The organism is Acinetobacter sp. WCHAc060033 (assembly GCF_004209125.1).
GTDB lineage: Bacteria > Pseudomonadota > Gammaproteobacteria > Pseudomonadales > Moraxellaceae > Acinetobacter > Acinetobacter wuhouensis.
Genome location: NZ_SGSW01000036.1, coordinates 1 through 41,470 on the forward strand (window position 1 = coordinate 1; position 41,470 = coordinate 41,470).

Below are 41,470 nucleotides of genomic sequence, written 5' to 3' on the forward strand. Positions count from 1 at the left end.
TATTATCGTGATAGTCAGATCAATAGTAGTATTCAGGATGGACAACTTTATCAATTACGTGTAGATGAAGATGCGAGCCATACCATAAGTAATACTTTTACTGCTCAGTATGGTGTGCGTGATAATTTAACATTTACTGCCTCTGTGCCATTTATTGCAAAATCAGACAACTTAAAAGATACGACTGCAGCTGGCTTAGGTGATATTAGTTTAGGTGCACGTTGGGAACCGTTCCCATTAAAAGCAGGACGTTTACCGCTGATTTTATTTGGTAGCTTATCAACTAAAACAGGTGATAGTCCGTATGAAATCAATGCGGATAAAGATTTATCAACAGGTAAGGGATATTATTCAGTTGGGGTGGGGGCGAGTACCCGTAAATATATCGACCCTGTTGTATTGTTTGCTTCAGTTTCAGGAAATTACGGTTTAAAAGAAACAGATTTAAATCAAGTACGTGGTAATAGTGGTAATGCGAATGGTGAAGGCGGGGCACAAACTGGGGGGCAAATCTTAAAAGAGTTTGATCCTGGAATGACGGCTGGTTTTTCATTCGGTTTCGCATATTCATTTAACTATGATGTTTCGATGACGATGTCATATCAACAGTCTTTTAATATGAATACGACATTTAAATATCAGAAACCTGGACAGACAGCTCTAGATGAATACAAAGCGGCTTCGCAATCAAGTGGTATGTTTGCAATTGCGCTTGGTGTCCGTGTAAGCCCAGATACGATTGTCAATGGAACAGTAGGAATCGGTTTAACAGAGGATTCACCAGATATTTCATTGGGTTTATCTTTCCCATTGGATATTTTAGGCTTTGGCAAGAAGAAAAAGCCAAACTAATGGAGTATAAGGTATGAAAAACATACGTTTACGCCCATTAGTAGCTGCTATTTTATTAACTGGGTGTTCACCTCAAGCATTTGCGCATTTAGGGCTTAACTTATCTGTCGATATACGTTCTTTAACGATGGGGAATGCGGTAACGGCAGATCCTCCAGGTATTAGTGCGATTCACTTTAACCCTGCTGGTTTGACCAAACTCAAAGGGCTACAAACTGATGTGCAGGGGATTATTGCTAACTTTGATATTCAAAAGGAATTTTCAGCACCTGTTGGTTATAACGTATTTGGTTATTCAGATGACCCTTTGATTTGTAATGATTCACCTTCAAATCCATCAAGCCTATGTACGGATTATAAAGATTCAGTCAGTGGTGATGTTGAATACGCAAGTTTGTATGTTCCAATTTTGAAAAAAGTTGTGGACTTGGGGCCTGGCTGGCCAGTAATGGCTCCCACAGCAGGTATTTCATATAACGCACCAGGTTCGAAACTCACTTATGCAACCGCTGCTTATGCTCCGATGGTTGCGGGCTTTGGTTCAGAAGACGGTAATCCTGGTAACTTCTTAGGGCAACAAGTTGCAATAGAGCGTATCACTTATTTATCTCCATCAGTGGCTTATCAAGTCAGTGATCAGCTTTCTATTGGCGCTTCCATTGGTATGTCATATAACGCAATGGCATTGAAAACGGACTTGAGATTTCCAAACGAAATGATCGGTGTACTACGCATGATTGATGAATCTGTTTGTAGTCCTTTCCGAAATAACTCCAATGCGATTACTGATTTATTGTTATTTGGTATTTGTAATGCTGATGAGGGAATGAACCCTTTTGGTCAATTCGGTAAAATGCAAGTATCAATGGAACAGAGTTTAAGTCCAAGTTATAACTTGGGTTTAATGTGGGAACCAACGGATGACTTTGGTTTTGGTATGGTTTATCAAAGCCCTGCAAAAATGCGTTTAAAAGGTAAATACTTTATAGACAATGCAAATGCACCGCGTGAATTGATCAAAGGATTAAACTCTTCTGCAACAGGTCAAATCTTAGCGGCGATTTTGGGTTTCCCCGGTTATGTTCCTCCGACAGAATCTGGTTTAATTTCAATGGATTTAGAATATCCTGCACATTTTCAAAGTGGGATAAAATATAAAATACTTCCTGATTTACAGATTAATTTTGATGTGGGCTGGACCGATTTTAAAGCTTGGGAAAAATTTAAGTTTGATTTTGACCGACAAATTTCGGCTTTAAAAATCGCTAAGCTTTTGTCGAATAATGTAACAGATACCTCGTTGTCTCTTCCTCTCGGATTCCAGTCACCATGGAGTTGGGGGGTTGGGGTTGAGTATTCAGCAAACGATCGTTTGAAATTACGTGCGGGCTATGAACCTCGTGCGAGTGCAATTCCTGATGATAAGCGCAATACTTTAGTACCAATTAACAATGCACAATTATTTGGTTTAGGGTTAGGGTATCGTTTTGATGAAGATACAGAAATAGATTTATCAGTCGCATTTTTACGTAGCCGAGATAATATTCCTGCAAATACCAGTAGTATGGCCAATAAAACAGGCGTAGATAATTTATTATTGAATCCATATGCAGGATTCAATGTATCAACAAATACCAAAGTAACTCTTTTAGGGATTAACTACAGAACGAGATGGTAATGCGTTTAAACGTTGAAAAAAATATTGTTGTTACTTCGTTGTGGTTAGCTTTAAGTTTAGCCACAGCGACCTCTTATGCTGATGGTTTTTATACAATTATTGGGCCTGATGGACATCCAATGATTGTTCAAAAAACTGAGTCAAAGAAAAAGCCAGAAGCAATTACTCAAAAGAATCCAAAGCTACAGGAATATAATGAGTTACAACGTGAGGTAAAAAAAAATAACAATAACTTGGGGCAGCGATTGGATCAGAAAGTGAGGCAAACTCAAGTTTCTCATGAATCACATACAGATGTAAAAAAAGAAATAGATACAAAACAAATTGAAAAAAATACTCAGCCATTGCATGATTCAAGCAAAGTTCAGACTGAAGCTCCGATTAAGCAAGAAGTAGCTGTTGAAGCAAAGAATAATCAGGTAGCATCTCAGTATGTTCAAAAAATAGTTCCATCTAAATTAATTTCAGAGCAAAAACTACAAAAAAATGTTACTGATAAAAAACAGCAACAATATCAGCAGGCCTTGCCCGAATCTGTGAAAAGTACTGAAATTACACCGAGTATTCAGAATAAGACTGTTGAAGTAAAAAACATTGAGCAACCGCGCATTCACGAAAAGAAAGATGTAATAGCAGTAACTGAAAACAAGAATTTTACAGAAATTGATGGTATTCAATATGTTAATAATGAATATTTAGAAGATCGTGAATTCAATTTAGAAGGTAAAAAACGCTTCTATATGACGCCAGAAGCAGGGGCTGTACATGGTCGTTATGAAACTGTCGAGCGACAAAAAGGTGTGAGTGCAAGCCTTTTGGATCGGATTAGAAATAAGTCAGAACCTCAAGAACATAAAGCTGTCGTACTTTCTACTCATTACTTTAGATTGCCAAAAGATGATGTTGTTAAAAATTTAGAACAAGCTTGCTTTACTGGAAAAAAAGTTGCGAAAGCTAAAAGCTTATCTATAAAAAATCAGGAACTTGGTCTCTGGCCAGTCGCACCGATTAAAGAGCATTTTGCTTATGAAGTCGTAAAATTAGATAGTCAGGTACAAAATGTACTCTTGACATCTTATGCGTCTTCTTCAAAAGTACAGACATATTATTGGCCTTTGGTTGTTTTTCTAGATCAACAAGGTTGTGTCATTGAAGGTGTTAGCGGATTTAAAAATGAAGAATCAGATGACAACAATACACAATATGCAGCAATGGAAGGTATTTTAAGAAAACCTGAAAATGCAACGTATATGTTTTTAACACCATTATCCTCAGCTGTAGATGCAGACAATAAGCAGCTTACAAATCATGGACAAATTAAGCTGAGTGTAATTCAGTAAGGAATACGAGATGAACAATAAATTTTTAGCCCCTTTTTTGTTATCAGGTTTGACACTCGCATTAGTTGGATGTGGTGGTGAAAAAACAACTGTACATGAAGACCCTTATAAAGGTGTAGTAACCACGAGTAACGGTTGTGATGCGAATACAACGGAGAAGTGTTCTGGGTTCTTTGTAGATTATCCTGTCGAAGGACTGAATTTCGATTGTAGCTCAGATAAAATTAATCATTTTATGACGGACGAAGAAGGCGGTTTGGCATCAGGTGGTTGTTTGGTTGGTGATAAAGTCAAATTCTATCTTCAAGGTGAGGATTCCAGCCGTAAGATAAGTTTAGGCGATGTCGATTTAGCAAAAATACGTCCATTAAAAGTAAAAGGGCAACCTGCTACAATTGGTTTAATTGATATTGCAAGTGCGATGACAGGCAAAGATCCATTAACCATGACGATGGATGACAGTACGTATAAAGTTATGGTGGGCTTAGTACGTGTTTTCCAAGCGCTGGGTGTTAATCAAGAAGCGAATCAAGTTGGTGATATACAACCTTATGAACTGTTATCTAGTAAAAAGAATGATCTTAAACTATTAGCAGAAGATGTTAGTGTCACTGATTTTCTTGATGGTAGTTATGTTACGAAATTAAAGCCGTGGGTTGATGTTAGTATCATCAGTGAAGCAGAAGCTGAAAAAGTTGCTCAGAAATTAGTGAAGCAATCTTTAGTGAATATCTACGCAACAAACTTCCTGATTTTTAGTACTAATAGTGTAGATATACAAGGCTTTACAGGTAAGAGTGATTTAAATACTAAAAATGAATCTATTGCAAATATGTATTTAGTCACTGACCGCCAAGGCTATACCACTGGATATGCTATGCAGTGGGTGGGGATTCCTCAAAAAATTGAAGGTAGTGCTATTTCAGATTCATTGCTAAAATTTTTACTGATTAATCAAGTATCTCCACAAAAACTTAATGTAAATGCACAGCAAGATTGGATTAGTCCATTAACCAAGAGAATAACGAAACCTTTAGTTTTCCAAGCCAATTCAAGTTCAACTGATAAGTTAGAGGTCTATCAAGGGAAGTTGATTAATGATACCAATGTGACGGGTACAGAATATATGTACAAGCAAGCAAGTGGATCAACGACTGGGCCGACAGATACGATAATCTATGGAAAATGGCGTCAAAATTTGAATGGAGATCAACTTTCAGGTGGTATCGACATCTATAAAACAAATCCAGCAAACTATTTAGACAAGAAAGTATTCCTTACTAAGAATACTGTGAAAACGGGTGATAAATATTATTTCCCATTGTATGCAAACCTTACTTTTACTTTCGACAATAAGGAAGTGAAGCCGAATTCACAAACTTTGGGTATTGTAATTGATGAAAATGGTGATGTTCGAACCAATTTGGGTGTTGCTGGAGCATTAAATTCAGACACTTGTAATGATGTAGATCCTACAACATATGTAGATCAAGGAACAGGTGTACAGCAATATCGTATAGGGACGACTGGTACTGCCTATATCAATGGAAGCATTGAGAAGTCTATCACCATGCGTATGATTTTAGCGAATCCAGTTTTTGGTAGTCTTGATGGAGCATTAGTTGGTCTAAATGAATCTCTTGTCGTTTCACCAACACCTGTAAGCTCAGATACAGATTTAAGTAAAGTAGCTATTAGATCTGGTGGTATTCGTCTGAATCTTCAAAGGTTGATTAATGATCAGAATGTAAATGGTCTAAATATTACCAGTTGGAATGGAAATACAACGATTCCTGCTACGTGGATTAATTTGCAAGCTGTTTACCAGACTGTTTTTAATGGTGCAGATGCGAATAAAGATAAATTAACTGATGAGCAGAAAGAAATTGCTAAGCGTGTTTCTGGGGCTATAACTGTAAGTGTGCCGAAGTGTTATGCGATTAAAACGAAGTAATTAGACTTGAAAATAAATAAACCCTCAATTGAGGGTTTATTTTTATCTATTGAGATTTTCAAACATTTAAATATAAGCGAATAGTTTCTCATTACTTTATCTAAAAGTGAGCATACAGTTTAGAGCACCATCAGTAATTAACCTGTGTGATCTAAACGTGTGCCCAATGTTTCTAAATGCATTGGAAAGTGATTATTTTTCCGATCTTCAAAATAATGTCTTAAGGTTCGTTCCACACTAGGGAAAGCCAAATCATTCCATGGGATTTCATGCTCTTCAAAAAGGCGACTTTCAATGGTTTCATCACCCGCACCAAAGACACCATCTTTAATGGTTGTCTTAAATAGAACATAAATCTGACCAATACGAGGAATGTTATACATGCAATAAAGCTGCTCAATTTCCACTTCGGCTTCGGCTTCTTCGCGTGTTTCACGAGCAGCGCTTTGTTCCATGGTTTCAAACAACTCCATATAACCTGCTGGAAGTGTCCATAATCCATAACGCGGTTCAATTGCACGACGGCAAAGTAAGACTTTATTTTCCCAAACAGCCAACGCACCACAAATCACTTTGGGATTGACGTAATGAATGGTACCGCAGTTTGTACAGACTTTACGGACTTTTTGATCACCTAAGGGAATTTTTTCTATTGTTGTATGACCACAAGCAGTACAAAAACTCATAAGCTTCATTGAAAAATGTGTGATGACTCAGCATAACTGAAAATTTCTACTTTCGCATCATTTATAGCCTTATCCATAAAATTTCATATATGATGGAGGGATAACAAAAAGGAGTGAGTGGTTGTCCATGCAGGATTATGAGTTAACGCAAATGTTGCAAAATCGTCTTCGTTTTGGCACAAAAACACATCCAGCCAAAGCAGCAGTACTTATTGCAATTACGCAAGAAGCTGATCCTAAAATATTGCTCACACGACGTTCTGCTTATTTGAACAATCATGCAGGAGAAGTCTCTTTTCCAGGTGGAAAACGTGACCCAAATGATACCAGTAATATCGTGGTCGCTTTGCGCGAGGCATGGGAAGAAACAGCTCTGAATCCCTTTGATGTCAAACTGATTGGTGATCTTCCGATGGAGCGTGCTAAAAGTGGTCTGACGGTAAAGCCGATCGTAGGTTTGATTCCACCGGATGTTCAGCTGATAGCTCAACCCTCTGAAATAGATCGTATCTTTTATGCACCGTTAAAAAAAATGATGGAATCACAGCCGATTCCTTATGAAGTTCGTCTTGCACATCAGTCTGTTTATTTTCCAAGCCTAAGAATAGAAAATGAAATCATTTGGGGTTTGACCGCACGAATTTTAATGGCGTTGTTTAAGTATGGTTTGGATTATCAAAAAAATTGGCCTTTTTTATTGAATTCACCGTCATTTAAATCAGAAATTTTAAATAAAAAATAAGATATGAGCTTGTAACACAAGCGCTCTAATACAACCGATGAAAGGAATGAATAGGTTATGATGTATAAATTTAAAGGTTATGCGCCAAAGGCTTTGCATGCACCATTTGATGGATGGATTGCGGACAATGCGACAGTGATTGGGCAAGTTGAGCTAGGTCAGCAAGTCAGTGTTTGGTTTGGTGCTGTAGTGCGTGCTGATAACTCAAAAATTCATATCGGTAATTTTAGTAATGTACAAGAGAATGCAGTCTTGCATACGGATACAGGGATTGAACTGACAGTGGGTGACTATGTCACGATTGGGCATCAGGCGATGTTACATGGTTGCACGATTGGTGATAATAGTTTGATAGGAATCAACGCAGTAGTTTTGAACAATGCTGTAATTGGTAAAAATTGTATTATTGGTGCAAATAGTTTGATTCCAGAAGGCAAAGTGATTCCAGACAACTCATTAGTGGTGGGTTCACCAGGCAAAGTCATACGTACTTTGGATGAAAATGCCGAAGCCATGTTGAAAATGAGTGCTTTGCATTATGCAGAACACTATAAGAACTTTATAGATTTAGAAGAATTTACATTTGAGTGAGTGTTGACTCAATGAATGCATTTAGATCCTTATTGAAAGCCAAGTATTGATACTTGGCTTTTATTATTTGGGAGAATATTCCAAAATTTCTCTGATTGAGTTTATCTCTAAATCCTCGTTTTATTGAGATGAGTGGAGTATCATAACTGCATTTTTAATACAGTAAGGTTGTGCATGAAATTGCTGGCGTTGGAAACTGCCAATGAGCAGTGTTCCGTTTCACTTGTTGATGAAACTCAAACACTTTATTTTCAACTCGATACGCGAGCAAAGGCACAAACTCAAACCATTTTGCCGATGATTGAGCAAGGTTTTGCTGAAAACCAAATTGAAAATTCACAACTCACTGCGATTGCATTTAGTCGTGGACCTGGTTCTTTCAGTGGTGTGCGAATCAATGCGGCAGTGACTCAAGCTTTGGCATGGGCAAATGATATTCCTGTGATACCCGTTTCAACCTTGCAAGCGTTGGCTCAAGCGGCATATCGTGAAGCACAGTTGAATGAAGTGACAGCTGTGTTAGATGCACGTATGCAAGAAGTGTATATCGCAAGTTTTAAGCTTGATCAAAATAACATTATGCAACTTGTAGATGAAGAAAAATTATTAGATTATCAGCAAGCTGCTGAGTACCAAAAATATACTTTAATTGGTTCTGGTTCAGCTTTAATTAAGGCTGATGCAATAGAGTTTCAAAGCATTACTGCAACTGCTGATGATATTGCAACGATTGCTCGTCAAGATGCGATTGAAAAACAGTGGTTCAGTGCTGAACTCGCCTTACCTGTATATTTACGTGATAATGCATGGAAAAAAATTCCAGAACAAGGCAAACCATAATAGTTTTATAGCTTTAATATTTTAGGATTTAACATGGATCTTTTACTGCTTCTTAAAGCAGCCATCATGGGTATTGTTGAAGGTATTACTGAATTCTTACCTATTTCAAGTACAGGGCATTTAATTCTTGCCTCAGAATTAATGAACTTTTGGACCAAAGAAAAAAGTGATGTTTTTGTCATTGCGATTCAAATGGGCGCGATTGCAGCGGTTATTTATGAATACTGGGCAAAGCTTTGGGGAGCAGCCACTGGACTGGTTTCTGGTGAACCTAAAGGTCGTCATTTAGGGATTAGTTTAATCCTTGCATCTATTCCAATCATGTTGGTGGGGCTAACATTTGGACAAGCGGTAAAAGCCTATTTGTTTAATGATATTTCCATTGCATTAGGGCTGATTATTGGTGGTTTGATTATTTGGTGGGTAGAGAAAAATCCGCCAAAAGTAAATGCTCAAGAAGTTGATAATATTTCCATTAAAGAAGCGATTTATATTGGTTTGATACAAGTTTTAGCACTTGTACCTGGTACATCACGCTCAGGTGCAACTATTATCGGTGCAATGATACTGGGTGTTTCACGTAAAGCTGCAACAGAGTTTTCTTTCTTCCTAGGTATTCCTGTGATTGTCGGTGCAGGATTATTGGATTTATATCAAAGCTATCATGTTTTCCAAGGGACACAAGATTGGGTTGTTTTAGCTTTTGGTACATTGGTTTCTTTTGTTTCTGCTTTGATTCTGATTCGTGTTTTAGTGGCGTACGTGGCTAAACGTGATTTCATGGTGTTTGCTTGGTATCGCATCGCATCAGGTTTAATTATTTTATTGTTTGCATTAACAGGTTGGAAATTATGGTAAGCGAAATTCGCTTATTTACTGAAACCGCATTTATTCAGAAAGCACAGTCTTATCAAACTGTGCTTTCTTTACGTGGGGTCGTTGTAAACATTGAAATCGTTGAAAAGTTAAATGCACGTTTTTTGAGATTAAATCCTGAGATGGCGCTGTGTGTTGATGATGCAGGGCTTAGTTTAAGTGCCAATGGCATGAAAATGCAGCCAGACTGGAAAGCTGAAATTCCGCGCTTAAAAAGAGCCAGTTTAAAATCTGAAATGATTGCACGTGCGTGTAATATTTCAGAAAAGCCTAGCTTAATTGATGCGACTGCGGGTCTTGGACATGACACATTATTGATGGCGCATTTGGGTGCAAATGTGACCTTGATTGAACGTCATCCGATTCTTTTTACCTTACTCGAAGATTCAAAAAAGCAAGCTAAATCAGATCCTTTTCTCAGTAAAGTGGTCAGTCGCATCCATTTGGTCTTTTCTGATTCAAATACCTACTTGCAACAACACATTGATGAGCATAAAACAGTCGATGTGGTCTATTTAGATCCGATGTTTCCGCAACGTGATCAGAATCAACAAGCCATAAAAAAACAAGCGCAAGTGAAAAAACAAATGCAATTGTTACACATGCTTTTACCCGAAGATGGGGAAATGGATCTAGGGGATCATCTTTTAGTCTTAGCTCAACAAATCGCCAAGCGAGTTGTGGTAAAACGTCCTAGACTAGCTGTTTTTCTAAATGATCAATCGACGGATCATCAATGGCTAGGTGATGCTTGTCGTTTTGATGCATATTTTAACAGCGCATTTGTTGACAAGATTGTTGAGTAATTTGGTAACTGTTTCAATAATAGTCGAATTATTGATATATAGTTAAATCAAGCATTGATAAATTTTTAGCCAAGCCTAAACTAGTTAGGCTGATTGAAGCCACCGCCTTAACAGAATCTTTATGATAGACCTCAAACCCTCAATTAACTTCTGGCATGATTTAAAAAGTAACCAACGTGCAGGATTGTGGTTATTTCTAGGGTCGCGAAAGTCTTTACAAATTGTTCGACCATCTATTCTCCAGTTAATTTTTTGGGGACTGTTGGGTGGCTGTGCCAACACTTTATTCAGTTGGTTGGTCGCAGGGGATGGTGGTGTTTTCAACCGTCAAGGTTTGGTTAGCTATGCGCTGTGGCCGTTTATTGCATTGATTGTTGGGATCTTCTTATCTCAACGAACCAATAATCCGCGTTTGATGCTAGTACCAGCTTTGTTATGGTTAGTACTTGATACCCACATCATGCTGTTTCAATGTCTGATCCAATATCTCGGTGATCAAGACCTCTTACCTAATTTTCTTTATAGCTTTATTCCTATACTGTTTGTTGTCTTGTTTGTTTGGCAAAGCCTTGCTGTGGTTTGGGTTTTTGCACGTGAATTACAATGGCCGTGGTGGGAGCGTGCACTCATTCTTGTGGCGACATTCTTTACTTTATCTGTTTGGCAAGTATCGATTAAAGAACAGCCGATTTGGAAAGTTGAAGAAGTTCCGCCAAGTATTACTGAAAACGCATTTTATGCCCAAGCGCCTTTACTCAATAAAGCGTTGGAACAAGTTCAATTTGGAGAATTTGCACAAACACATTGGTATTTCTTAGGTGTTGCAGGGGCAAGTTATCAAGATGTGTTTAAATTTGAAATTGATCGAATCAAAGAACAATTTGATACACGTTTCGGTACTTTTGGGCGTTCTCTTGAATTGGTGAATAACCCTGAAAGTATTGATAAGACACCAATTGCATCTAAGACCAGTATTGATCTTGCTTTACGTCGTATTGGTCAGCAAATGAATCGTGAGAGTGATGTGTTATTTTTATATATGACATCACATGGTTTGCCAAATCGTTTTGAGTTGGAAAATGAACCGATTGATTTGGATGATGTTGACCCGAAATGGCTAAGAGATGCTTTAGACAAATCAGGCATTCGTTGGAAAGTGATCGTGATTTCAGCATGCTACTCAGGTAGTTTTGTATCCGCATTACAATCTCCAGATACCTTGATCATTACAGCATCCGCCGCAGATCGTGCATCATTTGGCTGTTCAAATGAAGCGGATTATACTTATTTCGGTCGAGCTTTCTTTGATCAAGCAATGCGCGAACAAAGTACTTTAAAAGGTGCATTCCAAGAAGCCTCTGAAACTGTAGCAAAATGGGAAAGTGCGCAAGGTTTTGACCCTTCAGAACCACAATGGGTGATTGGTAAAAATATGGAAATGATGTTGCCTCAGTTGGAACAGCGTCTATTCCCGCAACAAGGTGTTGTAACTACCGCCCAATCTCAAAATATAAAGTTAGATGCTCCGCAGAATCAGCTTGTGAAGGCACCATAATTTAAAATATGTGCTCAAATGAGGATCACATTGATCAGAGAGCTTGCAGTCATTTTCGCTAGGTTTTGCTTTTATCGAAATTTAACCTTTATCTTTTAATATCGATCTAAAGTTGTTATGCATTGTTGTCATGAAATTTAGATCTATGATCGTACTGAGAATAGATCATACAATCATGATTGAAAAAAAATCTATTGAGGGAATAATCAAGACATGGAACTTTTGAGTAAAAATATCTGTTTTGACGGTGAACAACGTATTTACCAATTACAGTCCACTCATTTAAAAGGGCTTACTAAATTTTCAGCATATATTCCGCCTCAAGCTTTAAAAGGGCAAAAATGCCCTGCGCTATTTTATTTAGCAGGTTTAACCTGTACCGAAGAAACCTTTATTATCAAAGCACATGCGCAGCGTTTGGCTTCTCAATTGGGTCTGATTTTAATTGCACCAGATACTTCACCGCGTGGTGAAAATGTGGCTCAAGGTGATTCTTGGGACTTAGGACAAGGTGCAGGTTTTTATCTCAATGCAACACAAGCACCGTGGGCTGAACATTTCCAAATGGAAAGCTTTATCACCAATGAATTATATCCTTTAGTGATTAAAGCGCTTGCTATTCAATCTGATGCGATTGGTATATTTGGGCATAGTATGGGCGGTCATGGTGCTTTGACTTTGGCTTGGAAATATCCAAATTTATTTAAATCTGTTTCAGCATTTGCCCCGATTTGCGCGCCAAGTGATTGTCCATGGGGAGAAAAAGCGTTCTCAAATTACCTTGGAAATGATCAGTCTGAATGGGCACAACATGATGCAACACAATTGCTTTTATCCAAAGGACAGTTGTTTGATGAAGTATTGATTGATCAGGGGATTCAAGATCAATTTTATAGCCAATTGCATCCTGAAAAGTATCAACAAGCTTGTGATAAAGTGAGGCAAAAATTAACCTTGCGATTCCATGAAGGTTATGATCATGGTTATTATTTTATTCAGAGCTTTATTGATGACCATTTGCAATTTCATGCTTTGCAACTCACCAAATAATTGATTCATTTTTAGAAAATAAATAAAGGAGCAAAAAACAAATTCAGTTTGCTTTTTGCTCTATTTCTTTCAACATAAAAAAACGATAAACTGACTGAGTTAATTTTTAATATATCACTTTAATTTGAATCAAATAATTGAATAAAGAGAATAAAATGCAAGATCAGATTCCACCACCTTTTCCAGATCAGCCGAATACTACGCCGATTACACCGCCAGAAAGTCCAACAGCATCATTACACCAACCAATTGTTCGTCGTTTTAGATTTCATGGCGATGCGATGGAATATTTTGGCATTTGGATCGTCAATATCCTGCTGACGATTATTACCTTAAGTCTTTATGCCCCATGGGCAAAAGTACGTCGCTTACGTTATTTTTATGGCAATACAGAATTTTCTCGTAGACGCTTCGATTTTACAGGGATACCCACTAAGATTTTGGTTGGGCGCCTGATTGCACTTGGGATTTATGCTGCTTTCTCTGTGTCATCCCAGTATTCAATGGTCGCAACGGTTGTTGGTTTTATCATTTTATATGCGGCTGTGCCGTGGTTGATCCGTGCAACTTTACGTTTTACCGCGAGAAATAGTAAGTTTGGTAATAGTCGTTTTTATTTTGGCGGAACAACCAAAGAGTCTTATAAGATTTTTATTTTAAGTATTCTGCTCTATATTTTTACCTTGGGTATATTTACACCTGTCGCGATTTGGATGTATAAAAAATACTATCTCAATCATCTCTATGCGGGACAATTAGAATTTAAATTACATGCAGATTGGTCAGCGTATATGGCAGCTGTATATGTCCCTATTTTTATGGCGATTGGAATTCTCATTGCCTTTTCAATTGTATTTTTTGGCATCATCGGTTCGATCGTTGGGTTTTCGCCAAACTTCTTTATGTTTGGTTTCTTTGGTGCGTACATAATCATTGGATTGTTTGTCTATCCTTTAATCTCTGCACGTATTTTTATTACCACTTGGAACAATACCACTGTTGGTAATAGCCAATTTAAAACAGACTGTAATCAATGGCGCTATGCTTGGATTGTGGCTACAAATTGGATCGCTAAAATATTTACCATTGGCTTAATGTCGGCATGGGCGGCGGTTCGTATTCATCGTTATCAAGTTGAATCAATGAGCTTAACGTTGTATGACGATCCAGATCAAATGATGAATTTAGCGCAACAAGAGCAAAGTGCACTTGCCGAAGAAATTAGTGACATTTTCGATATTGATGTGTCTTTATAAAAGAATGAGTTAAATCATGATGTCGCGATCAATTGATGTAATTTTTTATGATGGTGTGGTGTCAAAACCACATCATGCGCAACTTTCAGCACAATCTGAAACAGAGGTTGTGCTGCGTTATGGCGAGCGTTTAGAGCATCAAAAGCGCTATTCATATAACGATATGACCTTGATCGGTGCTTTGGGGAAGCTCAATCCCATTATCGAACTGAATGATGATGCCCGTATTGAGTTTCAAGGTGAGTTACCTGAATGGTTTAATTTAGGTACGAAGAATGTTCACCATTCCATTTGGAAATTAGAACGCTCCCCCTCGTTAATTATATTCAGTGTTATTTTTGTCATCGCTTTTGTCATTGGATTAGTTAAATGGGGCGTTCCAACGGCATCGCATTATGTGGCATTTCAATTGCCTGAAAATAGCATGAAGAAGTTAGGTGATGAGGCGGAAGAATATGTCCTCAACAATTGGACAGCACCAAGTACTTTAGCGAAAGGTCAAAAGGATCTAATTACTCAGCAGTATCTAACGACCATAGCCGAGGGTAAGCCTGCAAAATTAGTTTTCCGTGAAGGTAGCCATTTAGGTGCAAATGCTGTTGCATTGCCAAACAATACCATTATTGTGACAGATGAATTGATTGCAATGGCGCATAGTGATCAAGAAATTCTCGGTGTTTTGGCACATGAGCAAGGGCATTTGATTCAACGACATAGCCTACAACAGGGCTTAACCAGCTTAGGATTGAGTGTGTTGTATATCGCGATGACAGGGGATAGTTCAGATTTATTCACCTCTTTACCGATGGCAATGGTCGGTGCTAACTATTCACGCAAGTTTGAGTCAGAAGCAGATATGTATGCTTTAAAATTAATGGATCGTAAGGGGATCGAAGTTTCTCATTTCGCTAATTTTTTACAGCGCTTAAGTGATGAAACTGAAGCGGCTGAAAAATCGGATGGAAAAGATAAAGCGAATAAAGCCGATCAAAAATCTGCTGCAAGTACGCCATCTGCGCAGAATGAAACAGATGAAAAACATTCTTCTTTAGAGATTTTTGAAGCTTTATCATCACATCCTGCGACTGCTGAACGGATTCAGATGGTACGTGATTTTGAAAAACAGCAAAAAAAATAATGCTATTTTGAATGGCATTGCTTTGAGTGGCTGTTTTATTCTGCAATCCAACACCGCAACATCAAGTGAGATCTTAAGCTTGATGTTGCCACTCGACCGTAAATTCTTGCTGTGCCATTCGATTTAAATGTTCAACAATCACATGCTGTAAATGAGCGTCATCTTCTTGCGAGGTCTCTAATTCGACAATAAGACCATCTATGTGTGGACGTAAAATCACAGTCGCATCAGGCATGAAAATACTGAATTTTTCATCTGTTTCAGCCACTTCAAATTTGTGTTTCCAATGATTTAATAAGCGTTTGGCAATGCGCTTTGCATCATCAGTTTGAATAGTTGTATTGCTTTTCATTCTCATTTACTCCTAAGTCCAACTAAAATTAGCAAAAAAATATGGCTCAGGCTGTTATTTAAATAGAACGCTTCGTTGCATTATTGCAATGCCAATCATTGCTTGGACGATTTATCGCAGGCTTTCAGCAAAGTTCAGCCAGAAATTTGCTATAATTGAGAAAACCCATATTTCAAGCCAGGTTGATTCATGTCCAAGCCATTTTTAATTGCACCCTCTATTTTATCTGCTGATTTTGCTCGTTTGGGTGAAGAAGTTGACAATGTATTAGCAGCAGGCGCAGATGTTGTGCATTTTGATGTGATGGATAATCACTATGTACCGAACTTAACTTTTGGTGCTGGTATATGTAAAGCTTTGAAAAAATATGGCATTCAAGCACCAATTGATGTGCATCTTATGGTTTCACCTGTAGATCGTATGATCGGTGATTTCCTAGAAGCAGGTGCGGATATTATTACTTTCCATCCTGAAGCAACACATCATATCGATCGTTCTTTGCAATTGATCAAAGATGGTGGCGCGAAAGCAGGTTTAGTATTTAACCCTGCAACACCTTTGCATTATTTAGACTATGTTTTAGACAAAGTTGATCAAGTACTGTTGATGAGTGTGAACCCTGGTTTTGGTGGGCAAAAATTCATTCCTGGTACTTTGGATAAATTACGTCAAGCACGTAAAATCATTGATGCCTCAGGTCGTGATATTCGTTTGGAAGTCGATGGTGGCGTAACACCGGCCAATATCCGTGAAATTGCAGAAGCGGGTGCAGATATGTTTGTGGCAGGTTCTGCGATTTTCGGTAAGCCTGATTATAAAGCAGTGATTGATGAAATGCGTGCTGAATTGGCATTGGCAGGTTCACAGAAGGCTTAGACTTTTACACAATAATATGGATAAAATTGTGGATAAGTTTGAAGATAACTATATGGATAACTGTGTAGATAAGCTTGCTGATAAACTGTTTATAGTTTAAGCAAAATAAGATCAATTGCTTATGACTTATACAAAATAAGTTTAAAAAGAGTCCAAACGGGCTCTTTTTTTGATTTAAATATCAAGAAAATTGCTGTTTTATTTTTAATCTGTATTTTACAAACATGCTGTTTGATTATTAGGCACTAAATACTGACAGGAAAAGGGCTTGATGATTTTTCATTGGCATAATTTACTTTATAAATGATTTCGTATGGATACGGTTTTAGACTTCAAATATGTATTTGATGGCATTACGCGATTTGCCACTCCTCAAATTATTGGGTATGCTAAAACGAGTTAATTCTCACTTGATTGATGGATCATGTTCACACAACTCTGCAAACAGGCTTGGTTTGTTTGTCTTATGGTTTTTGCCATAGGGTGGAGTGGTGTGTCTGTAGCTTCTGTAAAAACCATGCAGATCAGTATGCAGATGCAACATCAAGAGATCCAACTGAATCAAACTCAAAATCTGCAAAATACACACCATGCAATGCTGATGCAAAACATGTCAGTACAGGATATGAAACAGCATTGTGCAGATTTGGAAGCGCAGAATCAGCAGAACGATGGCTCTGCACTGAGTCTAACAGATTGTCATAATCAACTGATTCAATCCCAACACATGCAGCATGCGGATTGTCAAAACTGTGCCTTATTTTCTTGTCAGTCCTCAATTGTCTGGTTCAATACCGATATTCCAAAATTGACTGTTCCCCAGGAAAATTCTGAACAGAACTCCCCAAAAATTCATTACCAGGCTCAGCATCTTGCAGGGCACTGGCAGGAAATTCTACGTCCTCCTAAAGCTTAATCTGATTTTCCGAAGCATTATTTTTTAAATAAATTCAGAAATTAAGGTTGAGTTATGTCTATTCAATTTTCAAAAAGCATCGTCGTCGCTGTTGCTTTATTCTCGTCTACCTGGGGCTTTGCAGCAGTCAAGGAATATCATCTGACCATTGATGAAGGAATGGTCAATGTCACAGGTAAATCTCTAAAACGTATCACCGTAAATGGTCAGTTTCCTGCGCCTTTGCTCGAATTTGAGGAAGGTGATGATGCAGTGATTCATGTGCATAATAATTTAAAAAATCAGGATTCTTCAATTCACTGGCATGGCTTGTTATTACCAGGTTTGATGGATGGTGTACCTGGATTTAACGGTTTTAATGGCATTAAACCGCAAGGCGATTTTGTCTATAAATTCAAAGTGCGTCAAAGCGGAACTTACTGGTATCACGCCCATTCCAAAGGTCAGGAACAGGACGGTTTATATGGTGCTTTGGTGATTTATCCAAAGGACAAGAAACCACTTGCTGAGCATGAAAAAACTGAGCGTGACTATGTGGTGATGCTGTCGGATTTTCATGAAAAAACCAGCGACCAGATTCAAAAAGACCTGGAAATTTCCGCTGAATATTATCAGGATCAGCGTGAAACGTTAGGCGATGTGTGGAAACAAGTGAAACGTGATGGCTTAAAAGCCACGTGGTCTGATCGCAAAATGTGGAATCAGATGCGAATGTTAAAAACTGACATGTCTGATGTTACAGGTTATACATTCCTGATCAATGGTAAAACGCCTGAGCAGAACTGGACAGGCATGTTTAAACCAAATGAAAAAGTTCGTCTGCGTTTTATCAATGCCTCTGCGATGTCATTCTTTGATGTGCGTATTCCAAATTTGAAAATGACGGTGGTCGGTGCAGATGGACAGCCTGTCAAACCTGTACCTGTGGATGAGTTCCGTATTGGTACAGCAGAAACCTACGATGTCGTGGTTGAGCCAAAGACAGGACATTATCAGATCGAAGCCGAGTTGATTGACCGTTCAGGTTTTGCCATTGGCACATTGCACAATGAATTGACACCGCAATCGCATGGTATTCACATGCCACAAGCACGTCCTCGTGCCATTTTAACCATGGATGATATGGGGCATGGTGGTGAGCATGCAGGCATGGATCACTCAAAGATGGATCATAGTGCGATGCAAAGCATGGATCATTCGAAGATGAATCATAGTGCAATGCAAAGTATGGATCATTCTAAGATGAATCATGGCGAAATGCAGGGTATGGATCATTCACAACATCAAATGCCTGCAGCAAAAACAATGCAAAAATCTGATGCAGTCGTAGAGGGTTGGGCAAATGCTGCAACGCCACAAGGTGATAAAGCCCTACAATACAGTGATTTAAAATCGTTAACCCCACAGTCTGATACCCGCGAAGCGACAAGTGAATTGGTTGTTCGTTTGGGCGGTACGATGGAGCGCTATATCTGGACAATTAATGGTAAAAAATTCAGCGATGCAGAGCCGTTAAAAGTGAAATATGGTGAGCGTATCAGAATCAAATTTATCAATGACAGTATGATGGCGCACCCGATGCATTTACATGGCATGTTTATGCAACTGGAAAATGGTCAACCTGCGGTGGATATGCCGAACAAACACACCATCGTTGTGCCACCTGCAAAAACAGTGACGGCATTACTCACCGCGGATGAATTGGGTGAATGGGCAATTCACTGTCACCTGTTGTATCACATGAGCGCAGGCATGATGAATAAATTGATCGTTGCCAATGTTTCAGAGGGTGAAACCACCACGACACCAATTCAAAAAAATACTTCAAATAGCCAAACAAGTAATGTAGATAAAAACAGCAATGCAGTACAGCAGGGAGATCAACATGCACATCACTAAGTTATTTTCAAAAGCTGTATTGCTAAGTTCGTTATTTTTAGTCAGTGCCTGGGCGATGGCGCATGAAGGACATGCACATGATATGCAACAGCAACATGCTGAACATCAGCAAATGCCAAATCAGCAAATGCCGCAAGGTCATGCGATGAGTCATGCAACCAAGTCAGAAGCAGAATGTATACAACATCGTCAGGGTGAGCATGCGCATATGAACCATGCTGAACATGCAACACATTGCCAAACAGCTCAACCTAAAAATCAAGCGGATCAAAAAGCACCGACTGATTCTAAAAATAAAAATGTGAAAGGGGATAATCATGCACATCACTAAGTTATTTCCAAAAACAGTATTGGCAAGTTCGTTATTTTTAGTCAGTGCTTGGGCTGTGGCACATGAAGGGCATCATTCAGATCCATCGACTGAAACCCAAGCGACTGCGATGCCTGAAATGGATCATTCCAAAATGAACCATTCACAGATGAATCACACATCTATGAATCATGGTGCAATGGATCATTCACAACATCAGCAACAGCAGAAAACAGTTTCAGCTACAGATCACACTGCCCACCAAGGGCATGATCATCGCAAAGAACATGGCGCGCAGATCTATGCGGTGACCACCGTGGATAACAAATGGTTGCTGAATGAAGATGGCGAGGGTGCTTTAAAGTCTGAAATAGAAACTCGAATTGGGACAGATGAAAATAAGATTTTCCTGAAAGCGCATATCGATAAGCACGAATCACACGATGCAGAGTATGACTTTAAAATGCTCTACAGCCGCATGATCTCCGACTTTTGGGATGCGCAGATCGGTGCGCGCTATCGTGTGGAAAAAGTTGAACGTGATCAGCGCGGTACTGATACCGAAGAAAAACTGGATGGTGTGATTGGCTTGCATGGTATGGCACCATATTTCTTTGAAACCGATGCTTATCTCTATGCAGGTGAGGACAATTATTCAGGCTTTAGTCTGGAAACTGAACGTGATTTATTGCTGACACAGAAGTTGATTTTTCAACCGTATTTGAATGTCGATGTGGTATTTTCAGATGATTCTAAATATGCAAAAAAATCAGGTCTGAGTGGCGTGACAACAGGTATTGAAACTCGTTATGAGATCAGTAAAAAAGTCATGCCATATATCGATATTGCTTATGAATATTCCAAAGGTAATGATGCAACGCCATGGCAAGTGGAAAGCGATTCTGAAAAGGGTTGGCTTTATGGTGCGGGGGTGAGGTTTAGGTTTTAAACCTGAACTTTGATGTTTTAAATAATGAACTATTTTAGGGCTTTTATCATTAAAGCCCTAATTTTTATAGGTGTATTTTGGGTCAAGTTTTGTAAATCATGCCCAAATATGTCGCAAAATAAGTTAGTATTTAATCATTCAGTGGAGGAACGACCTCCCTTAGTGCTTTATTTCTAAAAACTGCACCAAGAAAAATCGTCAGGACGACCTGACTCTAATTAAAATTTGGAGGTCGTCATGGCTTGGATCGTTCTTATTTTTGCAGGTGTCTTTGAAATCGTTTGGGCATATACCATGAAAATGTCCGAGGGTTTTACTAAGCTCACACCGAGCATTATCACTATATTTTTCATGATCTTAAGCTTCGGTCTTTTAGCGTATGCGATGAAAACATTGCCGCTAGGGACTGCCTATACCATCTGGACAGGAATCGGCGCGATTGGTTCATTTCTGGTCGGGATCTTTGTTTTAGGCGAACCAACCTCTGCAATGCGTATGCTCGCTGCGGTTCTGATCATTTCAGGTCTGGTATTGATGAAACTCTCATCTTCATAAGTTTCTAAATTTAAATCAATTTTCGAACAGTAAGGTTGAAGCATTCACCTTACTGTTTTTTCGATGTAAGGAATAAATTATGGCTTGGGCATTATTGATTGTTGCAGGTTTGTTGGAAGTGGTTTGGGCATACTGTATGAAAGTGTCTGACGGTTTCAGCAAATTGACACCAAGTATTTTGACCATTGTTTTTATGATCGCAAGTTTTGCATTATTGTCCTATGCCATGAAAACATTGCCACTCGGCACAGCATATACCGTATGGACAGGCATTGGTGCGATCGGTTCATTTGCAGTCGGGATATTCTTTTTAGGTGAACCTGCATCTGCTATGCGTATGTTGGCTGCGGTTTTAATCACTTCTGGGTTAATATTGATGAAACTCTCATCATCTTAATGCGTATTGGTTCAAGGAGAAGTCGATGAAATTATCGTTCATGGAGATGGCTTCTCTTGTCGGTCAGCTCAAGCTCGTAGCGACTGAAACAGCTTTAGTCGCTGTACTTTGGGAAAATGAAAATCCCAATCGTGTTCGTTTGGCGGAATTGATTGAAGATATATAGCATCCGATTTTACTCGAAACGCAGAAACAGTTGAATGAATACTTTGCAGGGCAACGTCAGGTTTTTGATTTGCCTTTAGATTTTGAAGGCACTGAGTTTCAGCAGAAAGTCTGGCAGGCTTTGTTGACCATTCCTTTTGGTGAAACCCGTAGTTATAAACAGATTGCAGAACAGATAGGTAATGTTAAAGCTGTTCGTGCGGTGGGCGCTGCTAATGGTAAAAACCCGATTTCGATTATTGCGCCGTGTCATCGGGTTGTTGGTGCAAATGGGAAATTGGTGGGCTTTGCAGGAGGGTTGGAGAATAAGGATATTCTTTTAAAAATTGAGAAATTACAATAAAATATAATTACTTATTGATAATATTAAAATTTTAAATGAATACATCACAAATATTAGCTCCACTTTTTTCACAATTGTGGTGGATGATTCCGTTATTCCTGATTGTTGGGGCAATCAAAGCATTTAAACCTTTTCTAAAAGGGAAAATGGGAGAGTTTGCTGTCAGTGCGCATGTAAAATTGTATCTGGACAAAGAAAAATATACTTTACTCAATGACTGTACTTTGCCAGATGAACTGAATCAAACCACACAAATCGACCATATTTTACTGAGTCCGTATGGTATTTTTGTAGTGGAAACCAAGAATTACAAAGGTTGGATTTTTGGCGATGAGCGTCAGAAAACATGGACACAGAAAATTTATAAAAAGTCTTATAAATTTCAAAACCCATTGCATCAAAACTATAAACATCAAAAGGTTTTAGAAAATATTTTGGCTGATATTGTTGATCCTGCATTGATTCATTCAGTTGTAGTTTTCATGCCTGATTGTGAGTTTAAAACACAAATGCCGAGTAATGTTTTTCGAGGTGCAGCTTGGACAGATTATGTCAAAGGCTTTCGAGATGAAGTGATTCCATCGACAAAACTGAAACGAATTCAACTCAGAATCGAAAAAGAAGTGTTGGAAAAGTCTTGGAAAACCAATCGTCAGCATGTACAGAATTTGAAAGACAGTCATGCAGATAAAACCGTTTGATTAAAACTAGCTTAGAGATTAAGAAGCTACTTCTTAATCAAGCAAATATTTGACTTTGTCCAATGACGTGGTCTTTTGCTTTTTCAACTCTTTATCTGCAAACTCATAAATACTTTTTTCATGATTCAGCACATATTCAAAAAACATCTGAGTATCCTGATCTGCATGTTTGCATAAGCGTTCAAAGGCTTGCATAAAAGGTTGTGTGCCATCTTTGAGTAAAAACATCGCTAGTTTCCACGGCATTTTAGCCAATGCAAAACCTGTGGCACTACCTTGAGTTTTGATATGTAAACGAGATGTGGCTTTTAAGTTATTCTGCTTTAAAAATGCCTGAAAGCGCTCAAGAGTTTGAGTTTCCAAAGCTGCCAAAACTAACCATTTTTGCTTATGTTCTTCTGATTTCGCATGTTTTGCAGCAGTAAGAAAAACGGCTTCACCAAAGATTTCAGACTCTAACAGTTTATTCAGATCATCTTGATATTGTTGGTAATTCATTGGAAATTCCTTTTCAATTATTTGGTTCTTAGCCTTATATTTGCAACTGTTTATTCGCTGTGATCAGCTTTAAATCGTGGATAAAAATATTTTAGAGTAATTACTCTAATTTTGAAAGTGGTATGAGACAAATAGCGAAAGATGAGGGGGCTTTGATTTTTGTATTTGTATAAGTGATTGAAAAATTAATAACTGATGTTACGCACATTCAAATGTAAAGCATCATATTAAACTGTTTTGAAGTTTACTTGACGGAGTCTTGCATCAAAAGTTTTGATTTAGGGATTAGCCTTCGGCTCGACCTACTTTTTTTTCGGAAAAAGTAGGCAAAACCATTGTCATCCGCAAAACTCGTCGGTGACCATCTTTTGATTGATATATCGTAGAAACGTTAACTTACAGATGTAGTCCTGCCTCAAACACGTTGCGGATGACGTTATCGCGTATCTACTTTTATCGAGGTGTAATTTTCAATTTTGATATTACTACGTAACATCAGTTAATAATGAAAGCTCCTTCTCCCTTTGGGATGAGGAGGTAACTCCGCAAGAGGATGAGGGGCTATAAAACTCCTTCTTTTACGGATTTTCACTTCTCACCCGCAAGAGAAGGAGCTAAAAGCAATTCAACTCAAAACCGCTTCGGAATTTTCTGACCACCTTCCACAGGTGTTTCCGCATTTTTCAATACACCAAATAACCATGCTTCAGCATGATTTACAGCAACTGGTAATGAATCACCTAGAGCTAAACGACCTGCAATAAAACTTGCAAGCGAACAGCCTGAACCGTGATATTCACCGTCTAAACGCGGGCATTTGGTTTCAGAAACCATTTCACCATTCACATAAAGTGCATTGCGGATATAGTCAGGTGTATCTTCATGTCCACCTTTGACCAAAATAGCTTTTGCACCCATTTCAAACAATTTTGCTGTGGCTTTTTCCAAATCCTGTTCACCAGTTAAAGCACGAAGCTCCACTGTATTGGGTGTGAGTACTGTTGCCAAAGGAATCAATTCTACAAAGGCTTTGACCAGTGTTTCCTGATTGCCCAGTGAACCGCCACTGTTGGCAACTAAAACAGGATCAAGCACATACAGATAATCCGAATGTTCACGTAAAAATTCAGCCAAGGCCGCGATATTATCCGTAGTCCCTAACATGCCTGACTTAACAGCTTTAATCGGTAAATCTTTCACTACAGCATTGGCTTGCGCAAGGAGTAATTCTTTTGAAGTCGCTTCAAAACCAAAGACCTGCTGAGAGTTCTGAACTGTCAGTGCGGTACAGGCGATGGCTGCATGTGCACCACTTTGCCCAATAGCTTCAATATCTGCTTGCAAACCTGCGCCACCTGATGGATCAAGACCTGAAAAACACAATACAGTAGGGCGCACGATGATGTCCTTAAATTCACAAATTTGGGTTAGTATAGGCAACTTTAGCAAAACTCTCGACTGTAATTTTGCATCGCTCGTATTTAGTAAAAGGTAAATCTGTGCTTAAAAATATTTTGATTGATTTAGACGGAACTTTGACTGATCCAAAGGAGGGGATTACCACCTCTGCACGTTATGGACTGAATAAAGTGGGTCATCCGATTCCTGACAGTGAAAATATTGACTGGATTATTGGTCCTCCATTAAAAGCGTCTTTGGCAAAATTGTTGAATGTCGATGTGAATGATGATTTGGCAGAGCAAGCTTTGCTTGGTTATCGTGAGCGTTTTGCAGTAACAGGTTTGTATGAAAACCATGTGTTTGATGATGTCGCTTCGACATTGGAATCATTGAAAAATAAAGATTATCGTCTATTTTTAGCCACGGCTAAACCCGAAATCTATGCACGTCAGATTCTGGATCATTTTGATTTACTCAAATACTTCGACTATCCATACGGCAGTGAGCTTACAGGTGAGCGTACCAATAAAGGCGAATTGATCGCTTATATTTTAGAGAAAGAGCAACTCAAGCCTGAAGAATGCTTAATGGTCGGTGATCGTGAGCATGATATTTTTGGTGCACGTAAAAATGGCATTGAAACTATTGCTGTGGAATATGGTTATGGATCAAAAGCTGAGTTGGATGAAGCGAAGCCAAAGGCGAGAATTGGAAAGTTTTCTGATTTATTGAGTTTGGTTTAAATTAGAAAGTTATGAATGCACAATCAGCTAGTTGATATTCCTAGCTGATTTTTTTAATCGTGTTTCTGATACACTGCTGATAATCGTTAGAACATTAATAACAATGAAAAATAAACTGATAAAAATCTTGATTATATGTGCGCTCTGTCTTTGGGTCATTATTTTTGCCACTATAAAGTGGTTAAGTGCAGATGAGCCGTTGTCAAAAGAATCTCAAGTATTGCTTGATCAAGTGCAAATGTATGATCCTGATTTACAAGAGCATCCTTATTTTTTTGAATTGGGTTTTGATGCAAGGAATGATGCAGACCAAATTTTATTAGGGCAATTACAATATCATTCGGATTGGTCGAATTTTATTCAGCATCAGTTGGGTGAAGAGGGTAAAAATAACAATCAGGATTTAGAAACGTTTAGAGGGCAATTTTTTAGTCAAAAAAGCATAGACATGTTCAAGGCTATGCAAGCTGTAGCGAAAGAGCAAGGCTTGAGTTATCAGTTATATTCACAAAATCGCGCAGAATTACAACGTTTGTATGCTTCGCAAGGAATGTTGAATGCAAGATTTCAACGTTTATTAAATGCGCCGCAATCGGATAAAGTTTTATTATTGACGGCACAAGCAAAAATCCCTGATTTTATACTGATCATTCGAATGCATCATTTGTATCTTTCTCATTTAGCATTTAAGAACGATATATCGGGTATTGTTAAATATATTGAAAAATTGGAGCAAATGAATACGCATGTTCCCTTGATTGATAAAATGATTCAACTCAGTATGCTCTCTGATAGTTTGAATATTTTAAATGACTTAAATCGTAAAACTCCAAAAGTCCAATTTCAAATTCCACGACTGACACCACCACAGTTATCAGTGAGGTATAATTTTGCTGATGAAATAGCACGAACTGAATCGATACTGGTTAAATTCAATGATGACCAAGTTTTTGCAAAAAATATTGATCATATCTTTGAAAATAAAAATTCATCATCGATCAAGTTATGGCTATATTATTCATTCGTCCATTTATTTTTCTTAAAGAACACATCATTAAATAGCTATGCCGAACCAATTTCTTCCTTTGTTTCATTATCAGAAATGGAAAATAACCAATTTAAGCAGGCTATTCAAAAGGATTTAAATATCCAACAGAATAGAGCGCCATTTAAAAATTATTTAGGTTATAAAATTGTCGATGTTGCCATGCCAGCTTGGAAATCTTATGTTGTTAGCCCGAGATTTGTGAATCAAAAAATTCAAATTCTAAATGTGCTGGTTCAAAATCGTCAGTTTGATTTAAAACAATTGAATCAGAATAAAGAGGGATATGAATATTATCGGACGGCAACGGAGTTGTGTATTAAAAGTCCAGATCCGCAAACGAAGGAAGAGGATTGGAAGCGGTATAAAAGTTGCTTGAAAATTTAATTCACATCCAAATACAACGACTCTTTAATTTCCTCCATCACAATATAACTATGAGATGACGCAGAAGATGGTAGTTTCTTGAGTAAGTCACCCAATAAGCGACGATAAGCCGTCATTTCTTTCAGTCGTGCTTTGACCAAATAATCGAAATCACCTGAGATCAAATGACATTCTTGAACCTCGGGAATTTCCATTAAATCTTTGGCAACTTGCTCAAAAACATCACCAGACTTTGCTGACAAACTAATTTCTAAAAAAACCAATAGATTACGATCCAAATGTTTCGGGTTGAGCCGTGCATGGTAGCCCATAATGACACCATCACGTTCCAGCCGTTTTACACGTTCTGAGCAAGGTGTCGTTGATAAACTGACCCGTGCAGCCAATTCGCTGATGGCAATGCGTCCTTCATTTTGAAGAATTTCTAAAATCATCCGATCTGTACGGTCTAATTTGCGCATCAACTATTTCCTTTTTTTAGTCAATTTTCACGACAAAAAATTAAAACACCTAAATTATAGCGATAAAAACAGTGAAATAAACTATTAAACTGAAAATATACTAGCAAAATAAACTAGTAAATGCGTAAAGGATAAGAAATGCGTGTAATCGTATTGGGTAGTGGTGTGATTGGTGTCGCAAGTGCATATTACCTCGCACAGCAGGGAGCTGAAGTTACAGTTTTAGATCGCCAAACAGGTCCAGCAGAAGAAACAAGCTTTGGTAATGCAGGGCAAATTTCGCCTGGATACTCGACACCGTGGGCTGCGCCAGGTATTCCATTCAAAGCCGTAAAATGGATGTTTCAGCATCATGCACCGTTAGCAATCAATATTGATGGCAGCATGTGGCAACTTCAGTGGATGGCGCAAATGCTGAAAAACTGCAATGCAGAAAGCTATGCCATCAACAAAGAACGTATGACCCGTGTGGCAGAATACAGCCGTGATTGTTTACGTGAGCTTAGAAAAGATACAGGCATCAGTTACGAAAACCGCTCAAAAGGAACGCTACAAGTTTTCCGTAATGAAGCACAACTTGAAATGGTGCAACGTGATATTGCAGTGCTTCAAGAGTGTGGTGTTCCACATGAATTATTACTCAAAGATGATTTAGCCAAAGTTGAACCTGCTTTAGCGCACGCAAAAGACAAATTGGTTGGTGGTTTACATTTACCCAATGATGAAACAGGTGACTGTTATTTATTTACCAATGCTTTGGCAAACCTCGCTAAAGATTTAGGTGTGGAGTTTAAATTCAACCAGAATGTAGAAAAACTGGTGGTTGAAGGCGATGAAATTAAAGGTGTTGTGGTCAATGGTGAAGTTCTGACAGCAGACCGTTATGTACTGGCTTTTGGTAGCTATTCACGTGATTTCTTAAAACCACTTGAGTTGAATTTACCTGTTTATCCAGTTAAAGGTTACTCACTGACGATTCCTATTGTTGATGCAAACTATGCACCGCAATCTACTGTTTTAGATGAAACTTATAAAATTGCGATCACGCGTTTTGATGAGCGTATTCGTGTTGGTGGGATGGCTGAACTGAGCGGTTTTAACCACGGTTTAAATACAGACCGTCGTGGAACTTTGGAAATGGTTACACAAGATTTATTCCCCGGTGGTGACTTGGCTCAGGCTTCATTCTGGACAGGTTTACGCCCAATGACTCCTGACAGTACGCCAATTATTGGTGCGACACGCTTTAAAAATCTGTTCCTCAATACAGGTCATGGCACGCTCGGCTGGACGATGGCATGTGGTTCAGGAAAACTGATCAGTGATTTAGTCCTGAACCATAAAACAGACATCAGTACAGAAGGTTTATCAATCAAACGCTATCCACACGCTGCTTAATTGATATTTACGACTACCATCTACTTATTCAGGGACGAATAAAATGCCAAGACCGATTTGTGCAGTGATTCATCAGGATGCACTGCAACACAATCTAAATATTGCCAAGCAATATGCACCGCAAAGTAAAGTATTCGCAGTGGTGAAAGCCAATGCCTATGGACATGGTGTTGAACGTGTTTATGACACATTTAAATCAGCTGATGGTTTTGCATTACTGGATTTAGATGAAGCTAAACGACTTAGACAGTTAGGTTGGACTGGTGAAATTCTGCTTTTGGAAGGTATTTTTTCAGCGCAGGATTTACAGGTCTGTCTGGATTTGAATCTCAGTTTTACCATTCACAGTACACATCAGATTGAGTGGTTGGCTGAATTTTCACAGCCTGCACAGTTTGATGTGTATTTGAAAATGAACAGTGGGATGAACCGTTTAGGTTTTCCACCTGAACAATACCGTGCTGCTTGGGAAAAGCTCAATCAACTCAGCAATATCAAATCTATTACTCACATGATGCATTTTTCGGATGCAGATGGTGAGCGTCTTGGACAGTCCGGTATTGATTATCAATATGGCGTGTTTGAAGAAACCATTCGTGATCTTCCGGGTGATCGTACCGTATCCAACAGCGCAGCCATTTTAAGACATTCTCAACAGCTTCTATCCGATACTGTGCGTAGTGGCATCATGCTCTATGGTAGTTCGCCAGATTTCCCAACTCATTCCATTCATGACTGGAATCTCAAACCGACCATGAGCTTACGCAGTGAAATTCTTGCGATTCAGGAGATTCAGGCGGAGCAAACGGTGGGTTATGGCTCTAAATTCACTGCAACAGAAACGATGAAGATTGGCATTGTGGCATGTGGTTATGCAGATGGTTATCAGCGTATTTCCGTAGATGCTCCGATTCTAGTCAATGATGCTCTGACTAAAACCATCGGTCGCGTCAGCATGGATATGCTGGCTGTGGATTTAACTCATATCCTTGCAGCCGAAGTCGGCAGTGAAGTGGTGTTGTGGGGCAAATCTTCAAATGGTGTGGTGTTGCCTATCGATGATGTAGCAGCAAGTTCAGGCACAGTCGGTTATGAACTGATGTGTGGTGTGACTGCTCGTGTCCCATTCATGATTGAAAATTAAAATTAAAAAATACGCATTGAGAATGCATTTTTTTAGTAAATCATTAATTGAAAAAAGGAAGTCACAATGACTCAGCATAGCGATATACAAAAGATCAACAGCACAGAAGTGATGAGTTCTGTGACAATATTCAATAAAGTTGTGTATTTATCTGGACAGGTTCCTAAAAATACTGATGCCGATATTACAGGGCAGACTTTGGATATTTTAGCAACGATTGATGAGTTGCTTGCAGCTGCAGGTACAGATAAGTCTCGCTTATTGTCTGCACATGTATATATTAAGAACCTTTCTGATTTCCAGACCTTTAATACCGTCTGGATCGATTGGTTAAAAGGTTGCGTAACCCCTGCGCGTGCAACGATTCAAGCAGACTTAGTCAATCCAAACTGGTTGATTGAAATTGCAGTCACAGCTGCGCAGGCTTAATTTTTTGTAAATGTAATTCGACTGAGCACTATGTCACCCATAGTGCTCAGTCGGTCTGGATCAAACACTAGAACGAGGATGTTCTGACGCCAAAAGCGGGTTTGATCTGAAAGAAATGTCAAAAAGGATATTTTTATGACAACTTCAAGCCATTCAGATGACGCACAATCGTCGCCACATGAGCTACAACGGAAACTCTCCAACCGTCATTTGCAGTTGATTGCGATTGGTGGTGCGATTGGTACAGGTTTATTTATGGGATCTGGGAAAACTATTTCCCTCGCTGGTCCATCTATTCTGATCATTTACATGATCATTGGTGCAATGTTCTTTTTCCTGATGCGCGCATTGGGTGAAATTCTACTTTCAAATCTCCATTACAAATCTTTTATCGACATGGCACATGACCTGATCGGTCCAGGTGCTGGTTATTATATTGGCTGGTCATACTGGCTCGGCTGGATTCTGGTCGGGATTGCTGACCTTGCCGCTATTATTAATTATCTGAATTTCTGGCTACCTGAGGGGACAGCATTTACCCCCATGGGACAAGCCATGATCAGTGCTGGCTGTGTTTTACTGGTTCTGGGTATTAACTTACTGACCGTTAAACTGTTTGGTGAAATTGAGTTCTGGTTTGCCTTGATCAAGATTCTCGCCATTATTGGTTTGATTTTGATTGGTAGCTTTATGGTGTTCAGCCATTTCCAAGCGCCAAGCGGTTCAGTGGCAAGTTTCAGCAATGTCTGGTCGCATGGTGGTATGTTCCCGCAAGGTGGTAGTGGTTTCCTCGCAGGTTTCCAGATCGCTTTATTCGCCTTTGTTGGGGTTGAGCTGATCGGGACTATGGCAGCTGAAACCAAAGATCCTGAGAAAAACCTACCGAAAGCGGTCAATGCGATCCCTACACGAATCATTCTGTTCTATGTCTTAGCATTATTTATCGTGATGTCTGTGACGCCGTGGAATCAGATTCCTGCTGATCAAAGCCCATTCGTGACGTTGTTTATGCATGCAGGTATTGCTTCTGCTGCGATTATCATGAATCTGGTGGTGTTGTCTTCAGTCATGTCATCAATGAACAGCGGTGTGTTCTCGACCAGTCGTATGCTTTTTGGTCTGGCAAAAGAAGGTCAGGCACCTGAAAAATTAGCAGAACTATCTAAACGTGCTGTTCCTGCAAAAGGGTTATTGTTCTCCTGTAGTTTCATCATGGCGGGTGCTGCATTGCAGTATTTTGTTCCAAATACACTTGAAGCATTCACTTTGGCAACTTCATTGTGTGTGATTTTATTTATCAGTATCTGGAGCATTATCATGGTGTGTTATATCCGCTATCGTAAATTGCGCCCTGAACTGCATGAAAAATCAAACTTTAAAATGCCTGGTGGCGTATGGATGTCGTATGTGGTACTGATTTTCCTTGCATTCACTTTGGTGATTCTGAGTTTAGAGCCTGATACTTTAAGAGCACTAATGATCAGTCCATTTTGGGTGATTATCCTCGCAGTGACTTATCAGCTACTGTATAAACCACGTATGAAAAAGCGTAATAAACTGCAATAAATCATTCTTTTTATACAATATCAGGAGATACCGAAATGTTATCTCCTGAACATTTCCTCACAATTTGAATTGCAAAGCCTTCACAAATTATTATCAATCACTAAAAAAATCTATTTTAATACTCGCAGTTAAAACGAATACGAGCATTATGCGAAATTATAAAATAGATGTATTGCGTGGCATTTCCATACTTCTGGTGTTGATTCACCATTTCAATATTCCATATAAATTGCATGATACCTTTTTAGGGATACAGGTTTTTGGTGAAAGCCTGAGTACGCTGATCGCTCGAAATGGTAATTATGGCGTCACCATGTTCTTTGTGATCTCGGGTTTTTTGATTACGCAACATACTTTGCAACGCAGTTCTTCTTTAGCACAGATCAATCTCAAAGATTTCTATATACGCCGTATTGCACGGATTATTCCCTGTCTGGTTTTACTGGTGGCAATGGTCACTGTGTTAGGCAGTTTTGGTCTAAAGCCATTTATGAACCAGGCGCCGAATGATATTGAAGTGTCTTATGCTTTAACGGTTTTTTCAGCATTTACCTTCTGGATGAATATCCTGATCATTGAAAATGGTTGGGTCAATTATGCACTGGGTGTGCTGTGGTCACTGTCTGTGGAAGAAGTCTTCTATGTGGCTTTTCCGATTTTGTGTATACTTTTAGGTCGTGGAAAAGGTTTTATTCTCTTTCTACTCGCAGTGATTTGTTATGCACCGTATTTCCGTTCTTTGCATTTTGGTGAAGAAAGTGGGGCATATCTCTATCATTATTTTTCAAGTTTTGATGGCATTGCGATAGGCTGTATTACGGCACTCATCGTTCAAAAGTATTCAGGTACATTGCCCCATAAAAATCTGATCATTGGCATTGTTTCAGCCTTAATGATTGCATTGTATTTCTATGAGCCAATCAAAGAAGTCAGTACATGGGGCATCAGTGCATTTGCACAGTTATCGGCTGTTTTAATGTTCTGTTTTGCGCAGAATTCAAAGGCTCATGCACAATCCTTCTTTGCAAAAATAATGGTGTGGATTGGTCAGCGCAGTTATGAAATGTATCTGTTTCATCTGATTATTCTTGGCCTATTTAAAGTACTGTATTTACCTAAAGAAACCTTGCCTGCTGAAAAGTTGATGTTATTGCCTGTTTATTTTATCTTGGTTTTTATTTTGAGTTGGGCGATCGAAAAGTATTATTCAGTGCCGTTGAATCAGATGATTAAGATAAGATTTATAAAGTGAGTGAAAATAATGAATTATCTATGGGAATTGATGGGTAAAAATTCTGGCCAACTTCAGACCCTATTAGCGATTATTGGATTGACATGTGCTTTGATTGCAGCAGTTTATGCAAAAAGACAAATAAAATTGTCACAGGATCAAAGATTATTTGAATTAAAGCTATCAATTTTAAATACAGCGTATGAGTGTAAGGAACTCATTTATGAAATGAAATTTAGAAATGAAAACTTAAAGTCTAAATATGGAGAAATGCTGAATCTTAGAGGGCAATCACTCAATACTAATTTGGATGGGTATGATTATAATTATCATGAATATTTTAAGTTAATATTAGGACCCTTGGAGCAACCTGAAGAGGTTGTAGAGCAACTCATTTTTGAAATAAAAGATGAGAATATTAAAAATAACCTACAAGAATTTGAAAAACATTTAAATTTGTTATGCACAATTAAAGGGGGAATATATACTGCAAATTGTGGTTATTTAAGACGCATAGTTGAGATGGAAAGAATGTTAACTAAGTAATAAAAACCTCCATTTGGAGGTTTTAAATTTTGGTATGGGTATTTTAAAAAGTCGGTTTAACCACCACTAAAATAATCACAGCAACTAAAATCAAGGTTGGCATCTCATTGAAAAAACGCCAGAATTTATGCGATTTATAATGCGCATTGCCAATCAATTTTTTACGATAATAACCACAAACAAAATGGTAAATCACCAATAAACCAACTAATCCGACTTTGAGATAAAACCAAACGGCTTCATGATAATGACGACTTGCATCACCCCAATCGACGAGGAAATGTGCTGTGATGAGTGTTGCGACCATCGCAGGCCACATGATGCCACGATACAACTTACGTTCCATGACTTCAAAGCGTTGATGGCTGACAGCATCATCACTCATGGCATGGTAGACATATAGGCGGGGGAGATAGAACAATGCAGCAAACCAACAGACTACTGCGATAATATGAAGTGCTTTGACCCAAAGGAAAGCTTCTGAAGGAGCATCCATCAATTTACCCTTTTAAGGGCAGTGTGGAAGAAGTTGATCATTCACTGTTCACACGGCGAATGATCAAAATTTCTTAAATTAGCCTTCCCATTTTTTGAAAATGAGACAAGCATTAACACCGCCAAAACCGAAACTGTTACTCATCACAGTATTCAATTTTGTGTCACGTTTTTCAAGTACAACATCATAAGCTTTTGCACCTTCATCAAGTTCAGTCACGTTGATGTTTGGCGCGATAAAGTCATTTTGCATCATCAGTACAGAATAAATCGCTTCTTGTACACCCGCAGCACCCAAGCTATGACCTGTCATTGATTTAGTAGAACTCAAAGCAGGAACATTGCCTTCACCGAATGCGCGACCCATTGCATGAAGTTCTGTAATATCACCAGCAGGTGTAGATGTACCATGTGTATTTACATAGTCAATTTTTTCTACGCCATGTTGTTTTGCTTCTTCAAGTGCCATCAAGATACAACGTGTTGCACCTTCACCTGAAGGAGCAACCATATCCGCACCATCAGAGTTAGCTGCATAAGCTACAACTTCAGCAAGAATGTTCGCACCACGAGCTTGAGCATGTTCAAGTGATTCAAGTACCACGAAACCACCACCACCTGCGATCACGAAACCGTCACGATCCGCAGAGTATGGACGTGAAGCAGATTCAGGTGTTTCATTGTATTTAGAACACAATGCACCCATCGCATCAAACAATAAGCTTTGTGACCAGTGATCTTCTTCACCACCGCCCGCAAGCATTAAATCTTGTTTACCCAATTGAATCAGGTTATAGGCATAACCAATCGCATCGGCAGAAGTTGCACATGCACTGGTAATTGAGTGTGCTACACCTTGTAATTTAAATGCCACACCGACGTTTGCGGTAATGGTATTTGACATATTACGTGGTACGAAGAAAGGACCAATTTTACGAGCGCCTTTTTCTTCAAGTAACTTAATCATTTCAGCAACAGAAGCAGTTGAGTTACCACCTGAACCGCCTGCGATCCCATAACGTGGATTGCCACCAAGTTGCTCAGGTGTTAAGCCTGCATGCTCAACTGCTGCCAATGCAGAGTTATAGGCATACATTGCACACACGCCCATGAAACGTTTGAGTTTACGGTCGATGCCATCAAAATCTTGTTCAGCAGCAGCACTGACATGGCTTTTGAAATTTAATTCTTCATAAGTTGGATTATGGCGAGTACCAGAAATACCATTTTGTAAAGAATGTGTTACATCTGCTAGGGTATTCCCAATACAAGAATTAATACCCATACCCGTAATTACAACGCGACGGTTCATGCAAAGTCCTTTATTTATAAATAGGGATAGAATGGAGCCCATTTAAACGGTTTTGCTTTTTAATCGCAATGGCGAAAGATATTGATTCATCAATAACGTTTAAATAGGCTTCAGTTGATCTTAAAAATGTTGTAATGCATGGTAGTACTTAGTGTTATGACAGGTTTTGATGAACTTTTGATGTGATGAGATTCCATGAAAAGTTAGGCAAAAACATCCATTGGATAATGTGCTTAAAGTGAGTAAATGACGAATATCTTATAGATTAATACATCACAGCATTTGATTTGAAAAATGATTTGGGTTTAGTCCAAAGGTTCTTCATAGTCGATTTGTTCGAGTTTCCCAGTTACTGGATTGCGTGCAAAAGCACTCTGTGGTGGTGCATCGAGTAGGGTGATAATTTCAGGACAATAATTGGCAATCGTATTTACATCGTAAACACCATGATGATTTGCATCGTCCATATAGTCTTGGGATTCTTCTCCACTCGTAAAAAGCCAACCACTGTCTTCTGGATGATCAGGATGTGGAAACTCTCTGACCATATAGCCCACAGATTTACCCTCTACAGTAATCATATCTGTTGCAATACAAGCGCCATAACCTGTAGCGAGTGGGCGAATCTGAGTTTTATCTAGGTGAAATTTCTTAGTCATTATTGTATTACCTTTGGGTTGTATTATGATCAGGGTGAAATCATAGAGAACTGAATTTTTTATATGATCGTATGTTCTAATATAGAGTAATTATATGTGATGGTAATGATCATATTTAAAAATAAAATCAAGATTTTGGCTTTTTAACAGAATCGAAACCGATTAAAGTAAAAGATCTATGTCATTATGATGATTAAGTTTAAAAATATAAGTGGGTGAGCAGAAATATGTCTGATTCAAAGAATAAACAACAGCACAGTTTAATTTCGAATGCTTTAAATGTTGCAAAAAAAATGACAACAACCGGCTTTGATGTATTGAATCATGTCGCACCTGGTACAGTGAGTAAATTGACTCAAAGCCCACAACAGGACTCAGTGATTCAGGGTTCTGCAAAAGAAAAAAATAACCTTGAACGCAAAAAATATGAAAATCCTCAACAAATGATGCGTGAACATTTACCAACAGTGACAGGAAAGTTATTGGGTAAGCATTATAAAAAAATTAATCATGTCGCTTCATTTATCTCACCTGACCTTAATGACAAATTGTCAGATTTTATCTTTGATAAGCTCAATGACTTTGTATCTGAACTAACTTCTGTAGAGGCATTGCTGAAAGAGGTGGGTGCGAAAGATTTATCAGAATTGGCAAAAGATCCTGAGCGTTCTTTGCGGATCAGTACGGCATTGGCAAACCAAAATAAACTGATTGCTGTGATTCAAGGGGCATTATCTGGTGCTGTAGGAGGAGTGGGAGCGATTATCGATGTTCCAACATCTTTAGCACTGGCACTACGTAGTATTTACCATACGGGGCGTGCTTATGGTTTTGAGTTAAATCTCAAAGACCAAGCCATTGTCGAATATATTTTTAAAGAAATTGATTTGGCAACTGTTGCTGAAAAGCAAGCGTTGTTGGCGGCAATTCGCACTTTTGTTGGAGTATTAGAAACTCATAATGTCAGTCAGTTACAGCAGTTACTGGGTTCTGGAAATGACATTGATGTTTTAAAGCGTTGGGTTGCCAATGACGATGGTTCATTCAAGCTTTCGTGGATGAATAATCTGCCTCATTTTACTTTACTCTCGCGCTTAACACCTTTAGCGACGATGGGCGTAAGTGCTGTATATAGTTGGAAATTGGTGGATGATGCAACAGATAAAGCTGAAATTATTTTTTCAGGTGCTCGACAATACTTATTGGCACATCCTGATGAAAATATAGATGCTTTAGAAGCATACGAAAAGTCAACACAAAGTCTTTCGGAAACAACGCCATTATTGTTAAAAGAAATTGAAACAGAACCACAGTCTGAAACTAAATCGTCTGTAGACGTTGAAGAAAAGCCCCAAGTGACAAAGCTCGTTGAAGAAACAGTTCAACCAGTTGAAAGTAAAGCTCAGCCTAAAACTCCTGTAAAGGTTAAAAAGGAAGTTGTACAACCTACTGAAAATTCTTCTGAAAATAATGCTCAGTCTAAGACCGCGCCAAAAGCCAAAACTACGACTACAAGAGCAAGACGTACGACTCAAAAAGTTGAACCGAAAGCTGAAGGTGCAGATAAAACGGTTTCAGTGGCTAAAACTTCAACAAGCGCAAAAACTGTAACAAAAAGGCGCACTCCTGCAAAAGCCAAAGAAAACCTAGGAAATACAGCAAAAACTTCTGATAAATCATTGGAAAACACGGAAAATAAAGCTGAATAAATAGAATCAGATTTATTCTGTAAGGTTGGAATGGTCGATATTTGACAGTACGTTGAATATTGACCATTTTTACGTCTTGGCTTACAATTGCATGCCCTCAAAAAGTGGTATTTTTTTGAGGCTTTTTATTAACGGGAGAATTGCCATATGGCAACAACAAATCAGTTGATCCGTAAGGGTCGTACAACTTTAGTTGAAAAATCTAAAGTTCCTGCGTTGAAGGCTTGTCCACAACGTCGTGGTGTTTGTACACGTGTTTATACAACTACACCTAAAAAACCTAACTCAGCAATGCGTAAAGTTTGCCGTGTTCGCTTAACTTCAGGTTTCGAAGTTTCTAGCTATATCGGTGGTGAAGGTCATAACCTACAAGAGCACAGTGTTGTTCTTATCCGTGGTGGTCGTGTTAAAGACTTACCAGGTGTACGTTACCATACCGTTCGTGGTTCTTTGGACTGTGCTGGTGTTAAAGATCGTAACCAGTCTCGTTCAAAATACGGTACTAAACGTCCTAAGAAATAATTCGTTAAGAATTAAAGCTTAAGATTATAGAACCGCAATCCTTTATCGTCTCGCTTGTCTGATTTCTGCATTTATTTTGTGAAATTCAAGCGACGTGTAGTAAGGCCAGCGAATAGTACATGACACTTTGTACTCATGCTGGATAAACCTGAAGTGTCATATTTATAGGTAGTTTAAAATGCCAAGACGTCGCGTAGTCGCTGCTCGTGAAATCCTTCCGGATCCTAAGTTCAGTAGCCAAACAATCGCTAAATTCATGAACCACGTAATGCAAGATGGTAAAAAATCTATTGCTGAAAGTATCGTTTACGGTGCTTTAGATCGCGTTCAAGAAAAAAACAAAGTAGACCCAGTTGAATTTTTCGAGACTACTCTTGAAAAAGTTCGTCCTATGGTCGAAGTAAAAGCACGCCGTGTTGGTGGTGCTACATACCAAGTACCTATGGAAGTACGCCCATCCCGTCGTACTGCCTTGGCTATGCGTTGGTTAGTAGATGCTGCTGCTAAGCGTTCTGAAAAAACTATGGCGTTACGTCTTGCTGGCGAGTTGCTTGATGCAGCTGAAGGTAAAGGCGCAGCGATCAAAAAACGTGAAGATGTGCATCGTATGGCTGAAGCTAACAAAGCCTTCTCTCACTACCGCTTCTAAGCGGTTAAAACAGTCCCTAATCAGGAGAATACTCATGCGGACAGCAGCTCGATTTAACATCACCCTCTACCAAAGTGGGGGATTTGCGGGTATTTGAGTTGCCCCAAAACGTATTGAGTATCCGTACGCATCAATAATTTTATTGATGCGTCCTGTTTTAAACAACAAAATTTAGGAATGCAAGAAATCATGGCTCGTCAAACCCCAATTTCTCGTTATCGTAACATTGGTATCTCTGCACACATTGATGCTGGTAAAACAACGACTTCAGAACGTATTTTGTTCTATACAGGTCAAAGCCACAAACTTGGTGAAACTCACGAAGGTTCTGCGACTACTGACTGGATGGAACAAGAACAAGAACGTGGTATTACCATTACTTCAGCAGCAGTAACATGCTTCTGGTCAGGTATGGGCAACCAGTTCGACCAACACCGTATTAACGTTATTGACACACCGGGACACGTTGACTTCACAATCGAAGTAGAACGTTCTATGCGTGTTCTTGACGGTGCGTGCATGGTTTACTGTGCTGTAGGTGGTGTACAACCTCAGTCTGAAACAGTATGGCGTCAAGCAAACAAATATAAAGTTCCACGTATTGCGTTCGTTAACAAAATGGACCGTACTGGTGCGAACTTCTTCCGTGCTGTTGAGCAAATGAAAACTCGTTTAGGTGCAAATCCAGTGCCTATCGTTGTTCCAATTGGTGCAGAAGAAAGCTTCCAAGGTGTTGTTGACCTTATCGAAATGAAAGCGATTATCTGGGATGAAGAATCTCAAGGTATGAAGTTTGAATACGGTGAGATCCCAGCTGAATTGGTTGAATTAGCGCAAGAATGGCGTACTAACATGGTTGAAGCTGCTGCTGAAGCATCAGAAGAACTCATGGATAAATACCTAGAAGAAGGCGAACTAACTAAAGAAGAGATTGTTGGCGGTCTACGTACACGTACTTTGGCGAATGAAATTCAGCCAATGATGTGTGGTTCTGCATTCAAAAACAAAGGTGTTCAACGTATGTTGGATGCTGTAATTGAATTCTTACCTGCACCAACTGACGTTGAAGCGATCAAAGGTATTCTTGACGACAAAGACGAAACTGAAGGTTCTCGTGAAGCGTCTGATGAAGCACCGTTCTCTGCGTTAGCGTTCAAAATCATGAACGACAAATTCGTAGGTAACTTAACGTTCGTACGTGTTTACTCTGGTGTTCTTCAAGCAGGTAGCCCTGTTTACAACCCAGTGAAAATGAAACGTGAGCGTATTGGTCGTATCGTACAGATGCATGCTAACGATCGTCACGACATCGAAGAAATTCGTGCAGGTGATATCGCAGCGTGTGTAGGTCTTAAAGATACAACGACTGGTGATACATTATGTGATGAAAATCACGTAATTACACTAGAGCGTATGGAATTCCCAGAGCCAGTAATTGCACTTGCAGTTGAACCTAAAACTAAAGCTGACCAAGAAAAAATGTCAGTTGCTTTAGGTCGTTTGGCGAAAGAAGATCCATCGTTCCGTGTACGCACAGACGAAGAATCTGGTCAAACAATTATTGCAGGTATGGGTGAACTTCACCTTGACATCATTGTTGACCGTATGAAGCGTGAATTCGGTGTAGAAGCGAACATTGGTAAACCAATGGTTTCTTACCGTGAAACGATCAAAAAATCGGTTGAACAAGAAGGTAAATTCGTTCGTCAAACTGGTGGTAAAGGTAAATTCGGTCACGTATACGTACGTCTTGAACCGCTTCCTGAAGATGCTGAGAAAGACTACGAATTCGCTGAAGAAGTTGTTGGTGGTGTAGTACCTAAAGAATTCTTTGGTGCGGTTGACAAAGGTATTCAAGAACGTATGAAGAATGGTGTCTTGGCTGGTTACCCTGTTGTGGGTATTAAAGCGACATTATTTGATGGTTCTTACCATGATGTCGACTCTGACGAATTATCGTTCAAAATGGCAGGTTCTTATGCCTTCCGTGATGGTTTCATGAAAGCGGATCCTATCCTCCTTGAACCTATCATGAAAGTTGAAGTAGAAACTCCAGAAGATTACATGGGCGATATCATGGGTGACTTAAACCGTCGTCGTGGTATGGTTCAAGGTATGGACGATTTACCTGGTGGTACTAAAGCAATTCGTGCTGAAGTTCCACTTGCTGAGATGTTTGGTTACGCGACTCAAATGCGTTCTATGTCTCAAGGTCGTGCGACATACTCTATGGAATTTGCTAAATATGCTGAAACTCCACGTAACGTGGCTGAAGGCATCATTTCTAAATTCCAAAATGGTGGTAAAAAAGGTGACGACGAGTAATCTTTCGATTACTATAAGCCCAAACTAATTCATAGTTAAAAACCAAATGCTCATGTAGCGACCCTACATGAGTAGCTTAAAAAGGAAGAACTCATGGCTAAGGCTAAGTTTGAACGTAATAAA

Annotated in this window: 41 protein-coding genes and 1 pseudogene; 34 read left to right on the top strand and 8 right to left on the bottom strand. The window is 38.9% G+C overall.

Annotated elements, in window-relative coordinates; all coding sequences use genetic code 11:
• The 4 genes from EXE10_RS15070 to EXE10_RS15085 form a co-directional block, all read left to right on the top strand.
• A partial coding sequence (locus tag EXE10_RS15070) for a hypothetical protein (protein WP_130113915.1) occupies positions 1 to 852 on the top strand: 852 nt, incomplete at its 5' end.
• 13 nt (positions 853 to 865) lie between these two features.
• Complete coding sequence (locus EXE10_RS15075; RefSeq protein ID WP_130113916.1) at positions 866 to 2,530, top strand: OmpP1/FadL family transporter; 1,665 nt, start codon at positions 866 to 868, stop codon at positions 2,528 to 2,530.
• The gene (filE, locus tag EXE10_RS15080; protein WP_130113917.1) at positions 2,530 to 3,870 is read left to right on the top strand and encodes a putative pilus assembly protein FilE; all 1,341 of its coding nucleotides are present in this window, start codon (positions 2,530 to 2,532) and stop codon (positions 3,868 to 3,870) included. Before EXE10_RS15075 ends, filE begins: the two co-directional genes overlap by 1 nt.
• A gap of 10 nt (positions 3,871 to 3,880) precedes the next feature.
• Positions 3,881 to 5,824 (top strand): hypothetical protein, encoded by a 1,944-nt coding sequence (locus tag EXE10_RS15085; RefSeq protein ID WP_130113918.1) that lies wholly within the window; start codon positions 3,881 to 3,883, stop codon positions 5,822 to 5,824.
• Between the two features lie 137 nt (positions 5,825 to 5,961).
• Here the strand turns inward: EXE10_RS15085 and EXE10_RS15090 are convergent, their stop codons facing one another.
• Complete coding sequence (locus tag EXE10_RS15090; protein ID WP_130113919.1) at positions 5,962 to 6,510, bottom strand: NUDIX hydrolase; 549 nt, start codon at positions 6,508 to 6,510, stop codon at positions 5,962 to 5,964.
• Between the two features lie 127 nt (positions 6,511 to 6,637).
• On the opposite strand from EXE10_RS15090, the gene EXE10_RS15095 reads away from it, so the two are divergent.
• From EXE10_RS15095 to EXE10_RS15135, 9 genes are all read left to right on the top strand, one after another.
• The gene (locus tag EXE10_RS15095; RefSeq protein WP_068974012.1) at positions 6,638 to 7,252 is read left to right on the top strand and encodes a CoA pyrophosphatase; all 615 of its coding nucleotides are present in this window, start codon (positions 6,638 to 6,640) and stop codon (positions 7,250 to 7,252) included.
• A gap of 57 nt (positions 7,253 to 7,309) precedes the next feature.
• On the top strand, positions 7,310 to 7,843 hold the full coding sequence (locus EXE10_RS15100; protein ID WP_130113920.1) for a gamma carbonic anhydrase family protein: 534 nt from the start codon (positions 7,310 to 7,312) through the stop codon (positions 7,841 to 7,843).
• A gap of 174 nt (positions 7,844 to 8,017) precedes the next feature.
• Positions 8,018 to 8,683: a tRNA (adenosine(37)-N6)-threonylcarbamoyltransferase complex dimerization subunit type 1 TsaB gene (gene tsaB / locus EXE10_RS15105; protein ID WP_130113921.1), complete on the top strand. Its 666-nt coding sequence runs from the start codon at positions 8,018 to 8,020 to the stop codon at positions 8,681 to 8,683.
• Positions 8,684 to 8,716: 33 nt separating this feature from the next.
• Positions 8,717 to 9,541 carry an undecaprenyl-diphosphate phosphatase gene (locus EXE10_RS15110; protein WP_130113922.1) on the top strand — a complete coding sequence of 275 codons (825 nt, stop codon included), beginning with the start codon at positions 8,717 to 8,719 and terminating at the stop codon, positions 9,539 to 9,541.
• The gene (locus tag EXE10_RS15115; protein WP_130113923.1) at positions 9,535 to 10,365 is read left to right on the top strand and encodes a class I SAM-dependent methyltransferase; all 831 of its coding nucleotides are present in this window, start codon (positions 9,535 to 9,537) and stop codon (positions 10,363 to 10,365) included. The genes EXE10_RS15110 and EXE10_RS15115 overlap by 7 nt, the downstream gene beginning before the upstream one ends.
• Positions 10,366 to 10,486: 121 nt before the next feature.
• A complete protein-coding gene (locus EXE10_RS15120) occupies positions 10,487 to 11,920 on the top strand; it encodes a C13 family peptidase (RefSeq protein ID WP_068974007.1) in 1,434 nt (477 codons plus the stop codon).
• A 213-nt stretch (positions 11,921 to 12,133) separates the two neighbouring features.
• Positions 12,134 to 12,970, top strand: a complete 837-nt coding sequence (gene fghA / locus EXE10_RS15125) for an S-formylglutathione hydrolase (RefSeq protein ID WP_130113924.1) — start codon at positions 12,134 to 12,136, stop codon at positions 12,968 to 12,970.
• A gap of 155 nt (positions 12,971 to 13,125) precedes the next feature.
• Positions 13,126 to 14,226, top strand: coding sequence for a YjgN family protein (locus tag EXE10_RS15130; protein ID WP_130113925.1), 1,101 nt, complete (start codon positions 13,126 to 13,128; stop codon positions 14,224 to 14,226).
• A 19-nt stretch (positions 14,227 to 14,245) separates the two neighbouring features.
• Positions 14,246 to 15,364 (top strand): M48 family metallopeptidase, encoded by a 1,119-nt coding sequence (locus EXE10_RS15135; protein WP_130113944.1) that lies wholly within the window; start codon positions 14,246 to 14,248, stop codon positions 15,362 to 15,364.
• 73 nt (positions 15,365 to 15,437) lie between these two features.
• On the opposite strand, the gene EXE10_RS15140 is transcribed toward EXE10_RS15135, so the two are convergent.
• Positions 15,438 to 15,716 (bottom strand): DUF2218 domain-containing protein, encoded by a 279-nt coding sequence (locus EXE10_RS15140; protein ID WP_130113926.1) that lies wholly within the window; start codon positions 15,714 to 15,716, stop codon positions 15,438 to 15,440.
• Between the two features lie 189 nt (positions 15,717 to 15,905).
• Between EXE10_RS15140 and rpe the strand changes: the two genes are divergently transcribed.
• The 9 genes and pseudogenes from rpe (at position 15,906) to EXE10_RS15185 (ending at position 22,827) form a co-directional block, all read left to right on the top strand.
• Positions 15,906 to 16,592 (top strand): ribulose-phosphate 3-epimerase, encoded by a 687-nt coding sequence (gene rpe, locus EXE10_RS15145; protein WP_087553695.1) that lies wholly within the window; start codon positions 15,906 to 15,908, stop codon positions 16,590 to 16,592.
• Between the two features lie 424 nt (positions 16,593 to 17,016).
• A complete protein-coding gene (locus tag EXE10_RS15150) occupies positions 17,017 to 17,508 on the top strand; it encodes a hypothetical protein (RefSeq protein WP_228256846.1) in 492 nt (163 codons plus the stop codon).
• Between the two features lie 54 nt (positions 17,509 to 17,562).
• A complete protein-coding gene (locus EXE10_RS15155) occupies positions 17,563 to 19,407 on the top strand; it encodes a copper resistance system multicopper oxidase (protein ID WP_130113927.1) in 1,845 nt (614 codons plus the stop codon).
• On the top strand, positions 19,394 to 19,738 hold the full coding sequence (locus EXE10_RS15160; protein WP_130113928.1) for a hypothetical protein: 345 nt from the start codon (positions 19,394 to 19,396) through the stop codon (positions 19,736 to 19,738). Before EXE10_RS15155 ends, EXE10_RS15160 begins: the two co-directional genes overlap by 14 nt.
• Positions 19,725 to 20,666 carry a copper resistance protein B gene (locus EXE10_RS15165; protein ID WP_130113929.1) on the top strand — a complete coding sequence of 314 codons (942 nt, stop codon included), beginning with the start codon at positions 19,725 to 19,727 and terminating at the stop codon, positions 20,664 to 20,666. Before EXE10_RS15160 ends, EXE10_RS15165 begins: the two co-directional genes overlap by 14 nt.
• Before the next feature lie 237 nt (positions 20,667 to 20,903).
• Positions 20,904 to 21,221: a quaternary ammonium compound efflux SMR transporter SugE gene (sugE, locus tag EXE10_RS15170; protein WP_087553691.1), complete on the top strand. Its 318-nt coding sequence runs from the start codon at positions 20,904 to 20,906 to the stop codon at positions 21,219 to 21,221.
• A gap of 79 nt (positions 21,222 to 21,300) precedes the next feature.
• Entirely contained in the window at positions 21,301 to 21,618 is a 318-nt protein-coding gene (gene sugE / locus EXE10_RS15175) for a quaternary ammonium compound efflux SMR transporter SugE (protein ID WP_130113930.1), read from the top strand.
• 25 nt (positions 21,619 to 21,643) lie between these two features.
• Positions 21,644 to 22,126: pseudogene (locus EXE10_RS15180) on the top strand (methylated-DNA--[protein]-cysteine S-methyltransferase).
• Positions 22,127 to 22,161: 35 nt separating this feature from the next.
• Positions 22,162 to 22,827, top strand: coding sequence for a nuclease-related domain-containing protein (locus tag EXE10_RS15185; RefSeq protein WP_130113931.1), 666 nt, complete (start codon positions 22,162 to 22,164; stop codon positions 22,825 to 22,827).
• A 33-nt stretch (positions 22,828 to 22,860) separates the two neighbouring features.
• On the opposite strand, the gene EXE10_RS15190 is transcribed toward EXE10_RS15185, so the two are convergent.
• The gene (locus EXE10_RS15190) at positions 22,861 to 23,325 is read right to left on the bottom strand and encodes a hypothetical protein (protein WP_130113932.1); all 465 of its coding nucleotides are present in this window, start codon (positions 23,323 to 23,325) and stop codon (positions 22,861 to 22,863) included.
• A gap of 630 nt (positions 23,326 to 23,955) precedes the next feature.
• Positions 23,956 to 24,723 carry a hydroxymethylpyrimidine/phosphomethylpyrimidine kinase gene (locus EXE10_RS15195; protein WP_130113933.1) on the bottom strand — a complete coding sequence of 256 codons (768 nt, stop codon included), beginning with the start codon at positions 24,721 to 24,723 and terminating at the stop codon, positions 23,956 to 23,958.
• Positions 24,724 to 24,824: 101 nt separating this feature from the next.
• On the opposite strand from EXE10_RS15195, the gene EXE10_RS15200 reads away from it, so the two are divergent.
• Both EXE10_RS15200 and EXE10_RS15205 read left to right on the top strand, forming a co-directional pair.
• On the top strand, positions 24,825 to 25,469 hold the full coding sequence (locus EXE10_RS15200; RefSeq protein ID WP_130113934.1) for an HAD-IA family hydrolase: 645 nt from the start codon (positions 24,825 to 24,827) through the stop codon (positions 25,467 to 25,469).
• Between the two features lie 199 nt (positions 25,470 to 25,668).
• Complete coding sequence (locus tag EXE10_RS15205) at positions 25,669 to 26,901, top strand: hypothetical protein (RefSeq protein ID WP_130113935.1); 1,233 nt, start codon at positions 25,669 to 25,671, stop codon at positions 26,899 to 26,901.
• Here EXE10_RS15205 and EXE10_RS15210 read toward each other — a convergent pair.
• A complete protein-coding gene (locus EXE10_RS15210) occupies positions 26,898 to 27,362 on the bottom strand; it encodes an Lrp/AsnC ligand binding domain-containing protein (protein WP_068974865.1) in 465 nt (154 codons plus the stop codon). The genes EXE10_RS15205 and EXE10_RS15210 overlap by 4 nt on opposite strands.
• 138 nt (positions 27,363 to 27,500) lie before the next feature.
• On the opposite strand from EXE10_RS15210, the gene EXE10_RS15215 reads away from it, so the two are divergent.
• The 6 genes from EXE10_RS15215 (at position 27,501) to EXE10_RS15240 (ending at position 33,676) form a co-directional block, all read left to right on the top strand.
• Entirely contained in the window at positions 27,501 to 28,760 is a 1,260-nt protein-coding gene (locus EXE10_RS15215) for a D-amino acid dehydrogenase (RefSeq protein WP_087553685.1), read from the top strand.
• Between the two features lie 43 nt (positions 28,761 to 28,803).
• Positions 28,804 to 29,904, top strand: a complete 1,101-nt coding sequence (gene alr / locus EXE10_RS15220) for an alanine racemase (RefSeq protein ID WP_130113936.1) — start codon at positions 28,804 to 28,806, stop codon at positions 29,902 to 29,904.
• Positions 29,905 to 29,970: 66 nt separating this feature from the next.
• A complete protein-coding gene (locus tag EXE10_RS15225) occupies positions 29,971 to 30,333 on the top strand; it encodes a RidA family protein (protein WP_130113937.1) in 363 nt (120 codons plus the stop codon).
• Between the two features lie 135 nt (positions 30,334 to 30,468).
• Positions 30,469 to 31,899, top strand: coding sequence for an amino acid permease (locus EXE10_RS15230; RefSeq protein WP_130113938.1), 1,431 nt, complete (start codon positions 30,469 to 30,471; stop codon positions 31,897 to 31,899).
• A 148-nt stretch (positions 31,900 to 32,047) separates the two neighbouring features.
• The gene (locus tag EXE10_RS15235) at positions 32,048 to 33,151 is read left to right on the top strand and encodes an acyltransferase family protein (protein WP_130113939.1); all 1,104 of its coding nucleotides are present in this window, start codon (positions 32,048 to 32,050) and stop codon (positions 33,149 to 33,151) included.
• Between the two features lie 9 nt (positions 33,152 to 33,160).
• Positions 33,161 to 33,676 carry a hypothetical protein gene (locus tag EXE10_RS15240; RefSeq protein ID WP_228256847.1) on the top strand — a complete coding sequence of 172 codons (516 nt, stop codon included), beginning with the start codon at positions 33,161 to 33,163 and terminating at the stop codon, positions 33,674 to 33,676.
• A 43-nt stretch (positions 33,677 to 33,719) separates the two neighbouring features.
• Here the strand turns inward: EXE10_RS15240 and hemJ are convergent, their stop codons facing one another.
• From hemJ to EXE10_RS15255, 3 genes are all read right to left on the bottom strand, one after another.
• On the bottom strand, positions 33,720 to 34,172 hold the full coding sequence (gene hemJ / locus EXE10_RS15245) for a protoporphyrinogen oxidase HemJ (RefSeq protein ID WP_068974858.1): 453 nt from the start codon (positions 34,170 to 34,172) through the stop codon (positions 33,720 to 33,722).
• Positions 34,173 to 34,250: 78 nt separating this feature from the next.
• On the bottom strand, positions 34,251 to 35,483 hold the full coding sequence (locus tag EXE10_RS15250; protein WP_130113941.1) for a beta-ketoacyl synthase N-terminal-like domain-containing protein: 1,233 nt from the start codon (positions 35,481 to 35,483) through the stop codon (positions 34,251 to 34,253).
• A 305-nt stretch (positions 35,484 to 35,788) separates the two neighbouring features.
• Entirely contained in the window at positions 35,789 to 36,142 is a 354-nt protein-coding gene (locus tag EXE10_RS15255) for a DUF2185 domain-containing protein (RefSeq protein ID WP_068974856.1), read from the bottom strand.
• A gap of 227 nt (positions 36,143 to 36,369) precedes the next feature.
• Between EXE10_RS15255 and EXE10_RS15260 the strand changes: the two genes are divergently transcribed.
• The 4 genes from EXE10_RS15260 to fusA all read left to right on the top strand — a co-directional run bounded on the left by EXE10_RS15260 (position 36,370) and on the right by fusA (position 41,347).
• Complete coding sequence (locus EXE10_RS15260; RefSeq protein WP_130113942.1) at positions 36,370 to 37,851, top strand: EcsC family protein; 1,482 nt, start codon at positions 36,370 to 36,372, stop codon at positions 37,849 to 37,851.
• A gap of 147 nt (positions 37,852 to 37,998) precedes the next feature.
• Positions 37,999 to 38,373 carry a 30S ribosomal protein S12 gene (gene rpsL, locus EXE10_RS15265; RefSeq protein WP_002050319.1) on the top strand — a complete coding sequence of 125 codons (375 nt, stop codon included), beginning with the start codon at positions 37,999 to 38,001 and terminating at the stop codon, positions 38,371 to 38,373.
• Between the two features lie 178 nt (positions 38,374 to 38,551).
• Positions 38,552 to 39,022, top strand: a complete 471-nt coding sequence (gene rpsG / locus EXE10_RS15270) for a 30S ribosomal protein S7 (protein WP_004655203.1) — start codon at positions 38,552 to 38,554, stop codon at positions 39,020 to 39,022.
• 189 nt (positions 39,023 to 39,211) lie between these two features.
• Positions 39,212 to 41,347 carry an elongation factor G gene (gene fusA / locus EXE10_RS15275; protein WP_130113943.1) on the top strand — a complete coding sequence of 712 codons (2,136 nt, stop codon included), beginning with the start codon at positions 39,212 to 39,214 and terminating at the stop codon, positions 41,345 to 41,347.
• Positions 41,348 to 41,470 lie beyond the last annotated feature (123 nt).

Bases quoted from the DNA above. Each gene is read 5' to 3' on its own strand.
- EXE10_RS15075 (WP_130113916.1), top strand. From the start codon at position 866: ATGAAAAACATACGTTTACGCCCATTAGTAGCTGCTATTTTATTAACT.
- filE (WP_130113917.1), top strand. From the start codon at position 2,530: ATGCGTTTAAACGTTGAAAAAAATATTGTTGTTACTTCGTTGTGGTTA.
- EXE10_RS15085 (WP_130113918.1), top strand. From the start codon at position 3,881: ATGAACAATAAATTTTTAGCCCCTTTTTTGTTATCAGGTTTGACACTC.
- EXE10_RS15090 (WP_130113919.1), bottom strand. From the start codon at position 6,510: ATGAGTTTTTGTACTGCTTGTGGTCATACAACAATAGAAAAAATTCCC.
- EXE10_RS15095 (WP_068974012.1), top strand. From the start codon at position 6,638: ATGCAGGATTATGAGTTAACGCAAATGTTGCAAAATCGTCTTCGTTTT.
- EXE10_RS15100 (WP_130113920.1), top strand. From the start codon at position 7,310: ATGATGTATAAATTTAAAGGTTATGCGCCAAAGGCTTTGCATGCACCA.
- tsaB (WP_130113921.1), top strand. From the start codon at position 8,018: ATGAAATTGCTGGCGTTGGAAACTGCCAATGAGCAGTGTTCCGTTTCA.
- EXE10_RS15110 (WP_130113922.1), top strand. From the start codon at position 8,717: ATGGATCTTTTACTGCTTCTTAAAGCAGCCATCATGGGTATTGTTGAA.
- EXE10_RS15115 (WP_130113923.1), top strand. From the start codon at position 9,535: ATGGTAAGCGAAATTCGCTTATTTACTGAAACCGCATTTATTCAGAAA.
- EXE10_RS15120 (WP_068974007.1), top strand. From the start codon at position 10,487: ATGATAGACCTCAAACCCTCAATTAACTTCTGGCATGATTTAAAAAGT.
- fghA (WP_130113924.1), top strand. From the start codon at position 12,134: ATGGAACTTTTGAGTAAAAATATCTGTTTTGACGGTGAACAACGTATT.
- EXE10_RS15130 (WP_130113925.1), top strand. From the start codon at position 13,126: ATGCAAGATCAGATTCCACCACCTTTTCCAGATCAGCCGAATACTACG.
- EXE10_RS15135 (WP_130113944.1), top strand. From the start codon at position 14,246: ATGTCGCGATCAATTGATGTAATTTTTTATGATGGTGTGGTGTCAAAA.
- EXE10_RS15140 (WP_130113926.1), bottom strand. From the start codon at position 15,716: ATGAAAAGCAATACAACTATTCAAACTGATGATGCAAAGCGCATTGCC.
- rpe (WP_087553695.1), top strand. From the start codon at position 15,906: ATGTCCAAGCCATTTTTAATTGCACCCTCTATTTTATCTGCTGATTTT.
- EXE10_RS15150 (WP_228256846.1), top strand. From the start codon at position 17,017: ATGTTCACACAACTCTGCAAACAGGCTTGGTTTGTTTGTCTTATGGTT.
- EXE10_RS15155 (WP_130113927.1), top strand. From the start codon at position 17,563: ATGTCTATTCAATTTTCAAAAAGCATCGTCGTCGCTGTTGCTTTATTC.
- EXE10_RS15160 (WP_130113928.1), top strand. From the start codon at position 19,394: ATGCACATCACTAAGTTATTTTCAAAAGCTGTATTGCTAAGTTCGTTA.
- EXE10_RS15165 (WP_130113929.1), top strand. From the start codon at position 19,725: ATGCACATCACTAAGTTATTTCCAAAAACAGTATTGGCAAGTTCGTTA.
- sugE (WP_087553691.1), top strand. From the start codon at position 20,904: ATGGCTTGGATCGTTCTTATTTTTGCAGGTGTCTTTGAAATCGTTTGG.
- sugE (WP_130113930.1), top strand. From the start codon at position 21,301: ATGGCTTGGGCATTATTGATTGTTGCAGGTTTGTTGGAAGTGGTTTGG.
- EXE10_RS15185 (WP_130113931.1), top strand. From the start codon at position 22,162: ATGAATACATCACAAATATTAGCTCCACTTTTTTCACAATTGTGGTGG.
- EXE10_RS15190 (WP_130113932.1), bottom strand. From the start codon at position 23,325: ATGAATTACCAACAATATCAAGATGATCTGAATAAACTGTTAGAGTCT.
- EXE10_RS15210 (WP_068974865.1), bottom strand. From the start codon at position 27,362: ATGCGCAAATTAGACCGTACAGATCGGATGATTTTAGAAATTCTTCAA.
- EXE10_RS15215 (WP_087553685.1), top strand. From the start codon at position 27,501: ATGCGTGTAATCGTATTGGGTAGTGGTGTGATTGGTGTCGCAAGTGCA.
- alr (WP_130113936.1), top strand. From the start codon at position 28,804: ATGCCAAGACCGATTTGTGCAGTGATTCATCAGGATGCACTGCAACAC.
- EXE10_RS15225 (WP_130113937.1), top strand. From the start codon at position 29,971: ATGACTCAGCATAGCGATATACAAAAGATCAACAGCACAGAAGTGATG.
- EXE10_RS15230 (WP_130113938.1), top strand. From the start codon at position 30,469: ATGACAACTTCAAGCCATTCAGATGACGCACAATCGTCGCCACATGAG.
- EXE10_RS15235 (WP_130113939.1), top strand. From the start codon at position 32,048: ATGCGAAATTATAAAATAGATGTATTGCGTGGCATTTCCATACTTCTG.
- EXE10_RS15240 (WP_228256847.1), top strand. From the start codon at position 33,161: ATGAATTATCTATGGGAATTGATGGGTAAAAATTCTGGCCAACTTCAG.
- hemJ (WP_068974858.1), bottom strand. From the start codon at position 34,172: ATGGATGCTCCTTCAGAAGCTTTCCTTTGGGTCAAAGCACTTCATATT.
- EXE10_RS15250 (WP_130113941.1), bottom strand. From the start codon at position 35,483: ATGAACCGTCGCGTTGTAATTACGGGTATGGGTATTAATTCTTGTATT.
- EXE10_RS15255 (WP_068974856.1), bottom strand. From the start codon at position 36,142: ATGACTAAGAAATTTCACCTAGATAAAACTCAGATTCGCCCACTCGCT.
- EXE10_RS15260 (WP_130113942.1), top strand. From the start codon at position 36,370: ATGTCTGATTCAAAGAATAAACAACAGCACAGTTTAATTTCGAATGCT.
- rpsL (WP_002050319.1), top strand. From the start codon at position 37,999: ATGGCAACAACAAATCAGTTGATCCGTAAGGGTCGTACAACTTTAGTT.
- rpsG (WP_004655203.1), top strand. From the start codon at position 38,552: ATGCCAAGACGTCGCGTAGTCGCTGCTCGTGAAATCCTTCCGGATCCT.
- fusA (WP_130113943.1), top strand. From the start codon at position 39,212: ATGGCTCGTCAAACCCCAATTTCTCGTTATCGTAACATTGGTATCTCT.